This is a genomic window from Polyangium sp. 15x6 (assembly GCF_029960785.1).
In the GTDB taxonomy this organism is placed as follows: domain Bacteria; phylum Myxococcota_A; class Polyangia; order Polyangiales; family Polyangiaceae; genus Polyangium.
The window spans coordinates 1-55198 of sequence record NZ_JASBQE010000081.1 but is presented as its reverse complement, the minus strand read 5'-3'; the positions used below and the strand labels follow the sequence as shown (position 1 = coordinate 55198).

The window sequence follows — 55198 nt, the reverse complement described above, 5'->3', positions numbered from 1 at the left end:
CGCCGCCCCGCGCGTCGAACCCGCCCGTCGCGGCCCCCGTGCCCGAGGTGCCGCCCGCGCCCCCGGTGCCTCAGATCGAGGCGCCCACGGAGACGCCGGCCGCTGCCGCCGCGGAGCCGGAGCGCGGCGCCGCGCCCCCGCCGCTGCCGCGCCGTCGCTCGCGCCGCGCGGTGAGGACCGAAGACGACTCGATGCCCGCGTCCGAGGGGCAGATCGCCCTGCCGGACGACACGGCGACGCCGGCGCCAGAGCCCGTGGCCGAAGCCGCGCCGCCGCCCGAGCCGCTCCCCGCTTCGCCGGACGCGAGCGACGACGCGGTCATCCAGCCGATGCGGATCCTCTCGGTCGGCGACGATCTGCCGCCCGTCAAGGTCTATTCGGAGCCGCCGCCCGCGATGTCCGCGGCCGAGGCGACGACGTCGAAGCCGCGGGGCTCGTGGGTCCCGCCGGCCAAGCTCCCCGGGGAGGAGCTCGTCGAGGAGGGCTGGACGCCGCGCCCGCCCGAGGTCGCAGCCATCACCGCGCAGTTCGCGTCCGAGCAGGCGCAGACCGTGGCGTTCGCGCCGCCGCCCGCGGCCCCGCCTCGCCCTGCGATGGACACGCCGGTCACGCCGATCGAGAAGCTCGAGGCGGCCCCGCGCGCGAAGCAGCTCGAATCGGCGCCCGAGCTCGTGGTCGAGGTGGCCGAGGAGGAGGCGGACGAGGACCTCGTCTCCGCCGTCGCCGAGGAGGCCAGGGCGGACGAGGTCGATGCGTTCGAGGAGATCGAGCCCGAGCGTGTCTCGGAGGGCGAGCGGAAGGCCTCCACGGCGGACGCGCAGCAGACGTCCGGCCCCAAGAAGCCGCCGCCGCCGCCTCCGCCGCCGAGGCGTCAGGCGCCGACGGTCCCCGATCCGGGCGTCGTGCCGACCACGTCGACCTCGCTCCCGCCGCCCAAGGGCCCGCCTCCGCCGCCGGCCGCGCAGGCGACCCCGCCGCCTGCGGCTGCGGCTTCCAAGCCGCCCAGCCTGCCCGAGCCGAGCCGCCGAAGGCAGCGCCCCTGGTGGGAGGACCTCTTCGACGACGACATGATCCGCACGATGGATCGCACCGAGGCCAAGGTGATCCGTCGCGAGGCCGATTTCATCGAGCAGTGCCTCGGCCTGGAGAAAGGCGCGACGATCCTCGACCTCGCCTGCGGCACGGGCCAGCACGCCGTCGAGCTCGCGAGCCGCGGGTATGGCGTCGTCGGCTACGACCTCTCGCTCAACATGCTCGCGCTCGCGGCCGACGAGGCGCAGGGCCGCGCACAAAAGCTCAATTTCCTGCAGGGCGACATGCGGGAGATGGCGTTCGACCAGGTCTTCGACGGCCTGTATTGCTGGTCGACGAGCTTCGGCTATTTCGACGACGAGAAGAACCTCGACGTCCTGCGCCGCATGCACCGCGCCTTGCGCATCGGCGGCATCCTCGTGCTCGACATCATCAACCGTGATTACGTGGCCCCTCGCCAGCCGAGCCTCGTCTGGTTCGAGGGCGACGGCTGCGTGTGCATGGATGAGATGCAGGTCGATTTCTTCACGAGCCGCCTCAAGGTCAAGCGCACGGCCATGTTCGACGACGGCCGCTCGCGTGAAATCGATTATTCGATCCGCCTCTACGCCTTGCACGAGATCGGCAAGATGATGCACGACGCCGATTTCAAGGTCGTCGAGGTCACCGGCCACCCCGCGCATCCGGGCGTCTTCTTCGGCTCGGAGTCTCCGCGGCTCGTCATCGTGGCCGAGCGCAAGTGAACCTCGAAGCGGCGCTCGGTCAGGCCCTGCCGAACCTCACGGTCTCGGCCTCGCCGGTCGATCGAATCGCATACGCGCGCGACCTCTGGCCACGCCACCACCTCGCCGTCTCCGACGGCCGCATCGCCGATCACCGGCCCGGCGTGGTCGTCTGGCCGAACAACACGGAGGACGTCGCCTCCGTCGTCCGCTTTTGCGCGAGGGAGGGCATCCCGCTCGTCCCGTTCGGCGCGGGCTCGGGCGTCTGCGGCGGTGTTTTACCGGACGAACGCACGGTCGTCCTCGACCTGAAGCGACTCGACCGCGTCCGTCGGCTCGACGCGGAGGCGGGCGTGCTCGACGTCGAGGCCGGCGCGCTGGGGATCCGGCTGGAAGAGGATCTCAATGCCGCGGGCCATACGCTCGGGCATTTTCCTTCGTCCATTCTCTGCTCGACCGTCGGTGGCTGGGTCGCCGCCCGCAGCGCGGGGCAATGCTCCGGGCTTTACGGCAAGATCGAGGACATGGTCGCCTCGCTCGAATGCGTGGTCGGCGACGGCGAGATCGTCCGATTCGATCGCCGCCTCCACGGGCCCGACGCGACGCCGCTGATCATCGGCAGCGAGGGCGTGCTCGGCGTGGTCACCTCCGCGCGGCTCAGGCTCCACCCGGCGCCCGCGGCGCGCGCGTTCGGCGCCTTCTCGTTCCCCACGGTCGAGGCCGGCTGGGAGGCGATGCGGCAGATGTTCCAGAGCGGGATCCGCCCCGCGGTCGCGCGCCTCTACGACGTGTTCGATTCATTCATCGCACGGCTCGGCTCGGTGCGCCGGCGCAAGCATTCTGGGCCGAAAAAGACGCTCGAAGAGCGAGGCGAAGGCGCCGGGTTTGGCGCGGCCGTCCTGCGGCGGATCCTGCGCCGTCCGGGCGTGCTCAATCGAATCGTCGATGCGGCGCCGTCGGATTGGCTCGGCGGGGCCACGTTGATCCTGGTCTTCGAGGGGCAGGCCGCGCATAGCGAGGCGGATCTCGCCCGGGCGAAGCAGATCGCGCTCTCGAGCGGCGCGCGTGACCTCGGCGAAGCGCCGGCGCGGCATTGGCTCTCGCATCGGTACAGCGTGAGTTATCGGCAATCGCCGGTCTTCATGGCGGGCGCCTTCAGCGACACGATGGAGGTCGCGGCCCCGTGGTCGCGCCTCGGCGAGCTTTACCGCGCGGTGCGCGAGGCGCTCGGCAAGAACGTGTTCGTCATGGCGCACCTCTCGCACGCCTATCCGGACGGCTGCAGCATCTATTTCACGTTCGCCGGCAGCGCGCCCACGCCCGCCGCGATGGAGTCCGTCTACGATTGGACCTGGCGCACCGCGCTCGACGCGGCCATCGGCGCGGGCGGCACGCTCTCGCATCACCACGGCGTGGGCCGCAGCAAGGCGCCGCGGCTCGGGGCCGAGCTCGGGCGCGGCATCGACGTCGTGCACGCCCTGCGCCACGTCCTCGACCCGCGCGGCATCATGAACCCCGGCAACCTCCTGCCGCGCGACCCACCCGAGCGCCGCCCCGTCCCGCCGCCGCCTCAAAGCCTCACGCTCGACCGCGCCTCGCTCCTCGTGCACGCGAGCGGCGAGGCCACGCTCGCCGAGGTGGAGACCTTTCTGGCCCGTTCGGGCCTCACGCTTGGACTCGGCAGCGGCGCGCCCGACCTCTCTTCGACGACCGTCGATGCTTGGCTCTCGCGTGGCGCCCCCGGCGCGCCCGATCCGTGGCTCGACCCGGCCGATCACCTCGTCGCCGGCTTCACCGCGCGCCTCCGCTCCGGCGCCGAATTCGAGGTGCGCCCCTCGCCGCGCCGCGCCGTCGGCCCCGACCTCTTCGCGCTCTTCTTCGGCATGAACGGCCGCGCCGGCGTGATCCGCTCGGCGCATTTGCGAGCGCATTCGAAGGATCCGCTCACCCGCCCGCGCCCCCTCGAAGCGCGCCTCGAACGCAATCCGCCGCTCGGCGCGACCGAGGCGGCCTGGATCGACCGAATGGCCGCGGCGGCCTCGCGCGTCGATTGACGGGAACGTCCCTCAATACGGGACGATCACGTGGTACACGAAATCGTATTCGACCTTCGGCGGCGCCACGTCCCGGAAGCCGAGGTACATCTCGCCGCTCGCCTGCGCGTAGGCGCCCGTGCCGCCGGTGATCGCGAGCTTGGACTCCTCCGTGTCGAAGAAAGGCCCGGCGACCGAGATCTGGCCTTCGGCGAGGAACATCGTCCACTCGCATTCCCAGGACTTCCCGACCTCGGTGCGGATGCAATACCCCTGGTCCGTCGCGACCTGGTTCGCATTCGCCTTGTCGAACACGGGGTTCGCGAACGTGAGGATGTCGCCGACCGAATCCATCATCGCCGCGTCCGTGTGCGTGATCGTCTCGTTGTCGGCGTGCTCGACGAGCTCGATCGTCTTTCTGACGTAATCCGCCGCCGGCGCGCCGTTGCTCTCGTCGCCGCAGCCCACGAGCGCGATCGACGCGACCACGCACCCCATCAAGACAGCGTTCCGCATCGTGTTCCTCGCCTCGATCAGCCCGGCGGCCACGCGAGCGGCCGTCCTCCGAGCACGTGCACGTGGAGGTGGTGCACGGTCTGTCCTGCGTGCTGGCCGTGATTGACGACCACGCGGAAACCCGATGGCAAAAGCCCCGCGTCCTCGGCCACGCGACGCGCCGCGACGAGCAGCTTGCCGAGCACCGTGACGTGTTCGTCGGTCACCTCGCCGATCCCCGTGATGTGCTGCTTGGGGATCACGAGGACGTGGATCGGCGCCTGAGGATTGGTGTCGTGGAACGCCACGAGGTCATCGTCCTCGAGCACGAGCTTCGCCGGGATCTCTTTCTTCGCGATCTTGCAGAAGATGCACATCTCGTCCTCCCCGGATGCACGAGGCTCGCGTTATCGCTCGGTCGCCCCCTCGGGTAAAGAAGAAAGACCGGACGCCGCGGGGGAAGGCGCACAGGCTTCCGTGAGCTCGTCACGTTCGTCCGGATCACACGGTTCGTCGAGGTCACAGGCCTCGTCCGCGGCGAGCGGGCCGCTCGACGTGAGCGCGGCGAGGTCCGGCGCGAGCTTGCGCAGTGTGTCCTCGATGCGCGCCCGCACCGGATCGTCCTCGCCGAGCGGCGCGAACGCCTTCTCGTCCGGCGGCGTCGCCGGCGCGATCGAGCCCGCGCGGTGCGCCAGCGCGTAACGCACGATCGAGAGCTCGAGCTCGGAGAGCGTCGTCGTGCGGCGCAGGTTCAGCGAGGGGACGACGTACGTGAACGTCGCGCCGCCGTCCTTCTGTTCGTCGATCGCGACGATGTGCCCGCGGCGGGCGGGGTCGCTCTGCGTGACCTCGACGATGACGCTGCGGAGGAGCTTGGCGCGGCGGCGGACGCGGGCCGCCTCGGGGTCGGCGAAGAGCGAAAAGAAGCGGTTGCGCGAGTACGTCCCCGGGACGAGCACGAGCGCGACGAGCAGCGCCTCGAGGTCGGGCCGCGTGATCATTCGATCTCGGCGGGGCGATCCTCCGCGCCGCCCTTCTTCAGGAGCTCGGCCTGGCGATGCGTGCGCAGCGCGGCGATGAGCTCGTCGAGGTCACCGTCCATGATGCGGTCGAGCTTGTGCAGCGTGAGGCCGATGCGGTGATCGGTGACGCGGTTCTGCGGGTAGTTGTAGGTGCGGATCTTCATCGATCGGTCGGCCGAACCGACCATCGTGCGCCGCTCGGCGCTGAGCGCGTCTTCTTGCCGCTTGCGCTCGATGTCGAGCAGGCGGCTCTTCAGCACCTTGAGCGCCTTCGCCTTGTTCTTGAGCTGCGAACGCTCGTCCTGGCACTTCACGATGATGCCCGTCGGGATGTGGCGGATCTGCACGGCGCTGTTCGTCGTGTTCACGCCCTGCCCGCCGGGGCCGCCGGAGGCCGCGATCGAGATGTCGAGGTCCTTGTCGTCGATCTGCACGTCGACGTCGTCGGCCTCGGGCAGCACGGCGACGGTCGCGGTCGACGTGTGGATCCGGCCCTGCGCTTCGGTCGCGGGCACGCGCTGCACGCGGTGCACGCCGCCCTCGTAACGGAGGTGCGAGTAGACGTCCTGGCCCGTGACGAGCGCGATGACCTCTTTGTACCCGCCCGCCGAAGCCTCGCTCACGCTGAGGATCTCGACCTTCCAGCGCTTCGTCTCGCCGTACCGGACGATCATGCGGAAGACGTCGGCCGCGAAGAGCGCCGCCTCCTCGCCGCCCTCACCGCTTCGGATCTCGACGATCGTGTTCTTCGCGTCGTTCGGATCTTTCGGCAGGAGCAAGAGCTCGAGGTCGTTCGCGATCGCCTCGCGCTCGGCTTCGAGCTCGGGCAGCTCCGCGCGCGCGAGCTCGCCGAGCTCGGGATCGGCGAGCACCTCGCGGTCCTCCGCGATGCGACGCTCGATGTCGTTGAGGCGCGCGAACTGCGCCACGACGGGCTCGAGGTCCGTGCGCTCCTTGTTGAGCTTCTGCAGCTTCGCGTGATCGGCGAGCACCTCGGGCGAGCAGAGCAGGTGCTCGAGCTCCCGGAAGCGCCGCGCCACGGCTTCGAGCTTCGCGATCGGCAACATGGGGTAGGTCCGAGTTCAGACGCGCGCGCCGACGTAACCCGGGTCTGCGAGGAGTCGGCCGTAATCGGGGAAGACGCGGTCGGGCACCTCGGCGGGCGCGCTCGTGGCCGCGGCTTCGCGCCAGAGCGTCGCGCGGAGCGACGCGAGCGCCACCTCGAGCTGCGCGGGCTCGGGCTCCGCGGTCGTGATCTTCTGGACGAGGAAGCCCGGCCAGAGCAGGACCTGCAGCGGGCCCACGGTGCAGAAGCGCGCGAAGAAGCGCTGCAGCTCGTAGGTGATGGCGGCGATGAACGGCAGGAAGGGCAGCTTCATGAAGAAGAAGCCCACGCTCTGCGCGAGCCGTCCGCCGGGGATCGTCGGCAGGAGCGCGCCGATGGCCGAGAAGACGAGGATCGACACGAGCGCGACCATCACGAGGAACGTGGTGCCGCAACGCGCGTGGAGCGTGGTCTTCTTGGCTGCGTTCTCGACCGTGAGCTCCTCGTGGGCCTCGTAGGTCGAAATCGCCTTGTGTTCGGCGCCGTGGTACTGGAACACGCGGCGGATCTCGGCGACCTGCCGGATGAGCAGCATGTAGCCGACGACGATGAGGAGCTTCGCCGCGCCCGTGAGCGCCTGGAAGCCCGGCGAGCCGACGTCGAGGCCGAGCTTGAAGAGCTTGTTGATGCCCTCGGCGCCGGCCTGCGGCGCCGCGACGAACAGGCCCACGGCGAACAGGATCGAGATGAACCCGAACCCGCCCGCACCCTTGCTCCCCGTGGACGGGGCCGCCTCTCCGCCCGAGGTGACGAGCGAAAGGATCGGCAGCGAGAGCGCCGTGAGGACGTTGCTCGCGGTCGGCGGCTTTTTCGTCGACTTCGGCTTGTCCTCGTCGTCCAGGTCCTGCTCGTAGAGATCGGCCGACCAGCGCAGGGCTTGCGAGCCGAGCTTGAGAGACTCGACGACGGTGACGATGCCACGCACGAGCGGCCAGGTGCGCGGACCTTGCGCGAGCGTGGGCGCGGCCCGTTCACGGACCACGAGCTCGCCCGAGCGTCTGCGGCAAACGATGGAGAGCGAGCGAGGGGATCTCATCATGACCCCCTCGATCACGGCTTGCCCGCCGATGTACGGGCGCGCGACTTCCTGGCTCATCGGGAAGACTCTAGCGCGGGAAGTACCCGAGTGGGAGGCGCCCCCCCGCAGAGCGGGCGCCCCACGGGGGGAGACCGGCGGAATGGGAAATTCCGCGCGGGATCAGGTCGCCTTTTGCGTCTGCGCGTACTTCTTGCGGAAGCGGTCGACGCGGCCGGCGACGTCCATGACCTTCGCCTTGCCCGTGTAGAAGGGGTGGCACGCGGAGCAGATGTCGGTGGTGAAGCTGCCGCGGGTCGAACGGGTGACGACGACCGAGCCGCAGGCGCAGTTGATCGTCGACATGACGTAATTGGGGTGGATGCCTTGCTTCATGGCGCGGTCCTTCCTCCGAAGAAGGGCCGAGCCTCTTAGCACGCACCTCCCGGAGATCGCAAGGGACGGTCAGCATGACGGGCGGGTTCTTCCAGGACGTCCGGGCCCGGGCATGGATTTTTCCGAGTTCTGCCTGCGCTTCCGTTGACGTGAGGGGGCGTGTGGTTACTTTCGACCGCGAAGCGACCCGCAAAGCCGGAGCGACTCGGAAAACAAGAAGGATTTCAGAGGTTTCCGGCTCAACTACGTAGCGTTTCCCAGGCAGGCTCTCCCCGGCCGCTCTGCCTCGCATGCGCCGAATCACGTGCGCGACCGTCTCGGAGGAAAAGGTTCCATGGGCAAGATCATCGGCATCGATCTCGGCACGACGAACAGCGTTGTCGCGGTGATGGAGGGCAAGGAGCCCAAGGTCATCGTCAACGAGGAGGGCTCACGGATCACTCCGTCGGTCGTCGCGTTCGATGACAAGGGCGAGGTGCTCGTCGGGCAGATCGCGAAGCGCCAAGCCGTCACGAACCCCCTCAACACGATCTACTCGGCCAAGCGCTTCATGGGCCGCCGCTTCGAAGAGGTGAGCGAAGAGGTCAAGCGCGTCCCGTACAAGGTCGTGAAGGGCAAGAACGGCGACGCCATCATCGAGATCCGCGGCAAGCAGAACTCGCCGCCGGAAGTCTCGGCGAAGGTCCTGCAGAAGCTGAAGAAGGCGGCGGAGGACTACCTCGGCGAGAAGGTGACCGAGGCGGTCATCACGGTCCCCGCGTACTTCAACGATTCGCAGCGCCAGGCGACGAAGGACGCCGGCCGTATCGCCGGCCTCGAGGTCAAGCGCATCGTCAACGAGCCGACCGCGGCCGCCCTCGCGTACGGTCTCGACAAGAAGAACGACGAGGTCATCGCGGTCTACGACTTCGGCGGCGGCACGTTCGACATCTCGATCCTCGAGGTCGGCGACAACGTCGTGCAGGTCATCTCGACGAACGGCGACACGCACCTCGGCGGCGACGACGTCGACCACCTCGTGATGGATTGGCTGATCGCCGAGTTCAAGAAGGACACGGGCATCGACGTCGCGAACGACAAGATGGTCGTGCAGCGCCTGAAGGACGCCGCGGAGCAGGCGAAGATCGAGCTGTCGAACGTGCAAGAGACGACGATCAACCTGCCGTTCCTCACGGCCGACGCGTCGGGCCCGAAGCACCTGCAGAAGCAGCTCAGCCGCGCGAAGCTCGAGCAGATGATCCGGCCGCTCATCGAGCGGACGATGGAGCCCGTGCGCAAGGCGCTCGCGGACGCGAAGAAGACGCCGCAGCAGATCGACGAGGTCGTTCTCGTCGGCGGCTCGACGCGTATCCCGCTCGTGCAGGAGACGGTGAAGAAGTTCTTCGGCAAAGAGCCGCACAAGGGCGTGAACCCGGACGAGGTCGTGGCCGTCGGCGCCGCGGTGCAGGCCGGTGTGCTCTCCGGCGACGTGAAGGATCTCGTGCTGCTCGACGTCACGCCGCTCTCGCTCGGCGTCGAGACGCTCGGCGGCGTGATGACGGTGATGATCCCGCGCAACACGACGATCCCGACGCAGAAGAAGGAGACGTTCTCGACCGCGACCGACAGCCAGCCCTCGGTCGAGGTGCACGTGCTGCAAGGCGAGCGCACCGAGGCGCGGTACAACCGCACGCTGGGCCGCTTCCACCTGGAAGGCATCATGCCGGCGCCGCGCGGCGTGCCGAAGATCGAGGTGACGTTCGACATCGACGCGAACGGCATCCTCAGCGTGCACGCGAAGGACATGGCGACGGGCAAGGATCAGCGCATCACGATCACCGCCTCCGGCGGCCTCAAGGAGGACGAGATCCAGCGCATGGTCCGCGAGGCCTCCGAGCACGAGGCCGAGGACAAGCGTCGTCGCGAGGAGATCGAGCGGCGCAACAAGCTCGACAACCTCTGCTACCAGATCGAAAAGACGGTCGCCGACAACAAGGACAAGCTGCCCGAGAGCGACGTGTCCGCGCTGAACGGCATCGTGGCCGAGGCGCGCCAGGCGATCGAGAAGCAGGACGACGCGGCCGTGCAGACCTCGCTCGAGAAGCTCGAGAAGGAGATGCACCGCATCGCGAGCGTGATGTACGAGAAGGCCGGTCCGCAGGCCGGTCCGCCGCCCGGCAACGGCGGCGCGCCGCCCCCGCCCGCCGGTGGCAAGGGCAAGGACGGCGTCATCGACGCGGAGTTCGAAGAGGGCTCCTGATCCGTAGAAGCGAGGACGCCCCGGCAAACACGCTGGGGCGTCCCTGAACGAAAAACCCCGCGCTGCGACCAGCAGTGGCGGGGTTTTTCCTTTTCGGTTTCAGTCCGCGGGCGGGACTTCGCTCGGCGGATCCGGGATGACGATCGTGCCGTCGTCGGGCGGAGGTTCGGGCTGCTTGGCCGTCGCCGTCGGGGTCGTCTTCGACGTGTTCGCGGGGGTCGTCTTCTTCGTGGCCGGGCCCGGCCTGCCGGTGGTCTTTTTCGTGGTCGGGATTGGCGAGCCGAAGCTCGCCGTGGGCGAGGGGACGGCGACCACGGTCGGCGGCTCGATGAACTCGGGCGGAGGCGGCGCCGACGCGGCCGGGACCGGGCCGGGCGGCAACATGTTCGACCGGACCACGACGTACGCGATGCCGCCCGCGGCCAGGACGAACGCCACGCCGACGAACGCGAGCACGCGCTTGCGGCGCGAGCCGTCGATCTCGGGGGGCGCGGAGATCCGATCGCCGCTGTCCACGCCGGGCGCCGTGATCGGCGCCGGGTGCCGCGGGATCGCCGCCTGCACGGGCTCCGGGGCCGGGGCCGAGGGACGAGGCGGCGACGCGTCGAGCAAGCCCGCGGGAAGGACGGGCGCGCCGAGGTCGGAGAGGAACGGATTCGCGGAGAGCGGCGGCGTCGCGCTCACGCGTTGCGCGGGCGCTGCGGCGGGCATCGGCGTCGCGGCGGGCGAGGGCATCGGCGCGCGCACGCCGGACGCGAGCTTCGGCGCGGCCGCGGGCGTCGCCACGGCGGCCGCTTGCGCGATGACGGCGACGGGAGGCGCCGTGGAGACGACGACCGGCGGCTCGTCGTCGAAGTCGAACTCGAAGTCGTCGATGTCCTCGGAGACGGGTCCGCGCGTCGTCGTATCGGCGAGGACCTCGACGTCGGAGGGATCGAGCAGCTCCGTCTTCGCGCGCTCGACGCGCGGGGGCGGTTTTGCCGGGGACGCGGTGGTGCGCGGGGGCAACGCCGGGGCCTTCGCGCTCTTCGGTTTTGCAGTCGTGGGCGCGGGCGTGCCGGGCGACGACGTGGGCGCGACGGGCGGCGGACGGATCGACGCGGGCCGCGGCGGCAGCTCGCCGCGCATCGCTTCGGGCACGGAGGCGACCACGCGGGCGAGGGCCTCGGCGAGCTCGCGCGCGCTCTGGAAGCGCTTGCTCGGATCCTTGTCGCAGGCCTTCGCGAACCACGTGTCGAACTGGGGCGGGACGCCTTTCCAGACCTTCGAGGGCACGGGCGGTTCGGAGACCGAGATCTTGATGAGCAGATCGCCGACGCCTTCGCTGTCGAAGGGCAGCTCGCCGACGACGCACTGGTAGGCGATCACGCCGATCGCCCAGAGATCGGTGCGAGAATCGATCTCGGAGATGCCCTTGACCTGCTCGGGGCTCATGTAGTGCGGCGTGCCGATGAGCGTACCGACGTTGGTGCGCTGCATGGTGGCCTTCGCCGGGTCGGTCACCTTCGCGACGCCGAAGTCGAGCACCTTCACGACCTCGTCGTCCTCGTTGTTGCAGAGGAAGACGTTCTCGGGCTTGAGATCGCGGTGCACGATGCCCGCGGCGTGCGCGCGCGCGAGGGCGCGGCAGACCTGCGTGATCACCTTGGACGTCTCGCGCAGCGAGAGACGACCGCGTTTGTTGAGCCGCTCGAAGAGGTCTTCGCCGTCGAGCAGCTCCATCACGATGAAGGGTTGCCCTTCGTCGATGCCGTGATCGAGGATCTGGACGACGTGCGCGGAGCGGAGCTGCGCGGCGGCGGTGGCTTCGCGCTTGAAGCGCTCGACCGCGTCTTCGCGCTTGGCGAGCTCGGGGTCGATGAGCTTGACCGCGACTTCCGTGTTGAGGGCGAGGTGGTCCGCGATCCACACGGCCCCTTGCGAGCCCTGCCCGAGGGGTCGGACCAGCCGGTAGCGAGTGCTGAGGACGCGGCCTGCCTCGAGGCTCATCAGGAACCCACAGAGTACGTGGCGCCCGGGGCAGATGTCGAGAGCGCGGCGTTCACCCCGCGGTCTCCTTCATGAGATCACGCCAGGCTTCGTAGGTGAGCTCGGGGTAGATGTAATCTCCCTCGAAGTTCGTGTGGTGCAGCATGCGGCGCGCCACGTCGAAGATGAGCTGGCTCACGTCGTCACCGGGCCGCGCGGCGTCGAGCTTCTCGGCGTCCTCGCGGATCATCGCGTGGTGGCGCAGCGCGACTTGCACTTCGGCGCCGAGGCCGCGGCGGTCGAGCTGCGGGAAGACGGCGCGCTCCTCGTACGCCATGTGCCGCTCCATCGGGCCCTTGAGGAAGGCGACGAGGCTCTGACGCTCCGCGGAGGCCGCCTCGCGCGACTCCTGGGAGACCTTCATCAGCTTGCTCGCCATCTCGCGCGCGCGGTCCTCTTCCTCGAAGAGCGTCGCGAGCATGCGGTCGTATTCCATGTCGACTCCCTGGACTAAATCAATTTGCCGCGAGGGTCGAGAGGCGATTCGGAAACGCGTCGGGTCCCGAGGGGGACGCCTCGCGCCCCCCTCTCGGCCAGGCGAAGCCCGGCCGATTCACCCCCTAGAGGCGAGCTTGCTGCGCAATCTCGCAGAGCGCCGAACAACGCGGCGCTCTTCTAGTCCTCGGCCTCACGCGCCGCGTTTTTCTTCTTTTCCTCGGCTTCGGCGCGAGAGCGGGCGATCGCGGCCAGGCGGCTCGTGACGCCGTGCGCGACCATCGTGAGGACTTGCTTCTCGAGGGCCTTCGGGTCGTTCGGGTCACCGCCGAAGGAGATGCGGCTCTTCGCGCTGGCCCCGCCCTCGACACGACCGACGACGGTGCAGCGGATGCGCAGGACGTCGCCCTTCTTCTCGACGACGTACTCGGTGATCTTTGCGCGGAGCGCGACCTTGCCGGATTTGCCGAAATCGGCCTTGCGGCTGGCCTCTTTGAGGAGGTTGCGCAGGGTGCGGGCGATCCGGTCGCCTTCTTTTCCTTCCGGGGCGTCGACGCGGGTCCACTCCACGGTGGCCTTGCCACGCGCGAACGCGCTCGAAGCGGGCGCGAGCGAGGCGGTCAAGGCGAGCGCGAGGGCAGCGATCAAACGAGAGACGCGGCGCATGCGCGGGAGGGTAGAGACGCGCGTCGAGGTGGGCCAAGAACAGGGCCGAGGGGCTCGATCCCCCCGACGGGCCGCGCTATGCATCGAGGTACCCATGGAAAGGTCTTCGATCGCGCAGGCCATCGGCGAGGGAACACGACGACTGCGCGCCGGGGCGTCGTGGAAGAGGGGCATCGCGTGGGTGATCACGCTGGGGCTCGTCTCGGGCACGGCGCTCGCGCAATCGCCCGGGAAAAAGGCCGATCCCGCGACCACGAAGAAGCCCGCTGCAGGCGTCCAGGACAAGGACAAGGGCGTCCAGGACAAGGGCGGCGGCAAGCAGGACAAAGCTTCGAGCGCGCAGGCGTCCTTGCCGAAGGCGCCTTCACGATGGACGGCGGCGCAGCCGGATCCGATGGTGGATCTCGGGATCCAGCGCGCGACGGCGGGCGGGCCGGATGCGCTCGCGGGGCTGCTCGTTGCGACGACGCTCGATGAGCGCGCGACGTTCGGAAAAGTGCGCGGGGCGCTGCGCACGGTGGCCACGACGAAGTCGCCGGTCGCCGGGGATGCGCGGGCGCTCGCGGCATGGCTGACGCCGAACCCGGCGGGGCCTGCGTGGGCTTCCTCGAAGTCGATTTCGTACGACGTCGCGCCCGACATGAGTGGGCTCGTGCGGTCCTTTGCGATCCTCGGTCCGTTCCAGGACAAGGGCGAAGGGATTCGCGACAAGGAAGGCCCGGAGGCGCCGGGGCAGAAATTCAACGACACGTCGGCGCGGTACTCGTGGGGCGTGTACGACGTCGCGTGGCGGCGCATCCTGCCGCAGTCGTCGACGTGGCGCGGCGTTCCGCTCGACCTCTACGTGCATCCGCGCGCCGAGAGCTGCACGTATCTCGCGTCGAAGGTCGTCTTCCCGAACCCGCCCGGGGGAAAGGCGCAGAAGCCCGTGCTCGTGCATGTCGCGGCGACGGGCAAGGTGCGGCTGCTCTGGGACGGCGCCGATGTCGCGATGAGCGAGGAGGTGCATCCGCGCCTCGTGCTGGATCGGCTGGCCGCGCGGATCGAGCCTGTGCCGGGGCCGCATCTCGTCGCGGTGAAGGTCTGCTCGGGCGCGACCTCGGACGAGGGGCGCGTGCGCTTGCGGTTCACGGATGAAGCGGGCGCGGCGGTCACCGTGTCGTCGTCGTCGGACATCACGAGCGTGGTGCTGCCCGCGGCCGCGGAGAAAAAGCAGGGCAAGGCGGATCCGGCGAAGGAGGCGCGCGTGGCGGCGGAGATCAAGCCGCCGAAGGGTGTCACGCGGGTCAAGACGCAGCTCGAAGTGGGCCTCGACGTGGGTGCGAATCCGAGCCCGGATGCAGCGCTGCGGGCGGCGATCCTGCGGACGCTCGGGGGCGCGGAGGACGCACGTTCGCCGCGCGCGCCGGGGCTGCTCGAAGCGGCGCTCCGTGGCAAGGACACGTCGCCCGACGTGCTCGCGCTCGCGGGGTACGTCTCGCCGTTCGGCGCGGAGCGGAGCGAGCGGCTGAACCTCGCGTTCGAGCGCGGCAAGGCGGCGAACGACGAGGCGACGGCGGCGTTCGCGCAGCGGCGGCTCTTCGAGTCGTCGCTCGCGGCGCGTTATCCCGACTGGGCGATCGCGCGCGTCCGCGAGGCGCCGCTCGCGACCGCGACGGACCTTGAAGCGCGCCTGCTCAAGATCGCGGGGCGCTCGCAGATGGGCGCGCAGGGCGCGTACCGGGCGCATCGCGACGAGCTCATGGCGATGACGGGCGAGGAGCGCGGGCGCGCGCCGACGGCCGTGTGGGCCGAGCTCTCCTCGGTGACGCGCGCCGATCCGCAGACGGCGCTCGTCGCGGCGCGCAAGCTCGTGGAGCAACGCGCGGGCGCGCGCGACAGCCGTTACGTGTCGGCGTTCCGGGTGCAGGGCGGCGCGGAGCTCGAGCGCGCCGCGGCCGAGAGCCTCGCGCATCAGCGATCGGCCGACGAGCTCGTGGCGATCGGGCGGCAGCTCCTCGACGCGGGCCGGAACGCGTGGGCGCGCGAGGTGTTTTACGTGGCGACCTTGCTCTCGCCGAACAAGGCGTCGGCGTTCGACGGGCTCGCGGCCGCGCGCAAGGCGGTGCTCGCGGACGAGGTGCGGCAAGGCAAACCGCCGTCGGAGCCGGCGGAGCGCGTGACCGAGGCGCTCGCGCGCGCGCTCGCGCTCGAGCCCACGGATCAGCAACGCAAGGCGGAGATCGCGCTCCGCACGCGCATGCCGCAGGGCAAGACGGCGATGCCCGACGAGCAGGCGATCGTGCAGCCGAGCGTCTTCCTCGCGCGGGCCAAGGCGAACCCGGCGAAGAAGGGCGAGGTCTTCGATCGGCAGCTCCACTGGACGCGCGTCGTGACGTACCACCCGGATCGACGCGTCTCGCAGCTCATGCATTACGCGCGGGAGATCGTGGTCGAGCCGCGCACGGAGATGGACCTCTTCGAGCCGGACATCCCGGCCGAGGGCGATCGCACGGAGCTGCTCTTCGCGCGCGTGCACAGGAAGGACGGCTCGATCGCGCTGCCCGAGGAGCAAGGCGGCGGCGGGCGCGGCGCGTTCGTGCGCTGGCCGAAGCTCTCGTCGGGCGACGTCGTGGAGATCGCGGTGCGCTCGTGGACGCGTGATCCCGTGGGCCGCCGCGGCGACGCGCCGTTCTACTTCATCGACTACGTCGGCTCGATGGATACGCGGCCGATCCTGTTCAACGAGGTCGTCGTGGACTCGCCCGCGGCCTCGCCGCTCGCCGTCGACGTGATCAACGGCAAGGCTGATCGATCGGAGACGAAGACCGTCGGAGATCGCCTGATCCAGCGGTTCGTGTGGGACAACCCGACGAACGTGCGTGACGAGCCGCTCGCGCCGCCGATCGCGGAGACGGTGCCCGTCGTCGTGGGCTCGACGTTCGCGGGCTGGGGTGATTTCCGCAACTGGTACAAGAGCGCGGTCGAGGGTTTTTCCACGCCCGACGAGCGCATCAAGGAGCTCGCGGCCGAGCTCACGAAGGGAAAGAAGACGCGCGACGAGAAGATTCGCGCGGTCTTCGACTACGTCGCCGACTCGATCCGGTACGTGAACTACGTCTCGGGCGAGGCCTGGCTGCCGAACCGACCGCAGATCTCGCTCGCGAGAAAGCAAGGCGACTGCGACGACAAGGCCATGCTGCTCATCACGCTGCTCAAGGCGATCGGCATCGAGGCGACCGAGGTCCTCGTGCAGACGCGTTACACGGGGCAGTCGATGCTCCTGCGCAGCGAAAAGGTCGCGGTGCCGATGTTCGATCACGGCATCGCGTACCTGCCCGCGAAGGACGGCGCGCCGGCGATGTGGCTCGACGCGACGAGCCCGCAGAGCCGCCTCGGCCCGCTGCCGGCGATGGATGCGCGCACGCTCGCGTTCTTCATCGACGACGGCCCCGCGAAGATGATCGAGACGCCCGCGAGCTCGCCCGACGATCACGGCATCGACGCCGAGTGGCGGATCGAGCTCGACGTCCAGGGCCGCGGCAAGCTCACCGCGAACGAGCGGCACGTCGGCGACGCGGCCTTCGAGGCGCGCACGAACCTCGTCGAGCCCGACGCGCGCAAGCAATGGGCCGAGACGTACCTCACGGGCAAGTGGGTGCCCGGCGTGGAGCTCAAGGGCGAGGTCGGCTTCGACGGCGCGTTGCCCGGCGGCGCGGCAAAGCTCTCGTACGAGGCGACGAGCCAGGGCATCGCGCGGCGTGAAGGCAACGAGCTCGTGGTGCCGGTGAGCGACACGGCGACGCTCACGTCGCAGCTCGCGCCGCTCTCGTCGCGCACGCTGCCGGTCGTGCTCCCGCCGTTCCTCGCGCCGAGGCACGAGACGCGCGCGATCACGATCGTGCCGCCCGAGGGCTACGTCTTCGCGGAGCTTCCGCCGGGCGGCGAGGAGGCCGGCGGTGAGTTCGGCCGCGCGAAGATCGAGTTTTCTCCGGGCGAGGGCGGCGCGGTCGTCGTGAAGCGCACGCTCGTGTTCGATCTGTCGACGATTCCGGTCGACAAGTACACGAAGTGGCGCGCGTGGCTGCAGCGGGTCGATGGGCTCATGCACCGGCTCGTGCGGCTCGTGCCTGGAGACCCGAGCAAGACGGCGCCGCAAAAGACCGCGGAGAAAGCGTCGCGATGAGCCACGAGGGGGGCGCGGACGAGATCTCGAACGTCCTCGCGGCGTGGTTCGGCCCGGACGCGGACGACGCCACGATCGTGAAGCGACAGCACGCGCTCTGGTTCGTTCGGAGTGACGCGACGGATCGATTCCTGCGCGAGACGTTCGGCGATCTCGTCGAGCGCGCCCTGCGCGGTGAACTCGCTTCGTGGGGGGAGACGCAGCGCGGTCGGCTCGCGCTCCTCGTGCTCTGTGATCAGTTCCCCCGGAACATCTTTCGCGGCACGCCGCGCGCGTTCGAGGGCGATCCCATCGCGCTCGCCACGGCGCGGGCGATGATCGCGGCGGACGAGGATCTCCGGCTCCGGCCCGTCGAGCGGCTCTTCGTGTACTTGCCGCTCGAGCACGCCGAGGACCTCGCCGTGCAGGAACTCGCGGTCGCGCGGTTCGGAGCGCTCCTCGACGTCGTGACCGGGGAGGCGCGGGGCGCCTTCGCGGCGTACTTCGATTACGCCGTGCGCCATCGCGACATCATCCTGCGCTTCGGCCGCTTCCCGCACCGCAACGTGATCCTCGGGCGCGCCTCGACCGACGAGGAGATCGCGTTCTTGAAGGAGCCCTTCTCTTCGTTTTGAGCCCCAACGATCGACCTGCGTCGTCTTGGGGGCTTCACAAGGCCGTCACCGAAACGTAAGACTATCCATTGAGGTCGGGCATTCCGCCTCGCGAGGAGGTCTCATGCGTTGTCCTTCGCTTGCCGCGCCTTCCTTCCGTGCGCTTCTCTGCGTCCTCGTCCAGGTGCCCCTCGTCGCTGCGTGCAGCGGCCCCGACGAGGAGCCCCCGCCGGACGGGAATTGCGACGCCCTGGCCTTCGAGGTCGGCGACCCGAACGGGCACAAGGAGCCGTTCGGCGCCAAGGCGGCGGGGCAGGCGCGCGCGGGTCGGGTGACCGATCTTTCGGGCATCGCGCAGCCGGGGCATGGCCGGCAGCAGATCGAGCCGGGGGATTTCGTCCTCGCGAACGACAAGATCGTGGTGTTCATCGAGGATAAAGATTTCTCCGACGGGTATGCGCGTTTCGGCGGCGAGATCCTCTCGATCGACAAGGCGAACGCCGACGGCAAGCCCACGGGGGTCTCGATGTACAACGAGACGCTCACGGGGCTCTCGATCGAGATGATCGATCCCACGAGCGTCACGGTGCTGAAGGACGGCTCGGACGGCGGCGAGGCCATCGTGCGGGTCGCGGGCAAGCTCTCGAAAATCCCGTTCATGCAGGGGCCGCTCGCGTATCTGTTCCCGCGGTCGTACGAGCACGAGGCGGTGTACGATTACGTGCTCCAGCCGGGGGAGGAGCGCGTCACGATGCGTATCGGCCTCGTCAACAAGTCGAACGAGCCCATCGATCTCGGCGTCGAACGGCTGGATCCGGACGAGCTGCTCGGCTTCTTCCATTACTCGAACACGCAGCTCGTCACGCCTGAATTCGGCTTCGCGGAGCCCTCGGGCCGCGTCGCGTGGGCGGGCTTCGACGGCGGCGATTTCGGTTTCGCGTTCCGCATTCCGGGCCACGAGCTCGCGTATGGCCTCACGGTCAGCGGTTTTTCCCTCTTCTACGGGCCCGGGTTCGTCGTGGATGCTTGCTCGGCGAAGACGATCGATCGGGCGGAGATCATCGCGGGCGGTCCCGATTACGACGGCCTGCGCGAGGCGGTGCGGCGCGTCTCGGGCGAGGCGCCGTGGCGCGAGATCAAGGGGACGGTCGAGGACGCGCAGGGCAAGGGTGTCGTGGGCGCGTGGCTGCACGCGATGAGCCCGGAAGGCGAGTATTTGAGCCGGACGCGGACGGACTCGTTCGGCTCGTTCGTGGTGCACGTGCCGCCGGGCGCGCCCGTGACGCTCGTGCCGCAAAAGCAAGGATATGCGCCGCACGCGGGCTTCGGGGTCGGCGCGGACGAGGCGACAGCGACCATTCCGCTCGATCCGAACGGCACGATTCACGTCGTCGCGAAGGAGACGGCGTCGGGCGCGGCGCTGCCGGTGCGCGTGCAGGTCGTGCCGAAAGACACGCTCGCCGGGGCGCCCGAGGCGTTCGGCGTGCTCGACGAGGCGAATGGGCGATTGCATCAGGTCTTCGCGATGGACGGCAATGCGACGGTGTCGGTGCCGCCGGGCGAGCATACGGTGATCGTGTCGCGCGGCTACGAATGGGAGATGCTCGCGACGGACGTCACGGTTGCGGCGGGCGAGACGCTGGAGCTCCCGGCGAACCTCGCGCATTCGGTCGACACGACGGGCGTGATGTGCGCCGATTTTCACATTCATTCGCAGTTCTCGGCGGATTCGAATGATCGGTTCGAGCACAAGCTGCGGGGCGCGATCGCGGACGGGCTCGACATCCCCGTGTCGAGCGAGCACGAGTGGGTCGCTGATTTTCAGCCCTCGATCCAGAACATGGGCCTCACGCAATGGGCGTTCGGCATGGCGTCGGAGGAGCTGACGACGTTCACGTGGGGGCATTTCGGGGTCGTGCCGATGACGCCGGACCCGAAGCAGGCGAACAACGGCGCGGTCGACTGGATCGGGAAGGACCCGAAGGACGTCTTCGCGCTGGTGCGCGCGCTGCCCGATAACCCCGTGCTCATCGTGAACCACCCGAGCGGCGGCGGATTCCAGGCGTATTTCAGCGCCGCGGCGCTCGATCGGAAGACGGGCAAGGGCCGCGACGGGTTCTGGAGCGACGATTTCGACGCGATCGAGGTCTTCAACGACTCCGATTTCGAGGCGAACCGGGACGAGTCGATCGCGGACTGGTTCGCGCTCCTCGAGGCGGGGATGACGGTCTGGGCCGTGGGTAGCTCCGACAGCCACCACGTGAGGACGAGCCCGGTGGGCTATCCGCGGACGTGCCTGTCCTTCGGTCACGACGATCCGACGAAGCTGACGAAAGAGCTGGTGCGCGACGCAATCGCGAGCGGCGGCTCGACGATCAGCGGCGGCCTGTTCATGACGGCGACGGGCCCGAACGGGGAAAACCCCGGGCAGATGGTGCAGACCGGCGCGGGCGGGGTGGCGACGTTCACGCTGACGATCGAGGCGGCGAGCTGGGTCGACGCGAGCATGCTGGAAACGATCGTGAATGGAAAGACGGTATCGACCGAGGCGCTGCTCCCGGTGGATGGCTGGGCCGGCCCGTCGAAAAAATTCGTCAATCAGGTCACGGTGACGCTGGATCCGTCGCGTCCGCGGAACTGGGTGCTATTTCATGCGAAAGGCGGCGGCGACCTCGCTCCGCTGCATCCGGGGAGGCGGCCGTTCGCGGCGTCGAATCCGTTCTTCTTGAAACCGTGAAGCGGCCGCTCGTGCCGACCTCGAGCGGCGCTGTCCGTTCCTGACGAACCTGTTCGGCGGCCGAAAACGAGCAGTTCGTCCTCCACGTGGATGTAGGCAATGTATTATACTGAGCCTGCACCATGCTCCCATGTCGTCACCGTGGCGCCCGATGCCGGAGGCGGCCCGCCTGGCAAAGGCGCTTGGCCCCTGCGGCAGGGCGCCTGGTACGAGGTTCATTCTATGCCGCTTCGAATATCGGAGACCAAGAGCTCGGGCGTGCTCGGCGTCGCCACGGACATCACGGCACGCAAGCGCGCGCAGGACGCCCTCGAGCAGCAGCAAGCCGTGCTCAAGTACGTCATCGCGAACGTCCCTCACGCCATTTTCTGGAAAGATCGCGAGGGTCGTTTTCTGGGTGGGAACCAGAATTTTTTGAATGATTCGGGCACGAAGACGCTGGAGAACCTCGTCGGAAAGACCGATTACGACATCTGGAGCCGGCGCGAGGACGCGGACGCGTTCGTCAAGGTCGACCGCGAGGTGATGGAGAGCGGCACGCCCATCCTCGACATCGAAGAGCCCGTCCTCCGCATGGACGGGGCGCAGCGCACGCTGCTCACGAGCAAGGTCCCGATCCGCGACGAGCAGGGCGAAGTGGCCGGGCTGCTCGGCATTTACGCGGACATCACCGAGCGCAAGCAGATGGAGATCGATCTCCAGAGAGCCAAAGAGGTCGCGGACGACGCGGCCCGCGAAAAGGGGCAGTTCCTCACGGTCATGAGCCACGAGCTGCGCACGCCGCTCGCGCTGATCCTGGGCCCGCTCGCCTCGATGCTCTCGAAGGGCGAAAACGATTCCGAGCCCCTCTCGCCGCGGGTGCGCACGGATCTCGAGCGCATCCAGCGCAACGCGCGCAGGCTCCATCGCCTCGTCGACGACATCCTCGATCATCAGAAAATCGAGGCCGGCAAGTTCACGGTCGACTGGGAGGCCGTCGACGCCGCCGAGCTCTGCGCCGATATCGTCGACGCCGCGCGTCCTTCGGCCGAACGCGCCGGCGTCGAGCTCTCGCTGGAGGCGATGGTCCGGGAGCAGGTCCCGCTCGATCGGCGCAAATTCGAGAAGATCGTGCTGAACTTGCTCGGCAATGCGCTGAAGTTCACCCCGGAGGGGGGGCGCATCGTGGTGCGCTTGCAGAAGGTCGGCGCCGAGCTCGAGCTGTCGGTCGAGGATACGGGGCCGGGCATTCCGGCGGACAAGCAATATTTGCTTTTTCAGCGGTTCCAGCAGATCGACGCCTCGGCGACGCGCAAGCACGAAGGGACGGGGGTCGGGCTCTCGCTCGTCAAAGAGCTCGCGGAGCTGATGGGTGGAAAGGCCTCCGTGGAGAGCAAGGTCTCCGTGGGCTCGCGTTTCTTCGTGAGGCTCCCGTGGGCCGCCGACCGCGTCGCCGCGCCGTGGCTCGCGCCCGAGCCCAAGGAGGCGCGGCCGCCCGCCCCCCATGCGGGCCATTTCGAGGCGGCCGCGCCGCGGGCCGCGGCGTGCGCTCGGTACGTCCCGACGAACGGGCAAAGGCCGCGTGTGCTCGTGGTCGAGGACAATCCGGACATGGGGTCGTACCTGGTGGATATCCTCTCCGCCGAATGCGACGTCGAGCTCGTGACGAACGGCCGCGCCGCGCTCGAGGCCGTGGAGGCGAGGCGGCCCGAGGTCATCGTGTCGGACGTGATGATGCCCGAGATGGATGGCTTCGAGCTCGTCCGCCGGCTCAAGCATGATTCCACATGGCGGGATATTCCGGTCATTCTCTTGACGGCCCGGGCCGGGCACGCCGCGGCGGCGTTGGGCCTCGATACCGGCGCGGACGATTACCTGGGCAAACCGTTCGATCCGGCCGAGCTCGCGGCGCGCGTGCGCGCGGCCGAGCGCCTGCACCGCGCGCACGCGGAGCTGGCCGAGAAAAACCGCGAGCTCGCGCGGACGCTCGAGAGGCTCTCGGAGACGCAGGAGGAGCTCATGCAGGCGGGGAAGATGGCCGCGGTGGGCACCATGCTCGCGGGCCTCTCGCACGAGATCAACAATCCGCTCGCCATCATCCTGATGAATGCGCAGCTCTTGCTCCGGCGGCTCGGCGCGACAGAGGGGCGGATCCTCGACGAGGCCGCGCTCCGCAAGGCGCTCGGCACCATCGAATCGCAGGCGGCCCGCTGCTCGGGCCTCGTGCACACGCTGCTCGACTATTCGCGCGGTCATCCGACGGGCCAGGAGCCGTGCGACGTGCGGGCGGCGCTCGACCGCGTGCTCGAATTCACCGCGGCGCAGGCGCGCGCGCGCGGGGTTCGTCTCGAGGTCTCGCAGGATCCGGGAGCGCCTGCGGCGGTGCTCGCGAACATGGCGCAGCTCGATGCGGCTTTGCTCAACGTGGTCGCCAATGCGCTCGATTCCGTCTCCGAGGGCGGCGCCGTCTCCGTCCTCGCGCGGCCGCGGCAATCGGCGGAGGACGCCGCGCCTTTCGTGGAGATCGAGGTGCGCGACAACGGGTGTGGGATTCCCGCCGAGAACCTCGACCGCATTTTCGACCCCTTCTTCACGACGAAGCCGCCGGGGCAGGGGACGGGCCTCGGGCTCACGCTCACGCAAAGGTTTGTCACGGACCATGGGGGACGTCTCCACGTGACGAGCAAGCTCGGCGAGGGGACGACGGTCCGCATGTGGCTGCCGGCCGTGCCGATGTAGTCGCGCTTTCTCGAAAAAGGTGTATCCTCGAACGTTCATGGAGGCACGGAAGCGCGACGATCTGGAGTTCGAGGCGAAGAGCCTCTGCGAACGCGGGGACTTCGAGGGGGCCGCGACCGTCGCGCTGAAGGCGTACGGCGCCGAGGTCTACACGTTCCTCGGGACGCGGCACCAGGACCGCGACGAGGCGGACGATGTATTCGCGCAGTTCGCCGAGGCGCTCTGGAAGAGCCTGCCGAACTTCGCCTGGATGTCGTCGCTCCGCACGTTCGTGTATGCCGTCGCGCGACGAACGTCCCTGTACCATCGCCGCGAGGCGCATCGGCGGCGTCAGCGCGAGGCGCCGCTCGACGGCGGGTCCGTGGTGTCGCGCGTCGCCGCCGCGATTCGCAGCACGACCGCGCCGCTCGAGCGCTCCGAGGTGAAGAGCCGGATCGCCGAGCTCCGCGCCGAATTGCCCGAGGAGGACCAGGAGCTGCTCGTGCTGCGCGTGGATCGGCAGCTCTCGTGGCTCGAGCTCGCGGAGGTCCTGCGCGGCGAGGGCGAGCCGCCGCTCGAAGGCGAGGCGCTGAAGCGCGAAGCCGCGCGGCTCCGGAAGCGATTTCAGCTCGTCAAGGACGGGCTCCGCGAGCGGGCGCGCCGCGAGGGGTTGATTCCCGAGGACGACGATCGGTGAGCGAATGAATTCCGCGCCCGACGAATCGCTCGATACGCTCGATCTCGAAGGGCTCGAGGACGTCGGCGAGTCGGACGCGTTTCTGCGGGCCGCCGCGCACGTGAGCGGCGTGCTGCCGCTGCCGCAATTCGCGCGGGAAGGAGCGTGGATCGCGGGGCGATATCGGCTCGATGGGCGCCTCGGGCGCGGCGGTCATGGCGAGGTGTGGGACGCGCACGATCGTCTGTCGGGCGAGCGCGTCGCATTGAAGATCCTGCGGCCCGGGACGGGGGAGCTCGCCGCGCGTGCTTGCCGGGAGGTCGCATCGCTCCGGCTCCTGCGGCTCCCCGGGATCGTGCGGCTCATCGACGAGGGAATCGAGGACGAGCATCCGTTCGTCGTGATGGAACGCGCGGAGGGCGCGCCATTTCCGGGCGTGGCCGTGCCCTGCACGTGGGCCGCGCTCGAACGGCCGCTCGTGAAACTCTGCGAGGCGCTCGCGCGGGTGCACGCCGTGGGTCTCTTGCATCGGGATCTCAAGCCGGGCAATGTGCTCGTCGACGGGGCGGGGCGGCCGACGATCCTCGATTTCGGGCTCTCGTGCCTGAGCGCGGCGACGGCCGAGCGGATCACGGGCGTGGGGATGATCGTGGGCACGGCGGCGTATCTCGCGCCGGAGCAGATCGCCGAACTGCCGCTCTCCGCGCGGACGGATCTCTATGCGGTCGGCGTGATGGCGTTTCATGCGCTCACGGGCCGATTTCCGCATGCGTCGGCGGACCTCGCGGAGCTTTTGCGCGGAAAACTCACGGGGCGGCCGCCCGCGCTCGCGTCGCTCGTGGAGGGGGTGCCCGCGCATGTCGCGGCCGTGGTGGATCGGCTGCTCGCCACGAATTCCGACGAACGCCCGCGCTCGGCGGCCGAGGTCGCCGAGGTTCTTCGGGGAGGGGGCGCTTCGCGGACACCGTCGGCCGTGCAAGCAATCATCGCCTCTGACAAACCAATCGAGGAGGCGGACCTGCGAACGCTTTTCGCGGGGCCGGATCGGCTGCTGCACCTCCGGGAGGACGCGGCGCGTCTCTTGTTTTCGCGCACCGGCGGGGATCCGGCCCGGATCGAGCAAGAGATCGAGGCCTGGACGAGCGCGGGGCTCTGCCGGTGGGATGGGGATTTGCTGGCGATGAATCGCGAGGCGATCGACGCGCTCGAAACGCCGGTGCGGCTCGCGAGCATGCTCGTGGCCGAGGGCGCGCCGCCGGCGCTCGCCATTGCGGAGGAGGCGATGGCGTCGGCGGCCGCGCTCGCGGCGGAGGGGCGGCTCGCGCGCGCCGTTCTCCATCTCGAAGAGGGGCTCCGGGCGTTGCGGGGTTTTTCGGAGATGCCCGCGGACATCTTCGAACGATTGCTCTCGCAATGGGTCGAGATCGCGCTCACCGAGGGGTCGCCGCAGGGGCTCGATCGCGCGCTGTACGAGCTTTGCCGGCCGGGGCCAGGGACGGAACTCACGCGCGCGCTCGAGCGGCTCGTGCGCGTGGCGCTCGCGGTGAATGCGTGGACCGAGCGCGCGGCCGAGCTGGCGGAGGGTTTGCCGCGGCTACCGGATCCACGCCTCGAACGGTTGCGTTACGGGGTGCGGGTGCTCGCGGCGCGGCGCGTGTCGCTCGGGCGCGAGGAGGCGGTGCTCGAGGAGGCGCGGGCCTGGGCGCTCGCGAGCGGGGATCGGGCGGCGCAGGCGGCGCACGCGGCGTGGCTCGGCAGGCTCAGGTATTGCCAGAATCGATTCGAGGAGGCCGCGCGGCTCGAAGAGGAAGCGGCGGAGGGCACGCCATTTCGATCGACGGAGATCGCGGCGCGGCTGGATGCGGCGTCGGCGTGGATGGAGGCGTTTCAGCTGGAGCGGGCGGCCGCGGGCGCGGCGGCGGCAGCGGAGCTCGCGCGGAGGTTCCGGCTGCCCATGCTCGAAGCGAGGGCCGAATGGCTGCGCCGCTGCATCGATTATCGCGCGGGGAAGACGGACGGCGAGGGGCCGGACGAGGAGCTCGTGGAGGCCGCGTCGCGGCTCGGGAGCCTGCACGTCGAGGGGCTCGTTTCGGTCGCGGAGGCGGCGGTGGCGTATCGGAAAGGGGATCCCGAGGCCACGCGGGCGCTCGCCGGGCGGGCATTTCGGTGTTTTTCCGGGACGGGGCATCCGCTCGGGAGGCTCGTCGCGGGGGCCTTGCTCGTCGCGGCGGGGGAGCGTTTGTCGGGGGAGAACGTCGAGGCGATCCTCGCGAAGGCGCGCGCCTGTCCGGTGCCGAGCGTGGGGATCCAGGTGCTCGCGCTCCTCGCGGAGGGCGGTGTCGCCGTGGCGGTGGAGGAGGCGGCGCTCTCCGAGATGGCGAGCGCGGTGCCGGCGGAGCATGCGTCCTGTCGGCTCGACGTGCTTTCGATCGAGGAGGCGCTCTCGCGGCTCCTTCAGCGGGTGGGGACGTTGCAATCGGCGAGAATCGTCTCGTAGACGGTCCCGGTCGGGATGAGCGTGGCCGCGTGGCCCGAGGGGCTCGTCAGGCGGACGAACTGGACGCCGTACGATCCGCCGGAGGCGCCGGGGGGCGTGTAGCTCCCATGGGCCCCATCGCTGGGGAATCCGCTGGTGAAGAGCATCCAGCTCTCGTGCGCGCGGACGCTCGTGGCACCGGCTTCTCGATACGGAGCCACGTCGACGTATCCGACGAGCTTTCCGTTCTGCCAGACCTGATAGGGACCCCAATCGATCTGTCCCACGTTCCCGGGCATGGTCGCGATGCGCGTCACCCGCGCGGCCGTGACCTCGCCGAGATGGGTGCACCTCGCCTCGATGTATTTCGCGTCGGTGCCGGCCGGGGCCCGGAAGGTCTTTGGATCGAAGGACTTCGGATCGAACGATGTCTCGGGAACGAACGTGGTCTCGATGCCCTCCGCCGTCCCGAACGAGCCGGGGGTGCCAAGCCGCGCCGTGTCGCTCGGCGCCGTGTAGATACCGTGCGTGGCGTCCTTGTCCGTCGGCACTTTCCTGTAGAGATACCAGTGCTCCACGCCGCCCGTGACAACGACCAGGCCGACCTCTTTGCGGTTCTGCTGGAGCGTGTATTTGCCGTCCTCGATATGCATGACCATGGCGTTCACCGTCCTTTCCGCGAGAGAATCAAGGTACACAAGTCCCGGAGATGGTGCACTGCCCGCCGCAACCATAAAGGGTCTGATTTTCTTTCACGCAGTCCGGGTCCGGCATGCCGCAGTTGCAGTCGCAGCCGTCATTTCCATTGTAGTACGAGGGCGCGCATACCCAGCCCGCGGGCGCCGTGGGGGCGGCGTAGAAGTAGTAATCCGCCGTGTAGTCGACCCAGACGAGCTGGTTCCGGTTGCCCGCGCTGCACGTCGTGGCCGGCGCCTTGCCGGAGGCCGTGTTGACGCGCTGAATGAAGGCGATCGGCGAGAACACGCCGCTGCCCGAGCGCTCGATGACCTCGATCTCGAGCCAGGGGATCGCATTCGGATCGGGCGACGGGACCTCGGAGACCTTCCGGCCGCGGATGGTGCTGCCGTCATTGCCGCGCCATTGCGGTCCGGCATAATGGTGACCGAGGACGTCGAAGGGCGCGTGCGGGTCGAGCAGAACGGCCGAGGGCGCCGAGAGGACCCATTGCGAGCCGTCGCAGACGTAGATCTGGTGCCCCTTCGCGGCCATCTTGTGGACGAGGGGGTAATTCGAGGGGACCGCGATCGACGGGTCCGTCGCCGGCGCGCCGAGCAAGCGCTGCATGTACACGTACACGGCGTCCGTGGCCGGATAGGGCGCGTCATTCACGACCATCCAGGGGCCGAACGCGATCTCCGAGAAATACGCGGCGAACCGACCGGCGTCGTCGCCGGACCAGTAACTCATGGGATACTTGCCGCCGTTCTCGCGGCGCCAGTCCCACGGGAGCGAGAAGCCGGTGGTGCCCGCGGCTTCGTGACCCACGGTCATCAAGCAGAGGACCTCACCGCCGAGGTTCGGCTGCGAGTAGATGAGGAGCCCCTTCGACGTGCAATTCGCCGCGTTGCTCTGCACGGTGAGCGCCTGCGCGGACGTGCCCACGTCGTCCTCGCCCTGCGCCTCGGGAGCGGAGCCCGCGGGCGCGCCGCGGCGCTTCGCCGTGAGCGCCGCGAATTCACGCGCGTCCATGTCGACGACTTTCTCGGTCTGCTCGCCATTGTCGTCGTGATCGAGGACCGTGATGCGGATCTTCGTGGTCTCTTCGGCGAGGTCGTCGCCTTCGAGATCACCAGGGAATGCACCCTGGTCGACGCATGCGCCGAGCGCGAGGGGGAGGACGAAGAGGCAGAGCGAGGTCGTGGTGCGCATGATGGAATCCTCCGTCCGGCACGCCGCCGTCGGCGGGGCCGCAGAAAGGTCGGGGAGCGCAGGCGAAGCGCGGCGCGGGGCCGCGTCGTCCTGCCGTTCGACCGGTGGTTGCGGAGGTTCCGGGATGTGAAGGAAAAAAAGACGGAGACTGGTTCGGTGAACTATGTCACACGAACATGTCCGCGACCTTGCAGGAGAAGCCCGGCAGCAGGTCGTCGCCGTCGAGCGTGTCGTCGGGGCCGAGGATCTTCACTTGATTGGGGGGCGTGAAGAGCACGATGCGGCGGGGCTCCGGATCGACGAGCCAAACCATTTGCGACCCGCCGGCGATGTATTCGAGCGCCTTCTTGGTCATTTCCGAAATGGATTGGCTGTCGCTCGCGACTTCCACGGCGAGGTCCGGCGCCCCTTCGAGCCAGCCGTCCACGCCTTTGCCCGTGGGCACCCGCTCCTTCCGCACCATGGCGACGTCGGGCCCGCGTAGGCGATCAGGGTTTCGCGCGAGCTTCACCCCGGGATCGGCGACGGACACGCTCCAGCCAGGCTGCTCGCGTGCATAAAGCCTCAGCAGGAAGCCGATCGAGAGAACGATCTCGCCGTGTCTCCACGTGCCCCTGGTCATCGGAACCCATTCCCCATCGACGAGCTCGCCCGCCTGCTCGTCGGGATCGAGACGGGCCGCCTCCTCGAAGGTCATGCGCTGATTGGGGACAATACGCCCGGCCGTGCCCATGATGCTGCCAAGGGTAGCACGCGCGTCTGCCATCGCCCTCACCTCCGCCGCACCAGGCTCCCCTTCTGCCCGGCTTCGAGCGTCCCCTCACCGACCAGGAACAGCTCGGTTTTGCCCTTGCCCCAGATGCCCTGGATTGCCGCGGCGCCGTGTGGCCAGCTGAGCTCGTCTTTCCAGGTCTTGCCGCCGTCCATCGTGTGCTGGAACTGCTGGTTGCGGCCGACCACGTAGAGGTCGCCCTTGCCCACCACGCGAATGCCGAGGAGCTCGTCGCCCTCGAAGCTCCCGATCGATTTCCAGCTCGCCGCGCGGTCGTTCGATTCGTACACCGTGCCCTTCGCGCTCACCGCGTACAGGTAATCGACGCTCGCTCCGTCGATCTGTCGGAGCGGCGAGTCGAGCGAGTCGACCGGCAGCTTCGACCAGAGGTGCCCGCCGATCTTCGATTGCAGCACGATCGGCGCGCCGTCCTTGCTCGCCTGGCCCACCACGTAAATGTCGTCCGCGCCGCTGCCCCACACGTCGTACAGCGTGCCGACCACGCCGCTGTTGTCCTTCGTCCACGTCTTTCCGCCGTCCGTCGTGTTCAGGATGTTTCCATCGCCGCCCACGACGTAGACGTCGTCCCGGCCGCTCCCCCACACCGCCATGAAGAACGTGCCCGTGATCGGGATCTTTTGCGGCGACCACGTGATGCCGCCGTCCGTCGAGTGCATGATCGCATTGCCGCCGACGACGTAGATGTCGTCCGGGCCGCTGCCCCAGACGCATCGCAGCCACGCGTCCTTCGGCGAGGCCTGTCGCGTCCAGTTGATGCCGGAGTCCTCGCTGCGCAGGATCGTCCCGCCGCCGCCGACGGCGATCACGAGCTTGTCGAGGCCCCAGATGCCGCTCAGCGTATCGACGTAGTTGCCGCGCTGTCCCACCCACGCCGAGGCCGCAGCGTCGGGGAGGGTGAGCGTCAGCGGGCCGAGCGCAGGGCCGTCGTCCTCGGGCTCCGTGGCCTCGGTGTTCGTATTCGTGACGGGCTTCGGCTTGGTCTGCGTTTGCTGACCGCCGCACGCAGAGGCGAGGAGAACGACCGCGAGCCCCGCGTGCGGGACGGAACGAAGAAATCGAGTGACTCGGCGCGCCATGAGGTGTTCGTAGGGTAGGCCAAGGTGGGCGAGGGCGTAAAGGTTCGCGTGTGCGAGGGGCCCACGCGGCCGCGATGGTGATAAGGTTCGCCAGGAGCCGGGAGGCCGCTCGACGGCGGCCTGCGCGTGTCACGAACCGATGACAGGGTGGGGACAGGGAGAACAACCGGCGCCGAAAGCACCGGCGATCCGCGGTGAAGTGGCGTGGGAGTACCTCCGCGACCGCCTCGACAACGTGATCGGGTTCTGGGTCGGCTTCGTGTTCTCGCCCGTTCCGGCGGAGCTGCGCACGCTGCGCGAGCGGGTCGAGCGGCACGTGACGGCCGAGAATCACGCGATGGTGACGCTCGTGCCGAGCACGCCGGAAGAGCTGCTCGGCCTGCCCACGCGGCTGCTCGAAGATCGCAGCCTCGCGAACGCGTCGCTCGTGTGGATCGAGGCGCTCCACGCCGAGGCGCCCGGCGCGCCCGAGACGCCGTGGACGCGCGCGTGGGAGCAGACGGTGATCGAGATCGAGGCGCTCTTCGAGGAGGTGCGTGGCGTCCTGCTCGGAGGGATCGTGCTCGCCGCGCCGCCGGGCGTCGTGGATCCCGTGTCGAAGGCCGCGCCGGATCTCTGGCAGGTGAAGGCGATGTCGTTCCTGATCACGCCGCGCAATGCGGGCGCGGTGCGGCCGAGCACGCCGCTGCCGGTGCGCGGCGGGACGCGGCCGTCGACGAGCTCGATGCGCGTCGCGCCAGCCGATCCGGACGACCTCGTGGCGATCTCGCAGAACCCGGAGCGGCTCAAGGCCTGGCAAGCCGAGAACTCGGCGCGCGCGTCGACGCCGTCGATGCCCGCGGCGTCGTTCGCGCCCGCGACGATGGGCTCGCGGCCGACGCCGCCGCCTCCGCCGCCGCGGCCCGAGGTGATCCGCGCGCACGCGCTCGTCGAGGCGGCCGAAGGGTTCTTGCGGCAAGGTCGAATGCAGGACGCGAAGGACGCGGCCGACGAGGCGGCGACGCTGCTCCGCGTGCGCGGGGACGCGCTCGACGAGGCGCGTGTCTTCGCGGTGCTCGCGGAGATCGCGACGGAGAACGAGGATCTGTCGCGCGCGGCGGTGCACGTGCAGAAGGCGCTCGCGATGTACGGAGCGCGGATGCCGGGGCAGGTGCCGCCGGCCTGGTATTGCCTGGCGGCGCGGATCGCGCGGGAGCGCCGCGAGCACGTGGCGGCCTCTCGCTTCGAGGAGTTCGCGCTCGGAGCGATCCGCGCGATGCGACAAGGCGACGAGGGGCCGGATGCCTTGCTCGAGCTCTCGGATGCGCTCGAGCGGATCGGCGATGCGCGGCTCGCCGCGAACAAGCCGGCGGACGCGGCGGTGGCGTTCTCGGAGTGTCTCTTGCTGCGGCGGCGGGTGCTTTCGGCGATGGGGGAGGGGCCCGAGGCGCTCGGCGAGGTGTCGTATTCGCTGAAGCGACTCGCGGACGCGTGTGTGCACGCGAGCGACGTCATCGGCGCGGTCGCGGCGTATCGCGAGGCCGTTGCGATCGATCGGAAGCTCTATGCGCGGAGCGGGAAGAACGCGGAGGTGCGCTACCAGCTCGCCGATTCGCTCTGGCGGTTCGGGGATGCGCTCACGACGAGCGGCGAGGCGGAGGACGGCGCGGCGGTGAGCGAGGAGGCGACGCGGCTGCTCGCGGGCGCGGAGCCGCCTTCGGGGCCTCCGTCGCGGATCTTCGGTCCGGGGTCACGGAGGGGGCCGCGTGGCGGGCGCTCGTGGTAGTCTTCGCGCCCGACCATGATTTCCCTGAACGCCGAGTGGACCCGTCTCCTCCACAAGTACCAGGACGATCACCGCGATCCGCGCAACCAGGCTTGCCACAAGATCGGCATCCCTCTCATCGCGATGAGCTTCCCCGTGGGCGCGACGCTCGTCGGCCTGCCGCTCGCGGGGGCGTTGTTCACCGTGGGTTGGGGTTTCCAGTTCGTGGGGCACGCGTTCGAAGGGAAAAAACCTTCGTTCGTGGACGACAAGCGGAGCCTGGTCATCGGGCTTCTCTGGTGCATGGAGAAGTACGGCATCCGCGTGTACGAAGAATCTCCGGCCGCCTAGCAGCCTGCGCGTGACCTCGCTGCGCCTGACCTCGCCGCGCGTGCCAAGCGCGCGTGGATGAGGCAGCATGGAGCCGCCGATGCGCCTTCATTCCGCCCGCCTCGGGCTCGTCTCCGCGGCGCTCCTCGTCGCCGCTTGTCTCGGCCCGACGCCCGTCGCGCCGCAAGCACCACCGTCCGCCAAGCTCGCGGAGTCGTTCGTCGAGGCGCTCGACGCCGAGGCGGTCGATCCGCTCGCGTCCGCGAAGTACCTCGACGCGATCGATCGGGCCATCGCGAACGCAGGTGATCCCGAGGCGCTCGCCACGGTCGTCGCGTCGCTCGACGCGCTCGCGTTCCGGGAAGTCGAGGCGCTCGGGTTGCCCGGGGAACAGGCCGTGGCGTATCGCTCGCGGGACGGGATCCCCGCGGTCGTGGAGCGGCTGCGCGCGGCATGGACCGCGGCCGGGGAGCGCCTCGCGCAGGGTGACGATGGGAGCATGCTCCCGGTGATGCGCGGGATGCTGGCGACGGCGCTGCACGAGCTCGCGATGTACGTGGGGCAAGAGCAGGCGGCGATGGTGTGGGGCGAGCGTCGCGGGTGCGCGCGGGAAGCAGCCCTGATCGCGCCGCTCGATTTCGCCGCGCTGCGAGGCCTCGCCGAGCCGTCGCAGATCGCGCCGTCGGGCGCGTTTGGCGCGACGTACCCGGGCGCGCGGCCGTTCTTCGCCGAGGTGACGCCGCACGTGGTGCGCGCGGATGCGTGCAGGCTCGACGTGAACGCGACGTTCTCGCTGCCGGGCGTGCGCGCGGTCGTGGTCGACATCGACAACCCGCGCGAGCAGAAGGTGTTTCTGTCGCTCTCGTCGACGTCGGCGGCGGTCGTCGACATCGCGGGGACGCGCGTGCTTCGTCGCGGCTTCGAGGCCGGCGACGGCGCCGTGACGCGGCTCGGGCGCATCGACCTGCCGGCCGGGCGCGCGCGCGTGGTCGTGCGGGTCGGGCAGATGAGCGACGGCGATCAGATCGAGCTCGACGTGTGGGGCGACGACGGTCTGCCCTTGCCGCTGCGCGCGCCGAGCGCGGGGGACGTGGCCACGGTGGGCAAGACCGGCGGTGCGATGCCGATCGAGCTCACGGCGTGGAGGCCCGGCGAGCCGACGCTCGCGCTCACGACGGCCGCGCTGCTCGGGCTCGGCGAGGCGCGCGACGCGGAGCACCTGATCGAAGAGCGAGGTTTGCCGGAGACGAGCAGCCCGCGCGCGTTCTTGCTGGCCGCGCGCGCGACGTCGAAGGCCGACGATCTGCCGGATTCGAAGCAGATCGAGCGGCTGCGCGCCTACACGGAGAAGGCGCTCGCGAAGTGGCCGAAGGCCTGGGAGGCGCTCGTGACGCGCGCGGCGCTGACGGAGCGGAGGCGCGTGGTCGAGGGGCTCACGGACGCGCTCGGCGAGCTCGGCGTGCGTCCGCCGGCGACAGGGCAGCAGCCCGCGGACAAACCCGCGGCCGAGAAGGCCGTGACGGATCCGATGACGCTCACCTACGTGGCGGCAGCGGCGAAACGTGGGCAGATGCTCGACGTCGCGGAGGAGGCGTATCGCGCGCTGGAGACGGCCGTGCCGGGATCGCCGCTGCTCGCGCGGGTCGATACGTATCTGCACGGGCGGATCGGCGCGGATGCCGTGAAGGCCGCGTGCACGGGAGGGACGAGCCGCGCGGATCTCGCGTGCATGTACGCGCATCAGCAGCGCGGAGACACGCGCGCGGCCCTCTCGGAGCTCGGCCGCGTGCGGCGTCTGCGCTCTGCGCCGGATGCATTCCGCGACACGGAGGTCGGGCTTCACGTGCTCGCGGGAGACCTCGACGCGACGATCGCGGCTTACGATGCGACGCCGCCGGCGCGGAGGCGTCTGCTCGACGCGCTCGGCTTCGCGGCCGGCAGGAATCGCTCCGACCTCGTACGTCCGCGCCTCGAGCGTGATCAACGCGTGGCGACCGATGCGCCGTACGCGATCCCGATCCTGCGCCGGATCCTCGCGCTCGAACCGGATCAAGCGCGCGACCTCGAGGCCGAAGGCGCGCGCCTCGTCTCGGCGGACCGGGCGGCGAACGTGATGCCCGGCGCGGGCACGGCGGTGCTGCGACACGTCGAGCGATACGCCGTGGATGCGGGCGGCGTGCTCCGGTACCTCGTCTACGATCTGCGGCGCGTGTCGGGCACGACGGACGTCGCGGAGGGCGCCGTCTCGTACGGGCCCGCGATCGAGGCGAACGCCGCGCAGCGCTTGCTCCGGCGCCGGATCCACAAGCGCGACGGCCGCGTGGTCGAGCCCGATCAGGTGGCGATGGCGGCGCAGAGCCACAGCGATCTCTCGGAGCTCGAAAAGGGCGACTACGTCGAGCAGATCCTCGAAGGGTTCGTGGTGCCGGACGCGGGTGGGCAGATCGTGGTGGACGGGCCCGACCTCCTGCCGGCCCGCACCGGCGTGCGTGAGGCCGAGATCGAGCTCCGCCGCCCGGCCTCGCTCGCGCTCGGCCTCTGGTCGCATCCCTTGCTCGGTAAGCCCCAGGTGCGCACGGAGAAGGGCGACGAGATCCGCGTCTGGCGCATCGAGAACAAGGAGCCGCGCCGCATCGAGGACGGCGTGCCGCGGCTCGAACAGTCGGTGACGATCAGCTTCGGCACGCAGACCTGGGCGAACCTCGGGCGCTTGCTCGACGATCACGTCCGCGCGCTCGAAGACAAGGATCCGTACGTCGCGCGGTTCGCCCGTGAAGCCGCCGGAACCGTCACGACGCCGTCGCGCGCGCTCGTCGAGCGCGTGGTCACGGCCGTGGGCAAGCGCGTGAAGGTGCCCGGCGGCGGCGAGCTCTCGGACGTGTCGGCGATGTACGGCACGGGCCCGCAACAGACGACGGCGCGCACGGTGCTCGAGCTCGGTCAGGGCAGCCGCGCCCTCGTCGTGTGGCGCGCGCTGCGCGAGCTCGGCGTGGACGCGCGCCTCGCGATCGCCGAGACCGAGCCGTTCAGCGGCGCCGCCGATTTCCCGCCGCACGTAGGCCGTTTCCGGTATCCGCTCGTCGTCGCGCGTTTGCCCGAGGGCGAGCTCTGGATCGACGCGGACGTCGATGGCCCGCCCTTGCCTCCGGGCCGCGTGAGCCCGGAGCTTCGAGGAAGGAACGCGATCCTGCCCGACGGCAGCCTCGTCACGGTGCAGGGCGACGCGAGCGAGAAGGGCGACGAGGTGGAGATCCGGCTCGCGCTCGACGCGTCGGGCGTCGCGCGCGGCACGTTCTCGATCGCGCTGCGCGGGCGCGAGGCGCAGTCGCTCGCGGACTCGCTCGACATGGTCGTCGGCACGGATCGGCGCGAGATGCTGCGCAACGTGGTGCTCACGTGGGTGCCCTGGGCCGACGTCGAGGACGTGGAGCTCGGATCGAGCGAGGGCTCGTGGGAGGTCTCGGTGCGCGCGAAGATCGCGATCTACGGCTACTCGCAGCCCGAGACCCGCGACGGCAAGACGTGGCTCTTGCCGGGCCTCGAGCCGATGCACCTCGCGCGGGGTTTTTCGAGCACGCTCGCCTCGTTCTACGCGTCGCGCGCGGGCCGCGAGAGCGCTCTCACCATCGACAGGCCGTTCCAGTACCGCGTGCGTCGCCGCATCGAGCTGCCCAAGGGCGCCACGATCGCGCGCGCGCCGGCGTCCGTGAAGGTCGCGCACGACCGCTTCTCCGCGTCACGCGAGGGCACGTACAAGGAAGGCGTGATCGAGGAGTCGTTCCTGCTCGATCTGCCGACGGGCACAGTGTCGGCGAACGAGTACGACAGCTTCGTCGAGCGCGTGCGCGCCGTGGACGACGGGTTCATGGCGGGCACGCGCGTGAAGGTGGCGCCCTGAGCTTGCGTACGATGCGTCCCCAGCCGCCCGAGTCGGCGCGCGCGCCGATGGGCATGCTTTTCGACGTGCCGCTCGCGCCGCGGACCACGCTCGGCGTCGGCGGACCGGCCGCGCGGTACGTCGAGGCGCGCACCGAGGAGGCCGTGCACGACACGCTCGCCTGGGCGCGCAACCATCGCCTCGACGTCACCGTGCTCGGCGGCGGCTCGAACGTGCTCGTCGCGGATCGCGGCGTCGACGGCCTCGTCCTGCGGGTCGCGGTCTCCGGCTACAACCACGCGATCGAGGGAGATCGCGTCACGCTGAGCGCGGGCGCGGGCGAGTCGTGGGACGCGCTCGTCGCGATGACCGTCGAGCAAGGCTGGGCCGGGCTCGAGTGCCTCTCGGGCATCCCGGGCGACGTGGGCGCGGCGCCGATCCAGAACATCGGCGCGTACGGTCAGGAAGCGGGCGACGTGATCACGTTCGTCTACGGCATCGATCGGCGCAGCGGCGCGACCGTGGGCATCGATCGGCTCGGCTGCCGCTTCGGGTATCGCGACAGCGTCTTCAAGCGCCGGGCGAGCGGCAGGTTCGTGATCGTCGGCGTGACGTTTTCCCTTCAGCGCGGCGGCTCGGCGGCCGTGCGGTACGCCGAGCTCGATCGATACCTGCGCGAGACGGGCGCCGGGCCGTCGCCCTCGCTCGCGGAGGTGCGCAAAGCGGTGCTGGAGCTACGCCGTCGCAAGTCGATGCTCGTCGAGGCGGGCGACGAGAACGCGCGGAGCGCCGGTTCGTTCTTCGTGAACCCGACGCTCGACGAGGCGGCCTTCGCCGAGGCCCGCGCGCGCATCGAGGCCGCGAACGTGCTCGAGCCCGGCGAGACCCTTCCGCAGTTCGTCGCGGGCCCGGGTCGCGTGAAGATCCCGGCCGCGTGGCTCATCGAGCGTGCTGGATTCAAGAAGGGCACGACCGACGGACCGGTCGGTCTGTCCACGCGCCACGCGCTCGCGATCGTCAACCGTGGCGGCGCGACCGCCGAAGACATCCTCCGCTTCGCGCGCCGCATCCGCGACGGCGTGCTCGCGCGCTTCGGCGTCCGGCTCGTGCCGGAGCCCGTGATGCTCGGCTTCCGGCCCGAGGAGGTCGAGGACCTCGTGGGGCACCCAACGACCTGATTTTACGGCGTGTTCTGCAACCGCGAACGCGGCTACGCGCTACCCTGTCGACGTGGTCGAACCCCTGGACGAAGGCAAGGCCCCGGAAGAGGCGCGTGACGATCTCCCCGCCGACGAGGAGAACGCGGAGCCACGCACCTTCCGCAGCCTCCGGCCGCCGAAGCCGCTCGACGAGGACATGCTCGACGAGCTCGCGGGGCGTATCGCGACGATGCCCGAGCCGGTCGCCACGCTCGCGGTCGGCGTGGAGATCGCGCGGGCCGAGGGGGACGCGACCGGCGTGCGCAAGCGCCTCTTCGAGCTCGGGATCGGCATCGTTCGTTATGGTTTTTCCCTCGGCCTCGCCGCGCTCGTGGCGAAGCTCGGCGGCGCGGCCGCGCCGAGGCCCTTGGCGGAGGCGCTCGCGCGGGCGGCGCGGATCTCGGACGGGATGTGGTGCGAGCTCACGCGCACCGTCGGCAATGCGCTCAAGCCCTACGACCCGGCGCTCGCGCAGATGCTCGCGTTCACCTCGCAGCGTCCGCTGACCGAGCTCGTTTCTGCTCGTAACGATTTCATCCATCGGGGCGGCTCCGGCGACAACGCGCTGGAGAAGCTGATGGCGCTCCTCGAAAATACCGAGGCGCTCCTGTCGCTGTCGCTCCGGTGCGTGGTGTCGCTCGATCCGCCGACGTACGAGGCGCGCATGGGCACGCCGCTCCGGGGCGGGGTCTGGCGCAAGACGAAGGGCGCGCTGTCCGCGGGCGTCGAGGCCGGCGTGGCGTACGTGGTGCGCGAAGACGGGACGTGGATGCCCGTGTCGCCGTACCTGCCGCTCGTCGACAAGCGGCTGCTCTTCGCGGACGGCCCGCACGCGCCCGGCAAGCCGTGGCGCTGTACCGATCCGGAGATCGGCGAGCACCGCGAGCATCAGCCGATCGATCGGGCGGTTCGCAAGCTCGTGGGCGAGGACAAGAACGCGCCGCAGGAGCTCACGGACAGGCCACGCCTCGTCGGTCGGGACGCGGCGGTGAAGGTGCTCGAGCGCGCCGCGGAGGAGGCGGCCGCGGGCAGCGTGCGCGTCGCGCTCGTGACGGGATCGTTCGGCGTGGGCAGGACACGCGTCGCGGACGAGATCGTCGCGGCGGCGGCGGCGTATGGCTTCGGGCGCGTGATCGACGCGCGTTGCTCGGTCGAGCGCAGGACGCCGCTCCGCGCGCTGCGCACCGCGATCGAGGGCGTGAAGGGGCTCGGCCGCATGCGCGACGCCATCGAGCGCGCGCTCTCGGTCGAGGCCGCGATGACACGCGCCGCGCTGGACGCGTCGATCGAGGCGATCGAGGAGGCGCTCGTGGAGGCGAGCCTCGAAGAGCCCACGGTGCTCGACATGGACGACGCGCAGTGGGCGGACGAGCACACGCAAGGGCTCTTGCGCATGCTGACGGATCGAGCGATCCGCAAGGGGCGCGGGCGGCTCTTCGTCATCGTGACCGTACGCGACGAGCCGAACCCGAGCGTCTCGCTGCGGCGCTTCGTGGGTCGCGTCGAGCAAGGCATCGGCGCGGGTGCGACGCGCGTCATGCTCGACGCGCTCTCCACGAAGGACGCCTCCGCGCTCGTGCAGAACGTCGCGCCGATCGCGAAGGACATCGAGCGTGCCGTGGTCGAGGGCGCGGGCGGCGTGCCGTTTTTCCTCGTGCAGCCGCTCCTCGTGTGGAACGAGACCGGCTCGCTCGTCTGGCGTGACGCCGCGTGGCGACCGCGCGACGAGTCGATCCTGCGCGCCTCGGTGCCGGGCGTCAGGGACCTCTTGCGCGCGCGGCTCGACTCGTTCTTCGATCCAGGATCGGACGGCGAGCGGGCAGCTCAACACGTGCTGGCGTGCGTCGCGCTCTACGGCTCGGGTTTGCCGGTGGAGCAGCTCGTCGCGGCGGTGGAGGCGGCGGGGACGAACGCGCGGAGCGTGGAGCAGGCGCTCGAGCTCCTCGTGGAGTCGGGCCTGCTCATCGTGCGCGGCGAGCGGCAAGAGTACGGGTTCGCGCAGGAGATCGTGCGGCAAGCGGCGCTCGAGGACGTGCGGCAGAAGCCGTGGTTCCGCCGCATCCACCGCAGCTTGCTCGATGCCGTGGGGCGGAGCGAGGTCGCCGAGGAGAACGCGTCGTTCCTCGCGGCGGGGCACGAGTCGCTCGGCGAGCGCGAGGAGGCCGCGCGCTGGTACGGCAAGGCCGTGGCGAAGGCGCTCGCGGGCGGCGAGTTCGAACGGGCGATCGAGCTCGCGGAGAAGCTCGCGCAGGTGGCGAAGGGGGACGAGCGCGCGCGCGCCGAGCTGCACGTGGTCGACGCGCTCTTCCGCGCGGGTCGCGCGGCCGAGGCGAAAGATCGGCTGGAGAGGATCCACCTCGACGGCGTCATGGACATGGGCGTGCGGCTCGAAGCACGCGTGCTCACGCTCGCGATCGCCGCGACGCTCCGGCATCTACCGTCCGATCACGATCCCTCGCTCGTCGCGGACGCGGACGCGCACGGTGACCTCGTCCTGCGCATCGAGACGCGGCTCGCCGTGGCGCGCCTCGTGCGTGGGCGTCGCGGGCTCGCGCTCGCGGAGGAGGCGATCGCGGTTGCGGGGCAGACGTCGCTCGATCTGCGATATCGCGCGCTCGCCATGCGGCTCGACCTGATCATCGAGGTTGATCCCAGCGATCAGGCGCGGCTCGTTCGGGCCGTCGAGATGGCGCGCAGCGCGGCCCGCGATCTCAAGTCCCCTTGGGCCGAGCTCGACGCGGACAGCTACCTCGCCATCGCGCACTCGAACGCAGGCCACTTCGCCGCTGCAATTACGCTCTTCGAAAGCATCGCGGAGCGAGCCAGGACGTTCAAGTTCGGCACGTTGCACCGCGAGGTCCTCGCCAACGTCGCGACGACCCACCTTCGCGCGGGCAATCCGCAGCAGGCGGTCGTCGCCGTGAAGCTCGCCGTGGAGACGGCGCGGGCGGCCGGTGATCATGTCGTGCTCACGGGGGCCCAGTCGATCTGCGCGGACGCCTTGCTCCAGACGGGAGATCTCCACGGAGCGCGGGCTTCCGCGGACGAGGCGATCGCGCTGGCCTTTGCAGGCGGCCATGACTACCAGGCGATCGTGTCTTTGCTTCGTCGCGCGGAGATCCGTTCGCGGCTAGGCGATCCCTCGGCGATCGAAGACGCGGAGCTCGCCCGCTCCCGTGCCGAGGCGACGGGCGACGCGGACTTCGTGGCTCGCGCCGATCTCTGGTTGGCGCTTCACGCCGCGCGCACGGGGACGAACGAGTCTGCTGCCACGATGACGAGGCTCCGGGACGTGGTGCGCGACGTCGAGGGTCGGCAGGTCTCGCTCCGGGCGCCCACGCGGCGTTTGCTTGAGGAAGCCCGTCGACTCGCGGACGTGGGCACGCCGGGGGGCGCTGCCTTCACTCGATGATCAGACCGCCTCGCGTGCGCGTTCGCTCGATGATGAGCCCTCCGCGCGTCTTCGGCGCCGGCAGCTTCGCGTATTTCTCCGCCGCGTCCTTGTAGGCCGCGCCCTCGCTCGTGTGCTGGAACGAGAACACCTTCATGATGAGCCCGTCTCCAGGCTCGGTGCGCGCGACGAATGACGCGGGCTTGATCCCCGAATTGCTCCCCGACGCACCGCCGAGGTCGAGCTCGAGCCCACGGATGCGCGGGCACCTCTCGAGCCCCGCGTCGCGGCACTTCGAGTCCTTCTTCGCGCCTGCGCCCTCGACCGGCAGGTGCTTCATCCCGTCGAGGAGCTTGTCGTCCTTGATGCGCGTGACCTTCCCGTCACGCACGCGCGCGAGCGCCTCGTCCAGGCTCTGCAGCGGCGTGCGTGACGCGGCGATGTAGATGTCCTCGAAGCCGAGGTCCTTCTCGTTCAAACGGAACCTGAGCTCCCCGTTCGGGATGCGTGACTCCCGGCTGCCATCGAGCGGGTTCTTCGTGCCGATCCGCTCGTCCGGGAAGAGCACCGTGAGGCCGCTCGTCGCGTTGTTCTGGAAGATGTAGACGTACGCCCGCGGCTTGACCTCGACCTTGAAGAACACGCGCGTGTTCGTCGGCAGCGGCTCGTCCGGTTTGACCGTGCGCGTCCCGCCGCCCGCGCTCTCCGGCAGCTCCGCCTCCATCGACAGCGTGAGCGTCAGCTCTTCCTTGCGCTCCGCCTCCGGCACCGTGTGCTGGTAGAGCGCGTCGAGCGCGGCTTGCCGTTCGTCCTCCGACGACGCCTGTTTCACCGCCGCGATCAGCGAGCCAACGGGAGTGAGCAGCTTGAGGAGCGCCTTCTTCTCCTCGTCGTACGTCGCCTTGTCGATCGCGCACGCGTTGTAGTCGCGGCAGAGGCGCGTGTGCGCCGCGACGAACTTCTCGGTCTCCGCCGAGATGCGACGGATCGCGACATCCTCGAACGTCGCCGTCTCCGAGGCGAGGTTCAGGACACCGATGTCGCCCTCGGGGATCTCGCTCGAGCAATCGATGGTGGGACGCACCTCGTCACCACACGCGACGCTGCTTGGGGTCTTTGCGACGCAGGACGCGCCGGCGAGGGCGATGCCGACCACGGCGAGCGCACCGAGGCCGAGGTGCACGAAGCTTCGGCGTTGGGACATGGCTGCCGAGGGTACGGGGAAGGGCCCGCGTTTGCGAGCCCCGGGCCGTCAATTGATCGTGAAGGACTTGGTGACGCTGACGGGCGCGCCGTCGAAGGGCGGGACGCGCGCGCCGCGGAAGACGCCGGCCACGCAGCCGCCGACCGACGTGCCCGCGAAGGGCGGGCCTTGCACCTGCGCCGACGTCACGTTGCCGCTCGGCGCGAACGTCACCTTCACCTTGCCGGTGCCCGTCGGGCCATCCGCCGTCTTGCAGCTCTTCGCCGCGCCGGCCGCCGAGCCGAGCGCCGACGAAGCCGCGCCGCGGTTGAACTCCTTGCCGCCCTCTGCAGGCGGAGGCTCGGCCGTGGGCGCGGCGGTCGTCGTCGGCGCCGCCGTCGTCGCCGTGGGCGCGGCCGTGTTGTTGGGCTTCGGCCCCGTGCCGCCGACCGGGCCGCCGCCGGTCGTTCCGACCTTCGTCGTCGTATCGGTCGTCGGCGCCGCGCTCGTCGTCGCAGAGGGCGCCGCCGCGATCGTGTCCGTGGGCGCGGCCGTGGGCGTCGTGGGCGCGGCGGACGCCGTGGGGGCCGCCGTCGTCGTGTTCTCGGCCGTCGTCGTGTTCTGCGGCTGTCCGCGCAGGAGGAAGAACGCGGCCGCGCCTGCGACCACGATGCCGAGCGCGATGCCGATGACGAGGCCCGCAGAGCTCTTCTTCTGCTCGGGCACCTGCACCATCACGACCTGCGGCACCTGCGTGCCGGTCAGCGGGAGCTGCGTGCCCGTGAGCGGCACCTGCGTGCCCGTCATCATGCCAGGCATCGCGGCCATCATCGGCTGCGGAGGCGGCTCCACGACGGGCGCCATGAGCGGAGGCGGCGCGAGCATCGGACCGCCGAGGCCGCCGCCGCCGAGGTTCATGATGTCGTCGAGGCCGCCGCGGCCGTCCTTCTTCTTCGGCTCGTCCTTCGTGGCGGCCTTCTCGGCCGCGGTGAGCGCCGAGAGCGAGAAGAGCACCGAGTTCTCGTTGCGCTCGCCGACCGCGTTGCCCTTCGGCCCGGCGGGCGGCACCGAGGCGCGCGCGGGCTCCGGCTCGCCCTTCGACGAACCGAAGAGATCCTGACCCTGACGACCACCCGTCTTGCGCGCAGCCGCCTGCGCCCGCGCGGCTGCGGGTGCGCCCGAGCCTTCGGGCATCATCAGCGTCGCGTTCATGTCGTCCCCGGCCGGCGGGGCGGCTGCGGCGACGCCGCTGCTGCGACCCACGGCTGCCACGAGATCGGCGACCTGCGACAGCGGCAGCCAGTCCGACATGCCGTCCTTCCAGACGTACGTGTCGTTCGTGACCGTGCCGGCCGCGTACGCGGCTGCGATCGCGGCGGTCGACATCGTGCGTTGATCGTCGTCGCCGACGTTGACCGTCCACTCGTCGCCACCGCCGCTGCCTGCTGCGGCGGCGTTCGGATCACCCGAGAAGACACGGGTCGCCCCGTCGTCTTCGTCTTCGTATTGGCCCGCCTGGCCGTGTGCGTCGGGTGCGGCTTCGTTCGCGTTGACCACGATGGCCGAGCCGCACTTCTTGCACTTGATCTTGACGGTCTTACCGACGACTTTTTCGTCGGCGATCGTGTACTTCGCCTGGCACGACTGACACGTAATCTTCATGGGGAAAGCTGCCCTTCCGGGTCTCGCGCACGTGCACGAACGATCGTCTTGCTCTCTCGCCGAGGACCTCGGGTCCGGTCGTTACCGGCCTCTCCGTACGCCGTCACAAAGCATAACGGTTTCGCACGAGCGCGATCAAGCAACCTACAGATGCTCCTCCGACGTGCGAGTCAGCCGCCCGGGTCTACCGACGGACCTCACCGGTTCAGCGGCACGAGCGTCGTGCCGTCTGCCCCACAGAACTGCGCCTCCGCGCCGTAGCGCTCCCCGCACGTCGGGCAGACCTTCCCGGACGGCGCCGTCGCGCGTGTAGGGGTGGATCGTGCCGAGGCCCGGGCTTTCGGGGCCTCTGCCACGCTGTCCTCGTCCGCCTCGGTTTCCGCGTCCGCCTCGGCTTCCGCTTCCTCGTGGAGCTCGGCTTCCGTCTCGGCTTCCGCCTCCGCCGGCCTCCGACCGCGCCGCATCAGCACGAGGCCCGCGAAGCCGAGGGCGAAGGCGAGGCCGATCACGATCGCCACGAACGTCTGCTTGCGTTCCTGGCCGACGTCGTCCGCGACCCCCTTGCGCCCGCCCACGGCGCCCGTGGCGATCACCGCCACCGCGCCTTGCTCGGACCCCTGCGGGTCGAGCGTGCCTGCCGAGAGGAGCGCGTCGTACTTCGTCGGGCTCGTGATCTCCACGGCGACGGGCACGCCCTTGCCGGACACCGTCGCCACGAGCTCGACCCGCCCCTCCTCGGCGCCTTCGGCCACCGTGACGGTCCCGCTCCCGTCGACGGTCACCTTCGCCGCGAACGGCCCGGGCGTCACCGCCCACGTCGGCTTGACCGAGACAGCGCAGCCTTCGCTGTCCGTGACCACGGTTCGGAAGGAAAAACGATCCCCCGGCCGCAGCGTCTTCCTCGCCGGGTACACCTCGAGGCGGGCCGGATCTCCCGCCACCTTGCACACCTTCGGCGGCGCCTTGGGCGGGAGCGCGGCGGCGCTCGCGGCGGCGCTCGGGGGCGGGGTCGGCGGCGCAGCGCTCGCGGACGCGCTCGCCGAGGCGCTCGGCGCCGCCTCTTCGCCGTCGCGCTTCACGAGCCCGAACGATCGGGACCGGCTCGCCGTCGCCGTGCACGTCGCGCCCTCGGCCGTGACCTTGTGCTCCGACGTCTCTTGCATCGCGATCGACGTGTCCGTCGCCGACACCGTCGTCGTCACGGTGATGCGCTGCTTCTCGTTCGAGAGGCTGCACCGCGTCCGCCAGAACCGCCCGCCGCCCGACTGCGAGTGGCTCACGCGCCCGAGCCCCGGCGCTTGCTCCCAGCACTCGGCCGTGCTCCAGGCGCGCCCCGCGCCCACGATCGACAGCTCTCCGCCTTGCTCGCGGATCTGCACCGACCCGCCGCCGCCGCCTTGACCTTTCGGCTTCGGCCCGCACGCGTCCACCCAGCCGTCGAAAGACCAGCTCTCCGACACGGAGCTCGCCGACCACGAACCGCTCAGCGTGGGTTTGCTCTGCGCGCTCGCGCTCGCGGTGCAGGCCGTCGTCGCGGTGATCACGAGGGCCGCGAGCGAGCGACGTGCGAAGGAGCGAGGGCGGCGCACGGCCGAGCACGGTAGCAGATCGACGGAGAACGTGGACGGAGAGGTCCGCGTGATCCTTGCGATCCTTTTGCAGTTGTATAGGGCTGGTGATACCCATTTTTCAGGTTTCCGCGCAAATCGCGCTGCAAGATCCGCCTGACTGAGGACCGAGTCATGACGACCCTTGGCTTGCTCACCGGCCTGCGTCGCCGCCCTGTCGCGACGCTCGTGGCGCTCTCCGCGCTCCTCACCATCGCCGCGCCCGCGTCCGCGCAGACCACGAGCACCGAGCGCATCCCCGCGTCGAACGGCGAGGGCGCCGACCTGCACCTCTTCCGGCCCGCCGTCGACTCACGTGGCTTCTTCTCGGTCAACGGCGCGAGCGTCCTGCCTGGCAACGCCATCAGCTTCGGCCTCGTCCTCGACTACGGCAGAAACCTCCTCGAGCTCGCGCCCGGCCACGGCTCCGACTACCTCGTCGACCACGCCCTGCAGGGCACGTTGAGCTTCAACTACGGCATCGCCGATCGGCTCGTCCTCGGCCTCAGCGCGCCCGTCGTCCTCAACTACGGCACGAGCGTCACGGACATCGGCCCCGGCGTCCCCGGCAACTACACCGACGACGGCCTCACCGCGGAGGCCCTCGGCCACATCGCCCTGCACGGAAAGCTCCGCCTGCTCTCGCCCGACGGACCCATCGGCCTCGCCCTGCTCGTCCAGGGCGGCTACGGCATCGGCGGGCAACGCAACTTCGGCGCGGATCCCGGCTTCTTTTACTGGCCCCAGCTCATCGTCGAGAAGCAGTTCGGCAAGACGAACATGGTGCGCCTCGGCTTGAACGCCGGCTACCGCGGCCACACCGGGGAAAACCCCACGTTCGGCCTCGATCAGGCCGGGCTCGCGCAGCTGAAATCGGGCGTTTTTCAGTACGGAAACCTCGGCACCGGCGGCTTCGCGGCGAGCGTTCGCATCGGCGACAAGTTCGACATCACGGCCGAGACCTACGCGAGTTACCTCCTCGGCGGCGACTCCAACGCGAAGCAACGCCTGAGCGCCGAGGTCCTCGCCGGCTTCAAGGTCTTCATCCAGAAGAACTCGTACCTCTCGCTCGCGGGCGGCGTCGGCTACCTGCCCGGCTTCCAGTCGGCCTCGCAGCGCGGCATGCTCGCCTTCGTCTTCGAGCCCTTCGAGGAGGACCGCGACAAGGACGGCATCCCCGACGACGTCGACCAGTGCCCCGATGAACGCGAGGACAAGGACGGCGACGAGGATACCGACGGCTGCCCCGAGGACGATCCGGTCGACGAGCCCGTGCAGGTTCGCAGCGGCGATCGCGACGGCGACGGCATCCTCGACGCCGAGGACGGCTGCCCGGACAACGCCGAGGACAAGGACGGCTTCGAGGACACCGACGGCTGCCCCGAGGACGACAACGACAAGGACGGCATCCCCGACGTGCGCGACAAGTGCATGAACACGCCGGAGGACAAGGACAACTTCAAGGACGACGACGGTTGTCCCGAGGACGACAACGACGCGGACGGCAAGCTCGACGCCGAGGACAAGTGCCCGGACGAACCCGAAACGTACAACGGCAAGGACGATGAAGACGGCTGCCCCGACAAGGGCAGCGTCATCGTGCAGGACAACAACGTGCTCATCCTGGAGAAGATCCTCTTCAAGACGGGCAGCGCCGAGATCCTCGCGCAGTCGCTTCCGATCGTGGACGCGGTCGCCGCCACGCTGAAGGGCAACCCGAGCCTGAAGCTCCTCGAAGTGCAGGGCCACGCCGACGTGCGCGGCGCCGAGTTCGCGAACGTGAAGCTCACGCAGGCCCGCGCCGAGTCCGTGGTGAAGGCGCTCATCGAGCGCGGCGTCGACGCGAGCCGCCTGCGCGCCATGGGCTACGGCCCGTTCTGCCCGGTCGATCCCGCGAACAACGCCGTCGCCTGGGACAAGAACCGCCGCGTCGAGTTCAAGATCGTCCGCACCGACGCCGGTCCGACGGGCGTCGAGCTCGGCTGCGAGAAGGCGCGATCGAAGGGGATCACCTCGCCGGCGCCCTGAGGCCATTCCTTCCGCAATCGCAATCGAGGCCGCGGGGGAGGCTCGGCTCCCTCGCATTGCGCCTCGATTGCGAGGTCGAACCGCCCGGCAATCGCGCCTCTTCTTCCCGCCGCTCGACGTCGCCTTGTTTTATCGTCTCTTCATGATGAAGCTTCGCGCCCTCCCAGCCTTCCTCGCGCTCTCCTCGCTCCTCGCGGGGTGCATCGGCGAGAACGAGGACGTCGTCTTCGTGGAGCCGAGCATCTCGGCGCCGACCGCCGACGTCCAGGCCGGCGTGCTCGGCGCCACGGTGACCGGCTCGTTCACGCTCAAGCTCGTGCTCGGTCCACGCGCGAGTGGGCCGAGCACCGTGCAGCTCGGCTCGCTCGCGATCACGGACGCGCCGAACCAACAGTCCGTCGTGTCCGGCTTGTCGCTCCTCTCCCCGAAGCCGTTCCCCGTGGTCGTGCAGCCTGACAGCGAGGTCACGTTCGACTTTTTCTACGACCTCGGAGACAAGACGATCCCAGAGGAGACCGAGAACGCGCTCTGCCTGCCCGCGGGCGTCCGGATCGCAGGCACCATCCAGGACAGCCTCGATGTCGGCGCCACCTCCGTCGCCTCCGACGTGTTCGAGCCGACCGGCTGCCCGTAGGGCCGCAGGAAGAAGACAAGCCGGGCTTTCGCGCGCTACATTTGCGGCCGGAAGGTTCGCGACTGATGGCACACGACGACGCACGCACGCTCGAATCCGACGAGCGGCGCTTCACGAATGGCGACGGTGGAGAGAGCCTGGGGCTCGACGACGAGGGCTTGCGCGCGCTGCGCGTGGCGCTCGCCGCTTGGCGCATCGGCCCTGTCGCCGAGGCCGAGCGCAAGGTCAAGCCGCGCCAGCAAAAGTTCACCACCTGGAGCGGCCTCGAGGTCCTCGACGTCGCCACGCCGGCCGACAAACGCATCCACTACAAGGCCGACCTCGGCCTGCCCGGCGAGTACCCGTTCACGCGCGGCGTCCAGCCGACGATGTACCGCGGCAAGCTCTGGACGATGCGCATGTTCGCGGGCTTCGGCACGCCCGAGCAGACGAACCAGCGCTTCAAGTACCTGCTCGCCGAGGGCCAGACGGGCCTGTCGACCGCCTTCGATTTCCCCACCTTGATGGGCTACGACTCCGACTCGCCGCGCTCGCTCGGCGAGGTCGGCATGTGCGGCGTCGCGGTCGACACGCTGCGCGACATGGAGGTCCTCTTCGACGGGATCCCGCTCGACAAGGTCACGACCTCGATGACCATCAACGGGCCGGCGATCGTGCTGCTCGCCTTCTACATCGCGCTCGCCGACAAGCGGGGCATCCCGCGCGACAAGATCGGCGGCACGGTGCAGAACGACTGCCTGAAGGAGTTCATCGCGCAGCACGCCTGGGTCGTCGGGCCGCGGCCGGCGATGCGCATCGTGACGGACATGATCGAGTTCTGCGCGCGCGAGGTGCCGCGCTGGAACACGGTCTCGATCAGCGGCTACCACATCCGCGAGGCCGGAGCGACGGCCGCCCAGGAGCTCGCCTTCACGATCGCGGACGGCCTCGCGTACGTGGAGAGCGGCATCGCGCGCGGGCTCGACGTCGACGACTTCGCCCCGCGCCTCTCCTTCTTCTTCGACGTGCACAACGATTTCTTCGAGGAGATCGCGAAGTTCCGCGCGGCGCGTCGCATGTGGGCGCGCTTCATGCGCGAGCGCTACGGCGCGCGCAAGGCCGAGAGCTTGAAGCTCCGCACGCACGCGCAGACGGCCGGCGTCTCGCTCACGGCGCAGCAGCCGTACAACAACGTCGTGCGTGTCGCGCTGCAGGCGCTCGCGGCCGTCCTCGGGGGCACGCAATCGCTGCACACGAACTCGCTCGACGAGACGTACGCGCTGCCCACGGAGGAGTCGGTCACGATCGCGCTCCGGACGCAGCAGATCATCGCGCACGAGAGCGGCGTCGCGAACACGATCGACCCGCTCGGCGGCAGCTATCACGTGGAATGGCTGACCGACAAGCTCGAGGCCGAGGCGCTCGACTACATCCGCCGCATCGACGAGATGGGTGGCATGGTCGCCGCCGTGGAGAAGGGCTATCCGCAGCGCGAGATCGCGGCCTCGGCCTACCGCTTCCAGCGCGAGGTCGAGGACGAGCAGCGCGTGATCGTCGGCGTGAACAGTCACGTCGCGTCCGAGGAGAAGAACATCCCGCTCCTCAAGATCGACGAGACGGTGCAGCGCACGCAATGCGAGAACCTCGCCAAGGTGAAGGCGAGCCGCGACGCCGACGCCGTGCGCGACGCGCTCGCGGCCGTGCGCGAGGCGGCGCGTGGCACGTCGAACCTCATGCCTCCGATCATCGCCGCCGCGAAGGCCTACTGCACCGAGCAGGAGATCTGCGACGTCCTGCGCGAGGTCATGGGCACGCACTCCGATCCCGCCGAGTTCTGACGGGGGCGCGCCCGCGCCCCCGGCCTCCCAAACCCGCAAGATCCCACCAGACAGAAAATGCTTGCCCTGCGCGAGCGTTCCTACGTAAACTGAAACCACTGCCGGCCTGTCGTCCCGTCGAATGGGCGATGGAGTCATCGTCGATTCAGAGCCGCACGACGTACGGAGCCCCACGTGGAAGCTTCTCTTGGTCGGTTTTTGGCCGATATGGCCCTCGATCCGTCCCGTTTGGCCGCGTTCCTCCAGGACCCCGACGAGCTGATGAAGCAGGTCAACCTGGGCGAGGAAGAGCGCCTGGTCGTGCAGAGCGCGAACGCCGCGCTGATGTCGGACTGGCTTTGCACGGAGCGTGGCGGACCCGCCTCGGCGCCGTGGAACTGCCCGGTGCTCATGATGTTTTGAGTTCCCCCGGGGGGGTCCCGCATACCGAGCGATGCTTGGGGGAGGCACGCGGGGTGAGCCCGCGTGCGCTTCTACCTGTCTAAAATTTGCCGCGTAGCATGTTCTTAGCGAATGCGCCCGTACCGGGGTAGCATGACGCCATGCGCCTACGCCCGGGCGACACCTTCGACCGGTACGTGATCGAAGCGCTCCTCGGCGAGGGGGGCATGGGCGAGGTGTATCAGGCGCGCGATAGCCGTCTGCGACGTCGCGTCGCGCTCAAGGTCCTGCGCAAAGAGGCCGCTGAAGATCCCGAGGGCTGGCAGCGCGCCCTCGTTCGCATGCTGCGCGAGGCCCGCGCCGCCGCGGCGCTGAACCACCCGAACACGGTCGCCATCTACGACATCGGCGAGGCCGAGGGCCTGCCTTACCTCGCGATGGAGCTCATCGAGGGCCTGTCGCTCCGGCGCTTGATCGGCGGCGGCGCCTCGATTTCCACGCGACTCGGGTGGCTGCTCGACGTGGCGCGCGCCCTGTCCGCCGCGCATCGCGCAGGCCTCGTGCACCGCGACGTGAAGCCGGAAAACGTGATGCTGCGCGAGGATGGCACCATCAAGGTCCTCGACTTCGGCATCGCGCGGCGCGTGCACCTCGACGCCGACGAGGCCGTCGCTTCCACGCGGCGCGGAGCGGATCTGGCCAAGGTCGGGTCGATGCGCGGGGCCGACACGGTCACGAGCGAAGGCGTGATGGTCGGCACCCCGGCGTACATGGCGCCCGAGCAGCTCACGGGCGATCCGGTCGACGCGAGGACGGATCAATTCGGCTGGGGCGTGCTCGCGTACGAGCTCATCACGGGCCGCGTGCCGTTCGGCGCGGACTTCGAAGGCATCAAGCTGCTCTCGGCCATCCTGCAGGACGAGCCGCCGTCGCTCGAAGGCCTCGTGCCGTCGGTGATCGAGCGTGTCCTCAAGCGCGCAGTCGCGAAGCGCAAGATCGACCGATTCTCCTCGATGGATCTCGTGGTCGACGCGCTCGCGCCTTACGTCGCGGCGGAGAACGCGGGCGGCCTGCACGATGCCTTGATCCCGGGGCCGGACTCCACGCAGCCGGAGACCCTGGCCCCGGAGGACGTGGCGCCGAACGCGCGCGTCCTGCCGGCCCGGAAGACGCTGCCCAGCATCCCGATCGGCGCGAAGTCGGAGTCCACGCCGCCGCCGCGAAACGCGCTGGCGACGCACACGATGCGCTCGCCGGATCACGACAAGCCCGGCCGGAGCACGGCGCCGCCGCCCACGCCCATCGTGCGCGTGGAGATGCCGGGGAACGCGGGGAAAACGACGACGGCGGTGACCACGCTCGAATCGCCGGCCATGCTGACGACGCCCCCGCCGAGGCTCGGACGGCGATTGCCGCGCTGGGCGGTGGTGGGCCTCAGCGCGATCTGGGTCGTGGCCGCGGCGGTGTGGGGGACCCTCTGGTATCGGAAGAACACCACGCCCCCGCCCGTGGCCATACCCACGCCCGCGCCCGCGCCCACGCCGATCACGGAGCTGCCCATTTCGGGATCGTCGAACCCCGAGGCGCTCACCGCGTACAAGGAAGGCCTGCAAGCCTTGCGGGACGCCTCCTGGGAGGTCGCGCGGGGGGCCTTCGATCGCGCGACGAAGGCCGACAATAAGTTTGGCTCGGCATATCTACGCCTGGCGCTGATCGAGCGGTTCCGCGCGGACACCGCCGGGACGCGGATGGCATTCCAGCGCGCCATGGAGCTCCGCGGCACGATGACGGAGCGCGACAAGGTCCTGCTCGACGCGCTCGAGCCGCTCCTGCAGCGGGATCCGCCGGACGTGGCCGAGGGCGTCAAGCGTATCGAGGAGGCCTCCCGGCGGTATCCGGGAGACGCCGAGTTCGTCGAGCTGCAGGTGGCCATTCAGGCGCGCGCCGAGCCTACGAGGCTCCTCGCGCTCGCCGACCGCTGCATCGAGCTCGATCCGAAATACGCCGATTGCTGGCAGGTGCGGTCCTATTCGCTCTTCCGGGTCGAACGACAAACGGAGGCGCTGGCGTCGCTCGATCGTTGCGTCGAGCTCGTGCCGGCGTCGGTGGATTGCCTGCTCGAACGGATCCGCGCGCGCAAGTACCTCGGCCAATGTGATCTCCTCGAGGGCGACGTGCGCCGCTGGATCACCAAGGCCCCGACCTCGGCGATCGCGCATAACGAGCTCGCCGTCGCTCTCCACGCCGGCGGGCAGCCTCCTCCGGCCGTGAACGCCGCCGTCGAGCAAGCCGCGAAGAGGTTCCGGGATCAGGGGCGCATCGAGCAGGCCGGCCGGCTGCGTATCCATCACGCCCTGGTCTTCGGCGACTTCGAGGCCGCCGAGCGGCTCGCCCGTGATCTGGAGAAGGACATCGCGGGCGAATCGCTGGAGGAGAAACACGTCGTCCCGGCGCTCGCGCTGGTCCAGCTTTACGAGGAGCTGGGCCAAGACAAACGGGCCGCCGAGGTCGCGGATCGATTCCTCGCGCAACGCTCGGCGTGGACGAGGCCGGTCGTTCAGCTCACCTGGTGGGATTCGACGATGGCCTTCCTCGAGGCGAAGCGGCGGGGAGGAGCGCTCGACACTCCAGGATACGCCGCGGCGCGCGAGGCGTGGGCCAATGGCTGGGTCGACGGGACGGGCGATACGAAACAGGCGGCCGTCTGGTTCGTCGGGTACGCGGCGCCTGCACGGAGCGAGGCCGAGGCGCGGGAGGCCCTCGCGGTGCAGCCCCCGCTGCAGCCTGCGGCATTCTATACACAAATGGCGCCCAAGGTGGAGATGTGGCTCGGCGGCCTTCATAGCCTGGCAGGGGATGCGGAGCGCGCCCTGCCGCACCTCGAGATCGCCGCTCGCTCCTGCACGGCGCTCGACGAGCCCATGCAGCATACGGTCGCGACCTTTCGCCTCGGGCTCGTCCGGGAGCAACGGAACGACAAATCCGGCGCGTGCGCCGCGTACCGCACTGTACTCGGGCGCTGGGGCCGGGTGAAAGGCTCGGTCACGGCACAGGCGGCCGCTGTTCGGGCGAAGGCATTGAAATGCGGCGAATGAAGCCCGCGGCGCGTGTCGTCCGCGGGCATGGGAGGCATCGCGCAGGATGATCAAAGAAAAGGGGTCGCTCGCCGTCGTGGGGACCGGCATCAGGACGGTCGGTCAGCTCGGCGGGGACACCATTGCCAGGTTGAAGGCGTCGAGCAAGGTGTTTTACCTCGTCGCCGACATCGTGGGCGAGCAGGTGATCAAGCAGATCCAGCCCGCCGCGGAATCGCTCGGCCGGTTTTACCGGCTGGGTGGGGCTCGCAAGGAGGCGTACGACGCGATGGTCGAGCGCGTCCTCAGCGCCGTGCGTGATGGCCACCGGACGTGCTTCGCGGCGTACGGCCATCCCGGCGTCTTCGCCTTCCCGACCCACGAGGCGGTGCGCAAGGCGCGCGCCGAGGGCTACGACGCCATCATGCTCCCCGCCGTCTCGGCCGAGGACTGTCTCTTCGCCGACCTCGGCGTCGACCCTGCGAACCCGGGCTGCGTGAGCCACGAGGCCACGCGGTTCGTCCTGTACAGGAAGCCCATCGACCCCACGTCCGCGCTGATCCTGTGGCAGGTCGGCAGCTTCGGCGACCCGACGTACCAGCCCCAGCGCAATCGAGGCCGCTGGATTCACCTCCTCGTCGAGCGGCTCCGCGAGCATTACCCCGAGAACCACGAGGTCACGCTCTACGAGGCCGCCATCTTCATCAACTGCCCTGCGCGTATCGAGCGTATCCCCCTCGGCGCCCTCGCCGACGCCGAGCTCAGCCCCGCCACCACGCTCTACGTTCCCCCGGCCCTGCGCGACGAACTCGACGACGAGACGTGCGGCGCGCTCAGCATCAGATCCGAGCACCTGAAGCGCTGAATCGCGCCCTCGCCATCCTTCCGGCGAACCTCCCTTCGCGCTACCCTCTGCGCCATGCCCCTTTCGCCTGGAGACAGGTTCGATCGGTACGTCGTCGAAGCGCTGCTCGGCGAAGGCGGCATGGGCGAGGTGTATCGCGCGCAGGATACGCGCCTCGGTCGCGCCGTCGCGCTCAAGGTGCTCCGCCGCGACGCCCAGGGCGCGAGCGAATCGTGGAGCCGGCAGGTGCGTCGCATGCTGCGCGAGGCGCGGATCGCCGCGGCGTTGAGCGATCCCGGCATCGTCGCGGTCTATGACGTCGGCGAGCACGAGGGCACGCCGTTCATCGCGATGGAGCTCGTGCAGGGCAAGCTCCTGCGCGACCTCATCCGCAAAGACGCGCCGATCGGCGAGCGGATCGCCTTGCTCTCCGCGGTCGCGGAGGTCCTCTGCGTCGCGCACCGCGCCGGGCTCGTGCATCGCGACGTCAAGCCCGAGAACGTGATGATCCGCGAGGACGGCGCCATCAAGGTCCTCGATTTCGGCATCGCGCGGCGCACCGACGACGAGCTCGCCGCCGAGGGGCAGGACGATTTCGCCACGCGCACCGGCGACGGCTCGTTCATCGGCACTCCCGCGTACATGGCCCCCGAGCAGGTGAAGGGCGAGTTCATCGACGCGCGGGCCGATCAATTCGCCTGGGGCGTCACCGCGTACGAGCTGCTCATGGGCAAGCTCCCGTTCCGCTCGGATCGCGGGCCCGTGAGCCTCATCGCCTCGATCCTGAGCGACGACCCGCCGCCGATGGACGGCGTGCCGCCCGAGATCGAATCCATCGTCCTGCGCGCGCTCGCCAAGGAGCCCGCCGATCGTTACGGCTCGATGGAGGACATCGCCGCTCTGCTCGCGCCCTTCGCCACGCCGATCACGACGCTCGTGCGCAGAAACGACGAGCCCGCGACCGCCGCGCGTCGCTCCGGAAAGGAGCCGCGCCCGCCCGCGAACACCTCCGCGCGCGCCACGACGACCCGCTCGTCGCCGCGCCGCGCCGCCACGCATCGCACGCCGCCCGCGCCGAGCGCGCGCGCTCCCTCGCGCTCGCGCCGCTTCCTCGGCCTCGCCGCCGTCGTCACGCT

The 55198-nt window shown here is 69.8% G+C and carries 37 protein-coding genes; 21 read left to right on the top strand and 16 right to left on the bottom strand.

Features of this window, described 5'->3' with window-relative positions:
• The coding region (locus QHF83_RS39265) for a class I SAM-dependent methyltransferase (RefSeq protein WP_282423201.1) at positions 1-1775 on the top strand (1775 nt) is incomplete at its 5' end.
• Positions 1772-3808, top strand: a complete 2037-nt coding sequence (locus QHF83_RS39260; protein ID WP_282423200.1) for an FAD-binding protein — start codon at positions 1772-1774, stop codon at positions 3806-3808. The genes QHF83_RS39265 and QHF83_RS39260, both read left to right, overlap by 4 nt.
• A gap of 12 nt (positions 3809-3820) precedes the next feature.
• Here the strand turns inward: QHF83_RS39260 and QHF83_RS39255 are convergent, their stop codons facing one another.
• From QHF83_RS39255 to rpmE, 6 genes are all read right to left on the bottom strand, one after another.
• Positions 3821-4303: an allene oxide cyclase family protein gene (locus QHF83_RS39255; RefSeq protein ID WP_282423199.1), complete on the bottom strand. Its 483-nt coding sequence runs from the start codon at positions 4301-4303 to the stop codon at positions 3821-3823.
• A 17-nt stretch (positions 4304-4320) separates the two neighbouring features.
• Complete coding sequence (locus QHF83_RS39250; protein ID WP_282423198.1) at positions 4321-4659, bottom strand: histidine triad nucleotide-binding protein; 339 nt, start codon at positions 4657-4659, stop codon at positions 4321-4323.
• 30 nt (positions 4660-4689) lie between these two features.
• A complete protein-coding gene (locus tag QHF83_RS39245) occupies positions 4690-5283 on the bottom strand; it encodes a hypothetical protein (RefSeq protein ID WP_282423197.1) in 594 nt (197 codons plus the stop codon).
• Positions 5280-6371, bottom strand: coding sequence for a peptide chain release factor 1 (gene prfA, locus QHF83_RS39240; protein ID WP_282423196.1), 1092 nt, complete (start codon positions 6369-6371; stop codon positions 5280-5282). Before prfA ends, QHF83_RS39245 begins: the two co-directional genes overlap by 4 nt.
• Positions 6372-6386: 15 nt before the next feature.
• A complete protein-coding gene (locus QHF83_RS39235; RefSeq protein ID WP_282423195.1) occupies positions 6387-7505 on the bottom strand; it encodes a DUF1385 domain-containing protein in 1119 nt (372 codons plus the stop codon).
• 102 nt (positions 7506-7607) lie between these two features.
• Positions 7608-7820, bottom strand: a complete 213-nt coding sequence (gene rpmE / locus QHF83_RS39230; RefSeq protein WP_136927255.1) for a 50S ribosomal protein L31 — start codon at positions 7818-7820, stop codon at positions 7608-7610.
• A 334-nt stretch (positions 7821-8154) separates the two neighbouring features.
• Between rpmE and dnaK the strand changes: the two genes are divergently transcribed.
• On the top strand, positions 8155-10059 hold the full coding sequence (gene dnaK / locus QHF83_RS39225) for a molecular chaperone DnaK (protein WP_282423194.1): 1905 nt from the start codon (positions 8155-8157) through the stop codon (positions 10057-10059).
• A 99-nt stretch (positions 10060-10158) separates the two neighbouring features.
• Here dnaK and QHF83_RS39220 read toward each other — a convergent pair whose 3' ends face one another.
• The 3 genes from QHF83_RS39220 to QHF83_RS39210 form a co-directional block, all read right to left on the bottom strand.
• Entirely contained in the window at positions 10159-12048 is a 1890-nt protein-coding gene (locus QHF83_RS39220) for a serine/threonine-protein kinase (RefSeq protein WP_282423193.1), read from the bottom strand.
• 52 nt (positions 12049-12100) lie between these two features.
• Entirely contained in the window at positions 12101-12523 is a 423-nt protein-coding gene (locus tag QHF83_RS39215; RefSeq protein ID WP_282423192.1) for a hemerythrin domain-containing protein, read from the bottom strand.
• Positions 12524-12702: 179 nt separating this feature from the next.
• Entirely contained in the window at positions 12703-13188 is a 486-nt protein-coding gene (locus tag QHF83_RS39210) for a hypothetical protein (RefSeq protein WP_282423191.1), read from the bottom strand.
• A gap of 94 nt (positions 13189-13282) precedes the next feature.
• On the opposite strand from QHF83_RS39210, the gene QHF83_RS39205 reads away from it, so the two are divergent.
• The 6 genes from QHF83_RS39205 (at position 13283) to QHF83_RS39180 (ending at position 26553) form a co-directional block, all read left to right on the top strand.
• Positions 13283-17353 carry a transglutaminase domain-containing protein gene (locus QHF83_RS39205; protein ID WP_282423190.1) on the top strand — a complete coding sequence of 1357 codons (4071 nt, stop codon included), beginning with the start codon at positions 13283-13285 and terminating at the stop codon, positions 17351-17353.
• Complete coding sequence (locus QHF83_RS39200) at positions 17350-17967, top strand: DUF924 family protein (protein ID WP_282423189.1); 618 nt, start codon at positions 17350-17352, stop codon at positions 17965-17967. Before QHF83_RS39205 ends, QHF83_RS39200 begins: the two co-directional genes overlap by 4 nt.
• Before the next feature lie 103 nt (positions 17968-18070).
• Positions 18071-20683, top strand: a complete 2613-nt coding sequence (locus QHF83_RS39195) for a CehA/McbA family metallohydrolase (protein ID WP_282423188.1) — start codon at positions 18071-18073, stop codon at positions 20681-20683.
• A 222-nt stretch (positions 20684-20905) separates the two neighbouring features.
• A complete protein-coding gene (locus QHF83_RS39190) occupies positions 20906-23401 on the top strand; it encodes an ATP-binding protein (RefSeq protein ID WP_282423187.1) in 2496 nt (831 codons plus the stop codon).
• A gap of 37 nt (positions 23402-23438) precedes the next feature.
• Positions 23439-24077 (top strand): sigma-70 family RNA polymerase sigma factor, encoded by a 639-nt coding sequence (locus QHF83_RS39185; protein ID WP_282423186.1) that lies wholly within the window; start codon positions 23439-23441, stop codon positions 24075-24077.
• Between the two features lie 4 nt (positions 24078-24081).
• Complete coding sequence (locus QHF83_RS39180) at positions 24082-26553, top strand: serine/threonine-protein kinase (protein WP_282423185.1); 2472 nt, start codon at positions 24082-24084, stop codon at positions 26551-26553.
• On the opposite strand, the gene QHF83_RS39175 is transcribed toward QHF83_RS39180, so the two are convergent.
• From QHF83_RS39175 to QHF83_RS39160, 4 genes are all read right to left on the bottom strand, one after another.
• The gene (locus QHF83_RS39175; RefSeq protein ID WP_282423184.1) at positions 26511-27191 is read right to left on the bottom strand and encodes a hypothetical protein; all 681 of its coding nucleotides are present in this window, start codon (positions 27189-27191) and stop codon (positions 26511-26513) included. The genes QHF83_RS39180 and QHF83_RS39175 overlap by 43 nt on opposite strands.
• 28 nt (positions 27192-27219) lie before the next feature.
• Positions 27220-28422, bottom strand: coding sequence for a DUF3455 domain-containing protein (locus tag QHF83_RS39170; RefSeq protein ID WP_282423183.1), 1203 nt, complete (start codon positions 28420-28422; stop codon positions 27220-27222).
• Between the two features lie 166 nt (positions 28423-28588).
• Positions 28589-29188: a Uma2 family endonuclease gene (locus QHF83_RS39165; protein WP_282423182.1), complete on the bottom strand. Its 600-nt coding sequence runs from the start codon at positions 29186-29188 to the stop codon at positions 28589-28591.
• A 5-nt stretch (positions 29189-29193) separates the two neighbouring features.
• Positions 29194-30291 (bottom strand): hypothetical protein, encoded by a 1098-nt coding sequence (locus QHF83_RS39160; protein ID WP_282423181.1) that lies wholly within the window; start codon positions 30289-30291, stop codon positions 29194-29196.
• A gap of 199 nt (positions 30292-30490) precedes the next feature.
• Here QHF83_RS39160 and QHF83_RS39155 point away from each other — a divergent pair, with 199 nt between their 5' ends.
• The 5 genes from QHF83_RS39155 (at position 30491) to QHF83_RS39135 (ending at position 40853) form a co-directional block, all read left to right on the top strand.
• Positions 30491-32056: a hypothetical protein gene (locus tag QHF83_RS39155; RefSeq protein ID WP_282423180.1), complete on the top strand. Its 1566-nt coding sequence runs from the start codon at positions 30491-30493 to the stop codon at positions 32054-32056.
• 15 nt (positions 32057-32071) lie between these two features.
• Positions 32072-32386, top strand: coding sequence for a DUF962 domain-containing protein (locus QHF83_RS39150; RefSeq protein WP_282423179.1), 315 nt, complete (start codon positions 32072-32074; stop codon positions 32384-32386).
• Between the two features lie 79 nt (positions 32387-32465).
• On the top strand, positions 32466-36263 hold the full coding sequence (locus QHF83_RS39145) for a hypothetical protein (RefSeq protein WP_282423178.1): 3798 nt from the start codon (positions 32466-32468) through the stop codon (positions 36261-36263).
• Between the two features lie 11 nt (positions 36264-36274).
• A complete protein-coding gene (locus tag QHF83_RS39140) occupies positions 36275-37420 on the top strand; it encodes a UDP-N-acetylmuramate dehydrogenase (protein ID WP_282423177.1) in 1146 nt (381 codons plus the stop codon).
• 52 nt (positions 37421-37472) lie between these two features.
• Positions 37473-40853: an AAA family ATPase gene (locus QHF83_RS39135; RefSeq protein WP_282423176.1), complete on the top strand. Its 3381-nt coding sequence runs from the start codon at positions 37473-37475 to the stop codon at positions 40851-40853.
• On the opposite strand, the gene QHF83_RS39130 is transcribed toward QHF83_RS39135, so the two are convergent.
• From QHF83_RS39130 to QHF83_RS39120, 3 genes are all read right to left on the bottom strand, one after another.
• A complete protein-coding gene (locus QHF83_RS39130; protein ID WP_282423175.1) occupies positions 40843-42036 on the bottom strand; it encodes a DUF4384 domain-containing protein in 1194 nt (397 codons plus the stop codon). The two genes, QHF83_RS39135 and QHF83_RS39130, sit on opposite strands and share 11 nt — an antisense overlap.
• A gap of 48 nt (positions 42037-42084) precedes the next feature.
• Complete coding sequence (locus QHF83_RS39125) at positions 42085-43677, bottom strand: zinc-ribbon domain-containing protein (RefSeq protein WP_282423174.1); 1593 nt, start codon at positions 43675-43677, stop codon at positions 42085-42087.
• A gap of 197 nt (positions 43678-43874) precedes the next feature.
• Positions 43875-45266 carry a hypothetical protein gene (locus QHF83_RS39120; RefSeq protein ID WP_282423173.1) on the bottom strand — a complete coding sequence of 464 codons (1392 nt, stop codon included), beginning with the start codon at positions 45264-45266 and terminating at the stop codon, positions 43875-43877.
• A gap of 153 nt (positions 45267-45419) precedes the next feature.
• Between QHF83_RS39120 and QHF83_RS39115 the strand changes: the two genes are divergently transcribed.
• The 7 genes from QHF83_RS39115 to QHF83_RS39085 form a co-directional block, all read left to right on the top strand.
• Entirely contained in the window at positions 45420-47312 is a 1893-nt protein-coding gene (locus QHF83_RS39115; protein ID WP_282423172.1) for an OmpA family protein, read from the top strand.
• 142 nt (positions 47313-47454) lie between these two features.
• The gene (locus QHF83_RS39110; RefSeq protein WP_282423171.1) at positions 47455-47946 is read left to right on the top strand and encodes a hypothetical protein; all 492 of its coding nucleotides are present in this window, start codon (positions 47455-47457) and stop codon (positions 47944-47946) included.
• A 65-nt stretch (positions 47947-48011) separates the two neighbouring features.
• Positions 48012-49763: a methylmalonyl-CoA mutase family protein gene (locus tag QHF83_RS39105; RefSeq protein WP_282423170.1), complete on the top strand. Its 1752-nt coding sequence runs from the start codon at positions 48012-48014 to the stop codon at positions 49761-49763.
• A gap of 174 nt (positions 49764-49937) precedes the next feature.
• Complete coding sequence (locus QHF83_RS39100; RefSeq protein WP_272417509.1) at positions 49938-50165, top strand: hypothetical protein; 228 nt, start codon at positions 49938-49940, stop codon at positions 50163-50165.
• A 140-nt stretch (positions 50166-50305) separates the two neighbouring features.
• Complete coding sequence (locus tag QHF83_RS39095) at positions 50306-53239, top strand: serine/threonine-protein kinase (protein WP_282423169.1); 2934 nt, start codon at positions 50306-50308, stop codon at positions 53237-53239.
• Between the two features lie 46 nt (positions 53240-53285).
• Positions 53286-54083 (top strand): SAM-dependent methyltransferase, encoded by a 798-nt coding sequence (locus QHF83_RS39090; protein ID WP_282423168.1) that lies wholly within the window; start codon positions 53286-53288, stop codon positions 54081-54083.
• 54 nt (positions 54084-54137) lie between these two features.
• Positions 54138-55198, top strand: a 1061-nt coding sequence (locus tag QHF83_RS39085; protein ID WP_282423167.1) for a serine/threonine-protein kinase, incomplete at its 3' end; no start/stop codon positions are given.

Bases quoted from the DNA above. Each gene is read 5' to 3' on its own strand.
- QHF83_RS39150 (WP_282423179.1), top strand. From the start codon at position 32,072: ATGATTTCCCTGAACGCCGAGTGGACCCGTCTCCTCCACAAGTACCAG.
- QHF83_RS39205 (WP_282423190.1), top strand. From the start codon at position 13,283: ATGGAAAGGTCTTCGATCGCGCAGGCCATCGGCGAGGGAACACGACGA.
- QHF83_RS39245 (WP_282423197.1), bottom strand. From the start codon at position 5,283: ATGATCACGCGGCCCGACCTCGAGGCGCTGCTCGTCGCGCTCGTGCTC.
- QHF83_RS39125 (WP_282423174.1), bottom strand. From the start codon at position 43,677: ATGAAGATTACGTGTCAGTCGTGCCAGGCGAAGTACACGATCGCCGAC.
- dnaK (WP_282423194.1), top strand. From the start codon at position 8,155: ATGGGCAAGATCATCGGCATCGATCTCGGCACGACGAACAGCGTTGTC.
- QHF83_RS39235 (WP_282423195.1), bottom strand. From the start codon at position 7,505: ATGAGCCAGGAAGTCGCGCGCCCGTACATCGGCGGGCAAGCCGTGATC.
- QHF83_RS39140 (WP_282423177.1), top strand. From the start codon at position 36,275: ATGCGTCCCCAGCCGCCCGAGTCGGCGCGCGCGCCGATGGGCATGCTT.
- QHF83_RS39160 (WP_282423181.1), bottom strand. From the start codon at position 30,291: ATGGCGCGCCGAGTCACTCGATTTCTTCGTTCCGTCCCGCACGCGGGG.
- QHF83_RS39220 (WP_282423193.1), bottom strand. From the start codon at position 12,048: ATGAGCCTCGAGGCAGGCCGCGTCCTCAGCACTCGCTACCGGCTGGTC.
- rpmE (WP_136927255.1), bottom strand. From the start codon at position 7,820: ATGAAGCAAGGCATCCACCCCAATTACGTCATGTCGACGATCAACTGC.
- QHF83_RS39095 (WP_282423169.1), top strand. From the start codon at position 50,306: ATGCGCCTACGCCCGGGCGACACCTTCGACCGGTACGTGATCGAAGCG.
- QHF83_RS39255 (WP_282423199.1), bottom strand. From the start codon at position 4,303: ATGCGGAACGCTGTCTTGATGGGGTGCGTGGTCGCGTCGATCGCGCTC.
- QHF83_RS39190 (WP_282423187.1), top strand. From the start codon at position 20,906: ATGCCGCTTCGAATATCGGAGACCAAGAGCTCGGGCGTGCTCGGCGTC.
- QHF83_RS39195 (WP_282423188.1), top strand. From the start codon at position 18,071: ATGCGTTGTCCTTCGCTTGCCGCGCCTTCCTTCCGTGCGCTTCTCTGC.
- QHF83_RS39250 (WP_282423198.1), bottom strand. From the start codon at position 4,659: ATGTGCATCTTCTGCAAGATCGCGAAGAAAGAGATCCCGGCGAAGCTC.
- QHF83_RS39200 (WP_282423189.1), top strand. From the start codon at position 17,350: ATGAGCCACGAGGGGGGCGCGGACGAGATCTCGAACGTCCTCGCGGCG.
- QHF83_RS39110 (WP_282423171.1), top strand. From the start codon at position 47,455: ATGATGAAGCTTCGCGCCCTCCCAGCCTTCCTCGCGCTCTCCTCGCTC.
- QHF83_RS39145 (WP_282423178.1), top strand. From the start codon at position 32,466: ATGCGCCTTCATTCCGCCCGCCTCGGGCTCGTCTCCGCGGCGCTCCTC.
- QHF83_RS39175 (WP_282423184.1), bottom strand. From the start codon at position 27,191: ATGGTCATGCATATCGAGGACGGCAAATACACGCTCCAGCAGAACCGC.
- prfA (WP_282423196.1), bottom strand. From the start codon at position 6,371: ATGTTGCCGATCGCGAAGCTCGAAGCCGTGGCGCGGCGCTTCCGGGAG.
- QHF83_RS39165 (WP_282423182.1), bottom strand. From the start codon at position 29,188: ATGGCAGACGCGCGTGCTACCCTTGGCAGCATCATGGGCACGGCCGGG.
- QHF83_RS39115 (WP_282423172.1), top strand. From the start codon at position 45,420: ATGACGACCCTTGGCTTGCTCACCGGCCTGCGTCGCCGCCCTGTCGCG.
- QHF83_RS39130 (WP_282423175.1), bottom strand. From the start codon at position 42,036: ATGTCCCAACGCCGAAGCTTCGTGCACCTCGGCCTCGGTGCGCTCGCC.
- QHF83_RS39185 (WP_282423186.1), top strand. From the start codon at position 23,439: ATGGAGGCACGGAAGCGCGACGATCTGGAGTTCGAGGCGAAGAGCCTC.
- QHF83_RS39215 (WP_282423192.1), bottom strand. From the start codon at position 12,523: ATGGAATACGACCGCATGCTCGCGACGCTCTTCGAGGAAGAGGACCGC.
- QHF83_RS39105 (WP_282423170.1), top strand. From the start codon at position 48,012: ATGGCACACGACGACGCACGCACGCTCGAATCCGACGAGCGGCGCTTC.
- QHF83_RS39210 (WP_282423191.1), bottom strand. From the start codon at position 13,188: ATGCGCCGCGTCTCTCGTTTGATCGCTGCCCTCGCGCTCGCCTTGACC.
- QHF83_RS39170 (WP_282423183.1), bottom strand. From the start codon at position 28,422: ATGCGCACCACGACCTCGCTCTGCCTCTTCGTCCTCCCCCTCGCGCTC.
- QHF83_RS39180 (WP_282423185.1), top strand. From the start codon at position 24,082: ATGAATTCCGCGCCCGACGAATCGCTCGATACGCTCGATCTCGAAGGG.
- QHF83_RS39090 (WP_282423168.1), top strand. From the start codon at position 53,286: ATGATCAAAGAAAAGGGGTCGCTCGCCGTCGTGGGGACCGGCATCAGG.